This window comes from Xanthomonas bromi (assembly GCF_900092025.1).
GTDB classification, from domain to species: domain Bacteria; phylum Pseudomonadota; class Gammaproteobacteria; order Xanthomonadales; family Xanthomonadaceae; genus Xanthomonas; species Xanthomonas bromi.
The window spans coordinates 57,243-99,846 of sequence record NZ_FLTX01000009.1 but is presented as its reverse complement, the minus strand read 5'-3'; the positions used below and the strand labels follow the sequence as shown (position 1 = coordinate 99,846).

Here is a 42,604-nt window from a genome sequence, read left to right as displayed (position 1 = left end):
GGCCCTGGGTCACGGTCTGCGCGCTGGCGGCATCGGTGTCGATGAAGCCGCGTTGCATGTCCACATACGGGTCGTTGTAGCTGGACAGCGAAGTGGTCTTCTCGGCCGCATCGGCGGAGAACACCGAAAAGTCCTGTACCGGCTGCACCAATTCCACGCCTTCGTCGTCGGCCAGTGCACTGACCAGTTCATCGCGCGACACGCCCGGCGGCGGTTGCAGCACGGCGCAATACAGGCCCAGCGAGGTGATCGGCCAGGCCGAGACTTCGCGCAGCTTGTAGCGCTGCTTGATGCTGTCCATGCGCGCGGCAGCCTTCTGGCCGGCGCCGTAATAGCTGGATGCGTAGCCGATCAGGCTGGAGCCGGCGCGGGCTGGCGGCGCGGCGAGCGGGTTGGCCACCGCCAGCAGGATGTCGCGGCTGCTGTCGGCCACCTGCGCATCGGCCGGCGCCGTGGCAGCGCCGTCAACCTCCGTCGCCGGCTCCTGGAGCATTGCAGCAGCGTGCGCGTTGTGATGCGCGCCCAGGCCGGCGAGCGCGGCGATCAGGCCGATGGCGAGCAGGCGATTCATGGGGCCGAGACGATCTCCGCCAGCCGGATGCCCGGGGTGGCGCGTAGTTGCTGCACGGTCTGCTGCGGTTGGGCCGGCGGCTGCGGTAGGGCGGGCGCCAAGGTGTAGGCACCCATCTCGTTGGGGCCGCCGACCACCTGCAACTGCTGCGCATGCAGCAGCCGGTCCCAGTCGGCCACGGTCATGTTGGCGTCCGGCACCACGCGGATGGCACCCTGCGGCACCGGCATGGTGGTGGCGCTGCTGAGCGTGCGGTAGTCGTGCGTGGGGGCGGGCGAGGCCAGCCTGACGCCCATCACGCCCAGCCCGATGGCCTGCACCAGCGCCGCAGCGGCCAGAGCCCGCACCGTCCAGCTGCCGGACCGGCGCGCTGCCGGCACGCGCGCAGGCGCGGTGTGCTGCTCCGGTGCATCCAGGCGGCCAAGCAGGCGTTGCAGCCCGGCGTTCGGATCCAGCGTGACTGCAGACGGCAGCGCCAATGCCTGGCGCAAGCGATTCTGCTGGGCGAATTCGGCGCTACAGGAGGCGCACTTGGCCACATGAGCAATCAGCCAGGTGCTCTCTTCCTCGGTGGCGCTGTCCAACAGCACCGCCGGCATCAATTCCCAGGCGTGCGAGCATTCCTTGCCAGGCGCGATGAAAAACGTCTTCATTGCATGGTCTCCGTATGAGGGGCGCCGCCGGCCAGGCCGGGCAGCACATTGCGTAATTTGACCCGGGCATGGAAGAGCCGGGCTTTGATCGTGCCGACCGGGCACTGCATGATGTCGGCGACTTCTTCGAGTTTGTGGCCGACGCCGTAGACCAGTTCGACCACCATGCGCTGGTCCGGCGACAACCGTTCCATGCCCTTGTCCAGCCAGTCGCGCAGTTCGCGGTCGTCGTTGTCGTCGGTGCTGGGGGCGTGGTCTTCGACAACGGCGGTGTCGTCGATGGCTTCGCCGTCATGCTGACGCAGGCATTTGAGTCCGCAGCGGTAGGCGATGCCCATGATCCAGGTGGACACCTGCGAATCGCCGCGGAAGTCGCCGGCTTTCTGCCAGGCGATCCAGAAGCAATCGTTGATGGCTTCTTCGATGATGTCCGGGCGGCGGGTCAGGCGCGACAGGAAGCGGCACAGGCGGCCGTGGTAGCTGTGGTACATGCTGGCCAGCGCGTCGCGGTCGCCCGCGGCCATGCGGCGCAACAGCATGCGGTCGGTGGCATCGCCTAGGGTGTCGGTGTCATTCATCAAGGCAGGCATGGCGGGTAACCCACGTCAGTGCGCGTAGGCAGGCAAAAGGTTGTGTGTGGATCAGAAGGTTTTGGAGACCGTGCCCAACCACGGCGTTTCGCCTGGGCCGCCCTGCATGCGCGGGGTATTGCCGCTGGTCAGGACGCGCTCGGCCTTCAACGTCCATCCGACGCGGCTCCACATCAGGCCGAGTTGACCGTACTGATAGCGACCGGAGCGCGCCGCACCGTAGGCCATGGCCGGAAAACGCGACGAGCCGGCGCCGAGCGACAGGCTGAAATCGTTGCGCAGCGGGACGTTGGCGGTGATGTCGAAGGCCGCATTCCAGGGCGACTGGCTGGCGCGCGGGAAGTTGAAGGTGGACAGCGAAAACGTCAGCAGGTCGCGGTAGGACCAGGCCAGGCTGGCTTCCTGGCGGTCGAAGGTGCGGGTGGCGCGGTCGGTCGGGTAGCCGTAATAGAGCAGGCTGACCTGCATCTGCCAGCGGTCGTCCAGCATCCAGGCGCGCCCGGCCTGGGCGGTGATCGCCACCGGGTCGTTCCAGGCCGGCGACTGCAGCGCCACCGAGGTGGAGACCGACCAGCCGGGGGCGGGCAGCCAGTAGCCCGCCGCCTGCACGGTGACCTTGTTGGGCGCGATCGAGATGCCGCGGTCGATCAGGCTGGAGGTCACCGCCACTGCGCCGCCGAGGTCGTTGGCCAAGGCGAAGCCGCTGGAGCCCGCTGCCAGCGCGAGCAGCAGCCACGGCAGCAACCTGCCGGACGGGTTGTGTTGACAGCGCACCCGCGGCTGCCCCGGCAGCCAGGCAGACGCGGCTGACAGCGCCTCGCAGCGTTCGTGGCGTGCGGCACTGCCCATCAGGACGCCCACGAAAAAACGCCACGGGCACGGTGGCGTCGCGGTTGCGAGGGGAGCTGTTTGGAAACTGGAACGGTCGGCAATGGCGTGGTGCTGGGTGTCAGACAGGGACGCGATGGTGACCCAGGACGTTGGGAGAGACCACCTCGGGGGCGGCGATTCCGTCCGTATACGCGAAGGCACCGCGTCAGGCAGCGGCGAATCCGTCCTGGCTGCCGGTGCCGCTTGCCTGCAACTCCTGGCAAGCCAAGCGGCCGACTGGCAGGCTGCCGCGGCTGGAAGCGTTGGCACGCGGCGGAGTCACGCCGTCAGCGACTGGCGTTGCGCAGGCGGCATTCCCGCGGTTCCGGAAACAGGAACCACGGGGAATGCATGCGTGTTGCGGTTGGGCGCGCCATCGGTCCGCCCCCTCGGACGCCGCGCCATCCCGCGCTGGTCGACCCTATTTCAATGTGTTGAGGTAGGCGATCAACGCATCGAGCTCCTTCGGGTCGTCCAGACCGTCGTACTTCATCTTGGTGCCCGGCAGTGCTTTGGTCGAAGACTGCGACAGATAGGACTTGAGCTGGGCCGGGGTCCAGGTCCACTTGCTGTTCTTGAGCGCGTCGGAGTAACCGCCGAAGTCCGCAACGGTGCCGGCAGGACGGCCGGCCACGCCGAACAGGGACGGGCCTTTCTTGTTCTTGCCCTGTTTGGCGCTATGGCATTCGCCGCATTCGGTGAGGAAGGTGCTGGCGCCGTCGGCTGCGTGTGCCGAGGGTACGGGCAATGCGCCTGCCAGCAACAGGCCAGCCAGCGGGACGCACAACAGGGAGAGCTTGCGGGGTGAGTTCATGTGGATCCGGACAGGTGCGGGAGGGGTCAGAAGGCCAGGTTGACCGACAGGGTGAAGCTGTCGAGGTCGCGCGGATTGGTGATCGGCGGGCCGCCGAACACGTTGGAGGTGCTGCCGTTGAACTTGTCGAACCGGAACCAGCCAGCCGACAGGCGCAGGTTGGCGATTGAGGTGTAGGTGCCATCCTTGCCGAACGGGGTCCAGTACAGCAGGATCAGATTGCTGGTGGTGTCGGGGATGCCCACCGGCGAATAGCGCGCCGCATCGAACGAGCCGGTGTTGATCATGTGCGCGGCCAGCACGCCGTAGGTCTGCTTGAAGGCGTAGTTCATGCTGAGGGTCTGATCGCGCACGCTGCCACGGTCCAGTGCCGGCATGGTGGGATCGGTCGGGATCAACGGGTTGCCGTACTTGCGGCGCTCGTAGATGTTGACGTAGGCCAGCGACAGCACGTGCTCGCGGGTGCCCAGGAATTGGTAGGTCAGGTCGTAACCGAAATCGGTGAGGTCGTCGCTGGGCCCGATACGCAGGGGCTGGCGGCGGGTATTGAGTGCGGTCAGGCCCACCGAGAAGAACTGCCGCTTCATGTCCTTCATATAGGCAAGACGCGCATAGCGGGTGCCGCCGAGCTTGCCCGGGTCGCCGTTGACCGGCCAGCCAAGGCGGTCCTGCGCAGACGGCGACAGCGCGCTGTAGCTGCCCACTTCGCCGTACCAATTGCGGTCGTACAGACCATAGACGCTCGCGCCGATGACCCGATTGGAGAGCGCCGAGGAGCTGAGCATGGTGGACGCGCCGCCATTGGAGGCCGGGGTCAGCGTGGAGGCGTTCGGCAACACGTGCACCGGGTCGGAGATGCCCGGGTTGTTGTTGACGCTGACGCCGATCATGGTGTCCTTGCCGCCCATCTGGAACGGCTTGCTGACGAAGCGCAGATCGACATCGTCCAGGCGCGTATCGAAGGTCGCATTGCCGCTGTTGTTGGAGCGGATCTTCGAATAGCCGCCGATGTTGTCGTTGAGGCGGCCGCCCAGGTACAGATCGGCTTCGCGCAGACGTGAGCTGCTGTCGCCGCGGCTGGGATTGTTGCGCGACCAGGTGAGCTGACCGGACACCGGAATCTTGGTGCCGTCGCCATCGGTATCGGTAAAGCCGCCGAGCTTGAAGCGCATGCCGTAGGGCGTGAGCGAGGGACCGTAGGAACCGACATGGCAATCCGCGCACGACGCGCCGGTCTGGCGTGCGAACGAGGGAATTGCTTGCGCTTGCGTACTGGCCAGCAGCAGCAACGGGCCGGACACGCATAACAAGGACGTCAGGGAGGCGGTACGCGTGGCGGTGCGACGCGGGGCGGTCTGGGAAGCGGGCATGGAAAGTCCTTGTTCGACGGTGCGGGATGCAGCGGTGCGGGAACGGGAGAGGAAACGGATCAAAGACGGTGGGGTGCGGCGGTTCATGCGCGCTTGCCCGGCAAGACGCGGCGCAGCAGGCCGTCGCGCAAGACCAGGTGGTGCCAGAGCGCGGCGCCGATATGCAGCAGCACCAGCGCCAGCAGCGCCCAGGCGGCATTCACGTGCCAGGTGCCCAGGGTGTCGCCGAGGTCGCCGTCCGGTGCGACCAGCCCGGGCAGGGGAATGCCGAAGAAATACACCTGCTTGCCGTACGCGCTGCTCAGCGACCAGCCCAGCAACGGCAGCGCGAGCATCAGCCCGTACATCGCCGCATGCGTGGCACCAGCGGCCAGACGCATCGGCAGCGACGCCGGCGGGCCGGGTGGCAGCGTGCGCAGACGCAGGCGCAAACCGATGCGCAAGGCGAACAACACCAGGACCAGCAGGCCGAAGTGGCGGTGACCTTCCAGCAGCCACTGACGCAAGGCGCGGCCATCTAATTCGGCGCGCAGCAGGATCAGCGTGGCCGCCATGGTCAGGCACAGCACGGTGAGCCAGTGCAGCACGCGCATCGCCTTGGGCAAGGGCAGCACGCGCGCGGCTGCGGGCGCCTGTTCTGCCGATGGCGAGGTGCCTGCTGCGCCGTTGGCGGGAGCGCTGACGGGCCGCTGGGGGGATGAACTCATCTGATCTGTCTTCTGGTGGTGGTCGTTGGTTCCGGCAGCGTCGCTGTGCTGCCAGGCCTGGCTCCCCACGCCGGCCAACGGCGGCCAGGTGAACGTGCACCGATGGGTGCGGCAACGTCGGAAAAAGGTTGCCTCGTCGTGGCAGGTCGCTCGCGCGCGCTGCACATCGAGGTGGTGCGATACGTTCAACTGCGCTTGCGCGTACAGCGCTTCGCAGGGGCGCGGCCGCGCGCAACCTTTCGCGCAACCCGACGCACTCAGGCATGTCGCACTACGTGCAGTCAGCGGTTACGCCTCTCCGATCATGGCCATCGAACGCATCCAGTTGCATACCCACGGTGACGATCGCGGACTGCTCATTTCCTTGGAGCAGCAGCGCAATGTCCCGTTCGAGATCCGCCGCGTGTATTACCTGTTCGGCACACGCGACGGCGTACATCGCGGCCAGCACGCGCACCGCCGGCTCAATCAACTTGCAGTGGCCTTGCACGGCTCGGTGACGATTCTGCTCGACGAAGGCAACGGCAATGGCCCCCGCGAGGTGGTGCTGGACGACCCCTCGCAGGGCCTGCTGCTCGGCCGCATGGTGTGGCGCGATCTGCATCGCTTCAGCGCCGACTGCGTCCTGATGGTGCTCGCCGACCAGTTCTACGATCCGGGCGATTACATCCTGGATTACGACCAATTCGTGAGCGAAGTGCGCAATGGCATGCAGCCGCAAGCCTGCAGGCTGGAAGCATGAGCGCGCCAAAACCACTGGTGATCATCGGCGCTGGCGAGTTCGCGCAGATCGCCTGCGAATACTTCCAGCACGACAGCGACTACACGGTGGTGGCCTTCAGCGTGGAACGCGACTTCCTGTCGCAGCCCACGCTGGCCGAACTGCCGGTAGTGCCCTACGAAGAGCTGGAGCAACGCTACCCGCCGCAGCAGTACGCGGTGTTCGTCGCGATTCCGGCAACGCAACTCAATCGCCTGCGCACGCGCTTTTTCCAGGACGTGGTGCAGCGCGGTTATCGCTGCGCCAGTTATGTGAGTTCGCGCGCGTTCGTCTGGCATAACGCGCACATCGGCGCCAACTGTTTCATCTTCGAGGGCAACGTCGTCCAGCCATTTACCCGCATCGGCGACAACTGCGTGTTGTGGAGCGGTAACCATATCGGCCACCGCACGGTGGTGCAGGACCATGTATTCATCGCCTCGCATGCGGTGATTTCCGGCTATTGCCAGATCGGGCAGGGCAGCTTTATCGGCGTCAACGCCACGCTCAGCGACAAGGTGCACATTGCCGTAAACAACATCATCGGTGCCGGCGCACTGGTGACCCGGCATACCGAAGCCGAGCGTGTGTACGTGGGGTCGCCGGCGCGTGCGGTGGCGGGCAGGTCCAGCTTCGATGTGGAGCTCTGAGCCGTGTTTGCCTGGAACAAACGCGGGCTGGTGTTCGACGTTGCACGCGATGGCGTCGGCGGTTGGATGCACCAGGCCGCGCTGACGCCGACCCCGTACCGGTTGTCTGCGCAGGTGTTGCGGGTGTATGCCGGCTTCCGCGATGCGCAGGGCGTGAGCCGAATCGGCTATGTGGATGTGAGCGCCGATGCACCGACGCAGATCGTCGGCGTCAGCAAACAGCCGGTTCTAGACATCGGCCGCGATGGGTGCTTCGACGACAACGGCATGATTCTTGGCGATGTGGTGGCCGGGCCGGATGGGCTGTACATGTTCTATGTCGGCTTCCAGCGTGTGGCCAAGGCCAAGTTTCTCGCCTTTACCGGTCTGGCGGTGTCCAGCGATGGTGGCGAGAGCTTTCAGCGTCGGCAGGAAACGCCCTTGCTGGATCGCGCGCCTGGGCGCAGCACGATTGCCGCCGTGCATTCGGCGCGCTACGAACAGGGCCGCTGGCGGCTCTGGTACGCTGTGGGCGATGACTGGGAAACGATCGGCGGCCAGCCGTATCCGCGTTACCACATCCGCCACGTAGACACCGACGACCTGCGCTGCATCCCCACCGATGATGCGGTGTGCCTGCGTCCGCGTGGCGATGAATACCGCATCGGGCGCCCACGCGTGTACCGGTTTGGCGGACGCTATCTGATGTATTTCACCCGCGGCGATATCCACGGAGGCTACGTCCCCGGCATCGCTTTCAGTGGCGATGGCGTGCACTGGGAACGCGACGACAGTCAGTTGGGGCTTGCATTGTCCGAGGGCGGCTGGGATGCGCAGACGCTGTGTTACCCGGCCTTGATTCAACACGGCGAGCGCGTGTTGATGTTCTACAACGGCAATGCGATGGGGCAGGCCGGCTTCGGCCTGGCAGATGCGGCGTTACCGGTGCAGTTACAGGGCGAGCATGTTTTCGGTTAGATCGTACGTGCCAGGCGATGCGCCGGCGTGGGACGCTCTGGTGGCGTCCTCGCGGAATGGCAATCTGCTGCATCGGCGCGGCTACATGGACTATCACACCGAACGGTTTGTGGATGCCTCCTTGCTGGTCGAGCGCGGGGGCGAGGTGGTGGCGGTGTTCCCTGCCAACGTGCAGGGCGATTGCGTCAGCAGCCATGCCGGGCTGACGTATGCCGGGCTGTTGTCGTCGATGGCGCTGCGTGCCGGTGCCACCTTGCAGGTATTCGAGCAGATGGCCGCGCACTACCGTGCGCTTGGCGTGCGCGACATCGTGTACAAGCCGGTGCCGCATATTTTTCATGCTTACCCGGCCGAAGAGGAGTTGTACGCGCTGCATCGGGTCGACGCACAACTGTATCGTCGCGACCTGTCGTCGGCGATTGCGCTACGCGAGCCATTTGCATTCAGTGCCGAGCGGCGGCGGTCTATCGCCAAGGCATGCAAGGCGGGCGTGCAGATTCAGCGCGGAACCCAGCTTGTGGACTTCCATGCGCTGCTGACTCAGGTGTTGCAGCGGCATGGCGCGGCACCAACGCATCGGCTGGATGAGTTGCAACTGCTGCAAGGCCGGTTTGCGCAGCAGATCGTGTTGCATGAGGCGCGCGCTGACGGGCAATTGATGGCGGCCGCATTGGTCTTCGATTTCGGTCGCAGTGTGCACACCCAATATCTGGCGGTGTCCGAGCAAGGCCGCCAGCTGGACGCCTTGAGTCTGCTGCTGGCCGAGTTGATCACCGATGTGTATGCGCAGCGCGAGTATTTCAGCTTTGGTATCTCGACCGAGCAGGGTGGACAGGTGCTCAACGAAGGTCTGGTACAGCAAAAGGAACGCTTCGGCGCGCGCGCCGTGGTGCAGGATTTCTATCGATGGACGTTGTAATGGATGTGCCTTTCCTGGATTTGCGTGCAGTCAATGCGCGCTATGCGGATGAACTCAAAGCCACTGCGGCACGGGTGATCGATGCCGGCTGGTATGTACTCGGCAAGGAGCTAGCGGCGTTCGAAGACGAATTCGCCAGTTATTGCGGTGCCGCGCATGCGGTCGGCGTGGGCAATGGGCTGGATGCGTTGGCGTTGATCCTGCGCGGCTACCGCGAGCTGGGCGTCTTGCGCGAAGGCGACGAAATCATCGTGCCGGCCAATACCTTCATCGCGACGTTTCTGGCGATCAGCCAGAACCATCTGGTGCTGGTGCCGGTGGAGCCGGACCCGATCACCTTCAACATCGACCCGGCCAGGGTGGAGAAGGCCATCGGGCCGCGCACGCGCGCCATCATGGCGGTGCACCTGTATGGGCAGCTGGCCGATATGCAGGCCCTGCAGACGCTGGCCCATCGCTATGGCCTGCTGCTGCTCGAAGATGCCGCGCAAGCCCATGGTGCAAGCGCACAGGGTCGGCGCGCCGGAGCCTTCGGCGATGCAGCGGCCTTCAGTTTCTTCCCGACCAAGAACCTCGGTGCGCTGGGCGATGGCGGCGCAGTGACGACCTCGGATGCACGCCTGGCCGAGCGGATTCGCGCACTGCGCAACTACGGCTCGGAAGTGAAGTATCACCACCTCTGCCAGGGCGTGAACTCGCGCCTGGATGAAATGCAGGCTGCATTCCTGCGTGTCAAACTGGGCTATCTCGAAGAAGAGATCGTACTGCGGCGTGCAGTGGCGCAGCGCTATCTGCAAGGCATCGACAACCCGCTGATTGCTTTACCGACCGTGGTCGCCGAGCAGCAGCACGTCTGGCATCTGTTCGTGGTGCGCAGCCCGCAGCGCGATGCCTTGCAGGCGCATCTGCTACGGCAGGGCATCCAGACGCAGATTCACTATCCGGTGCCGCCGCACCGGCAGCCAGCGTACGCCACCTTGGGCCAGGCCTGCCTGCCGCTCAGCGAGCGCCTGCACCAGGAGGTGCTCAGTCTGCCGATGGGGCCGGCGCTGGATGATGCAGCGATTGCGCAGGTGATCGCCGCCTGCCAGTCGTTCGGCGGCGGCACATGAATGTCGTGCGCAGCAGCGCCTACACCGGCGTTGCAACGCTGGCAAAGCTGCTGGCGGCCCTGGTCGTGGTCAAGCTGGTCGCCGTCTATGCCGGGCCCCAAGGCGTGGGCCGGCTCGGCCAGTTTCTCAACCTGATGTCGGTCCTGGCGGTGTTGGCCGGTGGCGGCATCAGTGCCGGCATCGTCAAGTACGTGGCGCAGTACCGCGATGACGCGCCCGCGCTGGCGCGCTTGCTGAGTGCGGCACTGTGGTACGCCTTTTGCGCTGCCTGCGTGATGGCGCTGCTGGCGGTGGTGTTCAGTGGCGCGATCGCCGAGCGCCTGCTGGGCGATGCGAGCTACCGCCCACTGATTTGCGTGCTGGCCATCGCGCAGTTGGGCATCGCACTGCTCAACTACATGCTGGCGGTGATCAACGGTTTCATGGATGTGCGGCGGCTCGCTTTCGTGCAGGTCTCCGGCGCTCTGCTGAGCGTTGCGCTGGTGGCCTGGCTTTCCAGCCGGGCACAGTTGCAGGGTGCGTTGCTGGCGCTGGTGCTGGGCCAGATGCTGTGGTTGCTGGCTGCGGTGCCGGCGCTGCGGCGTAGCCCGTATTTTTTGCCTGCGATGTGGCGCATGCGCTTCGATGCGCAGATGACCCGTCAGCTGGCCGCATTTTCGATCATGACGCTCACCTCGACGCTAGTGCCGCAACTGGTGACGCTCCTGGTACGCGATCATCTGGCGCTGCAGTTCGGTTGGCAGCAAGTGGGGTATTGGCAAGCGGTGAGCCGGGTCTCGGACGCTTATCTGCTGTTCTTCACCACGGCCATCAATGTGTATTACCTGCCCAAGCTGGCCTCGCTGCGCGGCTCTGAAGCCCTGGGCCAGGAGCTGCGCGGCGCCTATCGCTACGTGATGCCGGCGGTGATCGTGATGGCGCTGGGCGTCTATGTGTGCCGCGATTGGGTGACCTGGCTGCTGTTCGATACGCAATTTGCCGCTGCGGCACCGTTGTACGGTCCGCAGCTGCTGGGCGATGTGATCAAGATTGCGGCCTTCGTTCTGTCGTACGTGATGCTGGCCAAGGCGATGACACGGCTGTTCGTGGTCTCCGAATGCGTGTTTGCGGCGAGCTATCTGGCGCTGGTGTATCTGTTCACTGCGCAGTTCGGGTTGATCGGTGCGATGTACGCCTTCGCCGCCAACTACGTGCTGTATCTGTTGTTCAACATCGTGGTGGTGCGGCGCTACCTGGGACGGACGGCATGAACGGTCAGGCGGCTGTATCGTCATGTGCACGCTGGCCGTTGGTGTCGGTGCTGATTCCGGCTTTCAACCATGAGCGTTTCGTGCAGCGTTGCCTGGATAGCGTCCTGGACGACCCGTATCCGTGCAAGGAGATCGTCATCATCGACGATGGCTCCAGCGACGCCACCGCCGAAAAGATCAGCCAGTGGATCAGCGACCAAGGGCCCCGGCTACCGGTGCACTTCGTGCAACGCGAGAATCGTGGCGTAGCCGCCACGCTCAACGAACTGGTATTGCGCGCACGCGGGGAGTACCTGCGGCTTGGCGCAAGCGACGACTACCTGCTGCCAGGCGGGCTGGACGCACAAGTACGCTACCTGCGCGGGCATCCGCAAAAGCTTGCGGTGATCGGCGATGCCTGCGTGGTCGATGGGCATGGGCGACTGCTGCACGACAGCGCCATGCGCGATCTGCACGGGGTGGACAGGAGCCTGTATCGCTCCGAATCCGGCATCCGTCGCGCGGTGATACGGCAATGGGCAGTCGGTGGTGCGGTGGCACTGCTACGGCGCAGTGCCTTCGATGCCCGCAGCGGCTGGGACGAATCGCTGCGGATAGAAGACTGGGATTTCTTCCTGCGTCTTGCCGCACGCAATGCCTTGGGCTTTATCGATCTGCCGGTGTGCGCCTACCGCCTGCATGGCAACAACCTCAGCAAGACGGTGAATGTGCCGACACGCATCGCCAATCTGCGCGAGTCGCGGCAGGTGGCGCTGCGCTGCGTGCCGTTGTTCGACGGGCCCGACCGCATGCTGCTGCAGGCGCAGGCACACTACATCGCAGCCAAGGTGGCATTTCTGCGGCGCCGGCCGCACCAGGTGGCCATGCATCTAGTGTTCTACGGGTGGCTGTCGCTCACGGCCCGGTGGTGTCCGAAACGTGCCGCACGCGCGGCGGAGCTCGCATGAATACGTTGATGCGCCGTCCCGCGACCTATCTGGCGCTGCCGATGCTGATCAGCTGCGCGCTGACGTGGCTGACGTACGCATTACCCGATGGCTACCTGGAAGGCATCGTGCTGCTGGCGCTTGCAGCAGCGGCTACCTTCGGGCTCGATGTGGCGTTGCGCACGCAGCTGCCACCTGTCGAGCGCTTTTGCAACTACCGTTACGCTGGAACCCGCGATGCGTTTCTGGCGATGGTATTGGCCGCGGCGGTGACGGTGTTCTGCATTGCCGATGTGGTGCTGTTTCCCATTCCGTTGTTCAACGATCCATCGTCGTACGCCACCTTGAGCCCGTTGCGCGCGCATGTGCGGCACATCTCCAATATGTGCTGGATCCTGCCGCCGATCGCCCTGCTGTGCGTGCGCCACCGTGGGCTGCGTGCAGCAATGGTGACGTTGGGGTTCGTGTTCCCGATCGTGGTGATCGACCGCAACCGCATCTTCGCCGGCCTGTTTTCGTTCGTGCTGGTGATGTTGCTGCGCCGCGACCCGTCGCGCCGGCTGCCGTGGAAGACCATCGGCCTTCTCGTTCTGGCGGGTGGTGGGGTGTTTTCGATCCTTGGCGCGTTGCGTTCCGGTTCCCTGGCGACGGTGGCGTTGCCGTTCAGTGCGTTCTACCGCGCCATGCCGCAGGGCGTGCAGTGGTTGCTGCTCTATATCAGCGCCGGGCCGTACAACTTCGGCGCCATTCTGGCCAAGGGCTATGTCAACGCCAGTTTTCTGGTCAATCAATTGGTGCCGTTCAGTGGTTCGATTGCAACCGCAGGCACCAGCATTCCGCTGGATGCGCCCAACATCAATGTGGGCACCGAGTTCTTTCCCTTCTTGATGGCGTGGGGCGCTCCCGGCGCGTTGCTTGCGTTGCTGGCGTTGTATGCCGGGCTGGTGTGGAGCGTGCGCCGGCTCAACGGCTCGCTGTCGATCTTCCATGTGCTGATTTTCCTGCGCATCGCCTACGCCTGCCTGATGTCGCCATTCGCACCACAGGCATTCACCTGGACCAACTTCGGCTTCATCGCGCTGTGCCTGGTGCTGCATGCCTCCACGGTGGTGCTGCCCAACCGCCTGTCCGCTCATCCGTCTGCCGCGTAAGTGTGCAGCACTCCATTCATCGCCCCGTTGCAGAGCCGTAGCCCATGAATCAACACGACGAAATCTATCTGATCGACCTGTGGCGCATCCTGCGCCGTGAATGGCGCTGGGCGCTGGCTGCGTTGGTGGTGGTGCTTGTGCTGACGTTTGCGTTCCTGCGCGTGGCAACCCCGCAATGGGAGGCCACCGCGTGGATCCAGGTCGGCGAGATCGGCCCGACACCGGCCGGGCGCGACCCCAAGGTCGAACCGTTCCAGCGCGTGATCGATCGCATGAAAACGCGGCTCTTCCAGGACGCGGTGTTGCGCCAGGCGCAGGTGCCGCTCAAGAGCCGCGCTGCACAGCTCTATCGCAGCAGCCTGAAGCCGGACCCCGATCCTTACGCCAATCTCATCGGTGTGACCATCCGCGCCGCATCGGCGCAGCAGGCGCGGACGCTGGCCATGGCCACCGTGACCGAGCTGCAGAGGTTGCATGGCGACACCAATGCGGCTGCGCTCGATCTGGCGCGCACCCGGCTGCAGGGCTTGAGCGAGGATCTGCGTGCGGCCACCACGAATCGCGAGCAGCTGCAGCGGCAGTTGCAGGCCGGGCAGGGCGGTTCCGCTGCCACGCCGGCGCAGGTCCTGGCCGGCGTATTGCTCGCCGACAGCAACACCACCATCCGCGGGTTGAAGAGTGAGCGCGAGGATCTGATCGCCCGCCTGACCACACGCTACACCTACCAGACCTCGCTGGCGTGGCCGCTGTACGTGCCCGACCGCCGGGCCTATCCCAATGCGATCACCGCCTGGGCAGCGGGCCTGCTTGCCGGGGCGGGGCTGGGCGTGCTGGTCGCGGTGCTGCGCAATGCGGTACGTCGCCGTGTGCGGGCTGCCGCACCTGCTGGTGCGTGACGACTGCGGTGGCGTATCGGCGCATTGCGCTGGGTTTGACCGCGCGCATCCCGCAGGCGCCACGCTGTAGCGCGTGCGAAAGGCAAGCCGCACTTGGCATGGCTGCAGGTCGAGCCAACGCATGCGTGTGGCGTGCGATCGCCTGAGCCCGCGTGACCATCGCCCACCACGCTGCAACCAAACCGGCAGCACCTGGCACTCACGGGTCTATCAAGCGATGCCGCGTCGGCGGCGTTGCGCCGGGAGAGTGTGGTGAGAACAGCAGGACTGGTGTGGGGGGCTGCGCATGTCGTCAATTAATGAGCATGCGGCGCGGGGCGGCACGGTGGCGCCGGAGCAACTGCTTGAGACGCAACGTGCGTTCGACAGCGTTGCTCCCGACTACGATGGCCCGCGTGGCAACAATGCGCTGATCCAGCGCATGCGTACCACGCTGTGGGACACGGTCGCGTCCGAGCTGCCGGTCGGCTCGCGGTTGATCGATCTGGGCTGCGGCACCGGCCTGGATGCTGGCGAATTCGCACGCCGCGGATATTCGGTACTTGCTACCGACTGGTCGCCGGCAATGGTCGAGCGCACCCGCCATCGCGCCGCAACGCACGGGCTGGAAGAACGGCTCACTGCCGCACATGTCGGCATCCAGCAACTCGATCAGCTGGAAGGCAGCTTCGATGGCATGTATTCCAATTTCGGCCCGCTCAATTGCGCGCCGGATCTGCCGGCCGTCGCGGCCGAATGCGCGCGTTTGTTGCGCGCCGATGGTTGCCTGGTGTTTTCGGTGATCGGGCGAATCTGTCCGTGGGAAATCGGCCATTATGCCTTGCGCAGGCGCTTCACGCGTGCCGCGGTGCGCGCCGCCAAGGGGGCAATTGCGGTTGGCATGAACGGCCACACCATCTGGACCTGGTACCACCTGCCGCGCGAGTTCTACCGCGCATTCGAACAGCATTTCGTGCTGGACAGTTATCGGGCCTTGAGCCTGTTCCTGCCGCCCCCGTATCTGGTGGATTTCTGCGAACGCCATCCGCGCCTGTCCGAGCGTCTGGGACGCTGCGACGACCGCTGGGGCGGGCTGCCGCTGCTGCGTGATATGGGCGATCACTTTCTGATCGTGATGCGCAAGCGTTGAGTGGAGATGCCGATGGCCATGGCCGATGTCTGTCTGCAAGGAGCACGCGCGATGACCTTGGCGGGTCCGTCGCGTACCGCCGTGACCATCCACGCGGGGCGCTTTGGCGGCACGCTCGGCACCGGTACCTTGCGCCTGGACCTGCAAGGGCATGTGCTGACACCGGGCCTGATCAATGCGCACGAGCACCTGCAGGTCAACTGCGTGCCGCCGCTGCCGCAGGCCGCGCCGTTCGCCAATAGCTATGCGTGGATCGAGGCGTTTCAGGTGCATTTTCAGCACCCCGACGTCGCCGCCGCACTGCGCGTTCCTAAAGCCGTGCGGCTGCGCCATGGCGGCTTGAAGAATCTGTTGGCCGGCGTCACCTGCGTGGCCCAGCACGACCCATGGCACGCAACCCTGGATGAAGCGCATTTCCCGGTGAGCCTGCTGCGTGAATTCGGCTGGAGCTACGCGCTGGGCTGGACCGGCTACGGCCCACCGGTACAAGGCAGTTTCGCCGCAACCCCGACCGCGCATCCCTGGATGATTCATCTGGCCGAAGGCACCGATGCCGTAGCGCGTGCCGAGCTCGATGAACTCGACCGGCTCGGCTGCCTGGCCGCCAACACGGTGTTGATCCATGGTGTGGGCATGGGGGAGCAGGATATCGAGCGGGTGATCGCGCGCGGCGCAGCCGTGGTCTGGTGTCCGTCCAGCAATCAGGCGCTGCTCGGTCGCACGCTCGATCCATGGCGCTTGTGCATGGCCGGCAAGTTGGCGCTGGCCAGCGATTCGCGCCTCAGCGGCGCACGCGACCTGCTGGAAGAACTGCGCATCGCCAGCCAGAGTGGGTTAGCGCCGGACCTGCTGTTTGGCATGGTTACCAGCGACGCCGCACGCATCCTGCGCATGGCCACCCGTGGGCGTATTGCACCGGGCGCCACTGCAGATCTGCTGATCGTGCGCGACCGCGGCGGCGAGCCCGCCAGCAGCGTCATCGGTTGCGACCGCAGTGATCTGCGTGCGGTGATCCGTGACGGCAAACCGCGCATCGCCGATCCGGATTTCGCGCCGTGGTTCGACGCGGCCGGCATCCAGACAGTGCCGGTGCTGCTGGATGGGCGGCCCAAGCTACTCGATGCCAGGCTGGCCGACCCGGCGGTACTGGCGCTCGAACCCGGCCTGCAGCGCGTGGCGCTGGAACGACCTGCGCAGGCCGCCGTGCAGGTTGCGCATGCGCTGGCAGCCACCGGAGCTATCTCGTGAGCGCAGTGCCGGCGCTCGAACCCGCCGCGGCCTATGCGCTGTGGGCGCAGGCCTATCCGCCGCATGCGCACAACCCGGTGATGTTGGCCGAAGAACGCGCCATGCTTGCATTGATGCCGGCCAGCCTGCAGGACCAGCATGTGCTGGACGCCGGCTGCGGCAGCGGCCGTTACATGCTGCACGCATTGCGCCGCGGCGCGCGGCACGTCACCGGCGTCGATCTATCGCCGGAGATGTTGCTGCGTGCCGGCGCCGAGCTCGCGCAGGACTGGCAGGCCGCACGCTTCGTCTTGCAACAGGGCAGTCTGGATCAGCTACCACTGGCCGATGCGGTCGCCGACCTCAGTGTGTGTGGCCTGGTCGTGGGACATCTGCAACGGCTGTGGCCTGCGCTGGAAGAACTGCATCGCGTCACCCGCGTCGGCGGTCTTGTGCTGTGCAGCGACGTGCATCCGATCGGCCACGCACTGGGCTGGCGACGCGACTTTAAGGCCGATGGGCGGCATTACGCGGTGCGGCATACCCAGCACCTTTACAGTCACTGGCATTCGGCATGCACTGCACTCGGCTTTGCGGTGGAAGCGGTCGCCGAGCCGATGCTGGACCCGGCGGATATTCCGGCCAGCGCACGTTTCGATCAGACGGCGTTGCACGTGCCGGTTGCGCTGGTACTGCGGCTGCGACGCGTCGCGTGAACAAGACATCGCACAGGACAATGGCTGCGGGTGAAGTCAGTGCCGCCCGTCAGCGATCCGTTACGACTGCAGCGGCGCATGGCAGCGTCGTTGCATTGATCCACGTACAAGCGCAGTCGGCCCCATGAGCCTGCGCGTCGCACAGCTGAATCTGGTTCCCTCGCCCGATGGTCTGAGCGCAGAGCAGGTGTTCGCGCAATGGCCATCGTTGGCCGACATCGCCGAGGCCGTCGCCAGCGCTGGCGTGCAGGTATCGGTAATCCAGGCATCCACCTTAAACACGCGTCTTCGCCGCCAGGGCGTGGATTATCGCTTTGCCGATCTGCTGCAGCGTGGCAGCGCACGCCGCGCCCGTACGCTGGCCGCATTGGTGCGCGAGACCGATGCCGATGTGCTGCATGTGCATGGTCTGGAATTTGCCGGCGATGCGCGGCGTCTGGCGCGCCTGCTGCCGCAGGTGCCAGTCCTGCTGCAGGATCACGCCAACCGGCCGCCGCGCTGGTGGAGCAGAAGCCTATGGCGCGCACGCTACGCGGCGGCGGCCGGCATTGCGTTCACCTCGCTGGAGCTGGCGCAGCCATTCATGCGGGCGCGCCTGTTCCGCCGCTGCACGCAGCTGTTTGCGATTCCGGAATCGAGCAGCCGCTTTACCCCGGGCGATCAGCTGCAGGCACGCGAGCAGACACACTTGCACGGCGATCCGTGTGTGCTGTGGATCGGGCATTTAAGTCCAGCCAAGGACCCGTTATGCGTGCTCGATGCAGTGGCCATCGCCGCGCGCAGCCTGCCGGGGTTGCGGTTGTGGTGCGTGTTCGACCAGGCGCCGCTGATGGAGCAGGTGCAGCAGCGCCTGCGCGACGACCCGCAGCTGGCGGGGTGCGTCCACTTGCTGGGCAAGGTCGAGCATGCGCGCGTGCAGGCGCTGCTGCGTGCGGCCGACCTGTTCGTTTCTGCCAGCCACACGGAAAGCTGCGGGTATGCCGCACTGGAAGCCTACGCCTGCGGCTGCCTGCCGCTGCTCACCGCACTGCCTTCGTTCCGTGCGCTCAGCGACGATGGCGCAGTGGGCGCGTTGTGGCCGGTAGGCGATGCATCGGCATTGTCGGACCTGTTGCTGCGCGTCTGCCGGCAGCGGCCCTCGCGTGCGCAGGTGCGCGCACATTTCGACGCACGCCTCTCGTTTGCCGCAGTGGGCCAGCGCTGGGCGCAGGCCTACACGCAATTACGCGCTGCCGCGCCGGAGCGCACTGCATGAAACTGGCACTGGTGGTCCCGGGAGGTGTGGATCGCAGCGGAGAAGTCCGCGTGATCCCGGTGTTCCTGACCTTGATCCACTGGCTGGCACGCAACCATGAGGTGCACGTGTTCGTGCTGCACCAGGAGCCGCAGCCCGATACCTGGAGCCTGCGCGGCGCCACGGTGCATAACATCGGTGCTCGCCGCACGCGCCTGCGCGCGATCGCCGCCATCGTCGACGAACACCGGCGCGCACCGTTCGATGTGATCCAGGCGATTTTTTCCGGCTATTGCAGTTTGATCGCAGTCACCGCCGCCAAGCTGTTACGCCGTCCCAGCGTGGTGCATATCGCCGGCGGCGAGCTGGTCGCCCTGTACCGTATCGGCTACGGCGGTCGTCTCAAGTGGCGCGGACGTCTGCGCGAAGCGGTGATCCTGCGGCTTGCCGATCGGGTGACCGCGGCCAGCGCGCCCATCATCGCGTCGTTGCAGGCACTGGGCATCGCGGCGCAACGCGTGCCGCTGGGCGTGGATCTGCGCGCCTGGCTGCCTGCCGCGCCGCGGGTCCGTACCGAATCCATTGCGCGCCTGCTGCATGTAGCAAGCCTCAATCCGGTCAAGGATCAGACCACCTTGTTGCAGGCGATGGCCGCGCTCAAACGCGCCGGTGTCGCCTTCACCCTGGACATGGTCGGCGTCGATACATTGGACGGCGCCATGCAGCGCTTGGTGCAGCAACTTGGTTTGCAGCAACAGGTGCGTTTTCTCGGCTTCAAGACCCAGCGCGAGCTGCGCCCGATCATGCTGTCGGCCGATCTGTTGGTGCTGTCCTCGTTGCACGAAGCCGGGCCGCTGGTGCTGCTGGAAGCGGCCGTTGCCGGTGTTCCGACGGTGGGAACTGCGGTGGGGCATCTTGTCGAATGGGCACCCATTTCCGCACTTGCAGTGCCACCGGGCGACTGGGTCGGGATGGCCGAGGCCATCCGCCAGGTCCTCGGCGACGACGAACTACGCTTGCGTCTGGCCTGGGCGGCGCAATGTCGCGCTGTCCGCGAAGACGCTGCATTGACCGCGCGCCTGTTCGAGCAGCTGTATTGCCAGCTGTGTGAGCGGCGACCGCTGCGTTGAGTGCCCTGATGCGTGTGGCAACGAGCGAGGGGCGCTCTTCGGAGCGCTTGCACTTACTCTTCGAAGGCGCGGCGTGTTGCCTGCGGAGCCCGAAACTGCACGCTCATGCCGGCTGCAGATAGCTAGCCAGCGCCGCACGCACCACATACAGCATGTCCGTACGCGGCACTGGCCTGGTCAAGCGCGTCATCAGGCGGCGCGCCTGCGTTTGCCGCACCCAAGGCTGATCCTGCAGCCATAACTGCGTCTGCAGCATGTCCGTACGCTCCTTGCGACTTTCTGCCGAAGGCACCACGCGGTTGCGCAGATACTGCCGTGCTTCGCCCAACGAGCGCGACCATTCGATCCCAGGCAAGGCCGACAGCCACAGATTGGAACACGATGCGGCAGTAAGCGTTTGCCGTGCCGCTCGCAGGCGCAACAGTGCAGGGCAGGCTGCCTGCAGGCGTGCCATCACCGCAGTCGGTACCACTGCGCGGTAATAGCGTTGCAGCAACAATAATGGCGGCAGCGCCCACCACGGCGGCATGGAGGCGTCTTCCCACAATTCTTCCCAATCGCGCGGGCCCATGCGCGTGGTCAGCAATGCAAGATCATGCAGATGCATCAAGCGAATGGTGCGGTGGCAGATGCCGCCTGCCGCATGCAGCAGCAAATGGCACATCAATGCACCGATGGACGGGTAGGCGTTCAAGCCCGGTTGCGGGTGCTCTGGCCGAATCCGGTCAGTGATATCCACGCTGCTCACCGGCAGACGTTCCTGGATGCGCGTATGCAATTCGATCGTGATCGGCGCATCGCGGTGTTCGCCCAATCCAGCAACGGCCTCGCCCTGCTGCGGCTTGAAGACCTGATGTTTCCATTGCGCGAAAGAGGCGACATAGCCGAGCTCGCACAACAGCGCTGCGGCCGCGGGCGCGTCGTCCGGTTCTACCAGCAGATCGATATCGGCCATTGGGCGGTCGCCGGGCAGATACACGCCCAGTCGATGCAGGGCGGTGCCTTTCAGACCAACCAGCGCAATGCCGGCGCTGCGTGCGGCTGCATCGATGCGGGTCAGCAGCAGCGCGATGCGCCGATGGCGGTCTTCGACATGGTCGCGCTGCTCTCTGAGGAAGCTGTTCCATTCGGCGTTTTGCCATAACGAGCGACGCTGCAGCAGCGGCGACACGCCATGCGCTGCCGCTGCTGCTGCAGCCAGCTGCCATTGCAGCCGGTCCCACTGCGGCAATGCGTCGCCCGGCTGGGCCAGTTCCTGAGCCAGACGTTCGGTCGCCGTGTGCAGGTGGTGCTTGATGGTGCGAAGGGAAGGCTGCATGCGCGTGGTCCGGTCAGGCGGAATGTCGAACGAAGGAAGATGGGAACGAGCGAGTGCTAGCCCACCAGCACAGTGGCCAGTTGCCTTGGCTGACGCGCAGTACTTTGGGTCAGCGGCTCGGTGCGGTGCCGACCTGCGCTGGCGATCAAGGCGGACCAGCGCGCTTCCAGCTGATCCGATGCCTGCGCAAACGCATCGGCCGCCATCGTGGCGCGCGCCTGTTGCAGGTCGACCTGCGTGTGCAACAGATCGCGCACGCTGCGATAGAACTCGGAGTCGTACGCGCCACGGAACATCATCGCCAGGTCGTCGCTGTCCTGCCAATGGGTCTTGCTGCCGAGCTGATTCTTCACTTCTTCGTAGAATTTTGTGCCGGGCAGGGGATACGACACACTGACCCCGATGATGTCCGGATTGGCTTGCGTCACCAGTGCGCGCGTGGCCAGGATGTCGTCGAGCTCCTCGCCCAGATATCCGAGCTGGATGAAGAAGCCCACGCGGATACCTTGCGCGCCCAGGCGCTCACGCGCGGCGATCACCTCGCCGACCTGGGTGCCCTTGGTCATCTTGTCGAGAATGCGTTGGCTGCCGCTTTCGGCACCGATCCAGGCTTCCGCGCAACCGGCGCGCGCCAGCGCTGCGGCCATGCGTTCGCTGGCAAGGTCGGCGCGGGTCTGGATGGTGAAGGGAATCGCGCCGTCGGCATCGCTCAACTGCTGCGCAAACGTCTCCACCCAATCGATGTGGAAGCCGAAGATGTCGTCGGCCATCCAGATATGATCGGGACGAAAACGACGCTTGAGGTGAATCATTTCTGCAGCTACCTCTTCGGCGCCGCGGCGTTTGTAGTGATTGCCCCAGATCGGCTTGGCGCACCAGTTGCAACGGAATGGGCAGCCGCGCGAGGCCGCCATGTTCAAGCTGAAATAGCCGTGCCGCTGCTGCCAGAAACGCTGGTAGCGCGGGATGTCGACCAGATCCCATGCCGGCAGGCCACTCAGGCGTGCGTCCGGTGGTTGTGCGCCGGGATGCACGCGCACAACCGCAGGTTCGCTGGTGGCGATCTGCGCAACGCCTGCCAGCCATTGTTCGGTGGCAATGTCCGGCTGCGCTTCGACGCGCTCCAGCAGCGTGATCAACGGAGCGATGCCTTCGCCGATCAAGACCGCGTGCGCGCCTGCTGCCAGGAACACATCCGGGTTGTCGGACGCATCCGAGCCTGCCACCAGCACGCGGCAGCCGGCGGCGCGCGCTTGCCCGATCATGCGGCAGGCAGCTTCGCGCATCCGGCTCAAACACATCTTGGTAAGGAAGTTGAAGTTGTCTTCGTAAAACACCACCAGATCCGGCTGCGCAGCGCGCAGTGCAGGGGTGTAGTCCTCGACATCGTCTGCCAGCATTGCGTCGAACAGACTCAATGCATGCCCACGCTCGCGCAGCAGCGCTGCGATCTGCAGCGTCGCCAGAGGCGGATAGGGCTTGCCGCGCTCCCATTGCTTGGGATCGTAACGCAGGAAATACGAATGACTGACCTGGATCTTTAGCATCTGCACAAGGCTCTCGTTCTGTCGCCAGGTGGGCGCAGCGGCGGCGTGCGCAGACACCGGCATTCGGCTCGGCAGTAGGTGCGCCTGCAGGCGCCTTTGGTTGCGTAGCAGTGCGAGCAGACGCGGCCGCCGGCGATGCAACCTTTCGGTAGAAACGCAGCACACACCGGCTGATTCACAGCATTGGATAACCACATGCCGCAATCGGCTGCATGGGCAGAACACACGCCGCCGAGCGATGGCGAAGGTGTCATCGCACCGGAGGCTGCAGTAGCGGCAGATCCGTTCGGCGAACAGCGTCCGCGGCGCTTGGCCGTGCGTCGGCAGATTCTTGGCGCGCTGTTCCATTTCCAGAGCGATAGCGAAGCGCTGTTGGCGCTGGTCGATGTCGCCTATGCTCACCTGCCCGCGCATCGGTTGCCGGGCGCGCCGGAATTCCATGTCACGCTGGATCTGCTGCCGCGTGCGCCGGGCAGCATCGGTGCAGAGCCGCCACCTGTGCGTACGCACGCCAGCGGTGGCCTGTTGTGCGGCGTCATGGATGCCTGCAACTATCTGATGCTGTCGGTGCCGCAGCGCCGCGCGATGCTGGTGGTGTCCGAGGACATGCTTGCCCACGCGTATCACGTGCGGTACGAGTTGATCGAATTTGCGGTGTTCCTGCTGGCCGCACGTGGGATCGGGCTGGTGCCGCTGCATGGCGCCTGTGTCGGTCAACGTGGCCGTAGCGTGTTGCTGCTCGGCGCCAGCGGTGCGGGCAAATCGACATTGGCCTTGCACAGCCTGTTGCATGGCCTGGACTTCATTGCCGAAGACGGCGTGTTTGTCGCGCCGGACAGCCTGCTGACCACCGGCGTCGCCAATTTCCTGCATTTGCGAGCCGAAGCGCTGGCTCTGGTCGATGCGCACACGCGCGCGTGGATCGGCGCATCGCCGGTGATCCGGCGCCGCAGCGGCGTCGAAAAATTCGAGGTCGATCTGCGCCATGGTCATGCGCATCTGGCGCCACAGCCCATGCCGTTGCATGCGGTGGTGATGGTGTCCAGGACACCGGTCAGCATTTCGGCCCAGCGCCTGGTTGCGGTGCCGACCGAGCAGGTCGCCGCCTGTCTGGCCCACGATCAACCGTATGCCAGCGGTCAGCCCGGCTGGAAACGGTTTGTCGAACAGGTACAGCGCATCGGCATGTTCACCTTGCACCGTGGCTCGCATCCGCAGGCGTCTGTGGATGCGCTGCTGCAGCTATTGCAATGAGCAGCTGCATGCAAACGTACCGCTGCGCGAGTGGCCCACAGGCCGTCGTCGCGCATCGGGGACTGCGTGTTGCCCGCGTCTGACATGCAGGCGATGACGGCGCAGCAGCGCATGCGCACCCTGCTGCACCACTTTCTGAGCACCCTGGTGCCGGCAGACATGCCGACGATTGCACTTTACGTTGCGTTGTCGCTGGCTGCCGCGCTGGTCGGCAGTGTCGTGGCCGTGTGCCTGCTGCCGCTGGTGCAGCCCGGCCAGAGCGTGCAACTGGCGGGTTATCACCTGGCATTGCCGGGCAGCCTGGCGCTGCAGGCGAGTGTGTTCGTGGCGGTGAGCCTGTTGTTTGCCGCACTGCGCTGGCATAGCGCACGGCTGGCCGCGCGCTTGACCAGTCGCTATGCCATCGGTCTGCGCGGACGCGTGCATGCGGCATTGATCGAAGCGCCATTGCCTGCCTTGTCCGGCGCCAGTTCGGCAGAAATCGCCAATGTGCTCACCTACAATATCGAGATCGCCACGCAAGGCTTCAGCGCCGTGCTGCAACTGTTGGTCGCAGCCATCACGGCGCTGGTGAGCGTGGGCATCGCGGTCTTGATCGCACCTGCGCTCCTGATCGCCACACCGCTGTTGGCGGTGCTGGCATGGTTGAGCCTGCGTATCTCCAGCAGCGACGCACAGGCGCGCATCAGCCGTGCCTATGTGGCCGACATGACGCAGCTGTTCTGGTTGAGCGAAGATTTTCCCCGTCGTTTGCGCCACGTGCGTTCGTTTCAGCGCGAAGACCTCGAGACCGGCCATTACGAGCGCATTTCGACGCGCCTGGGGCACGGGTATGCGCAGCAGCAAGAACTGGTTGCCGGCAGCCGACTGCTGCTCGAACTCACCGCGGCGGTCGCCATCGCCGGCATTCTGGTGTTGGCCAATCGATGGCAGGGGGGCGATCGCGCTGCGCTGATCACCGTCAGTCTGTTGCTTGGCCGTTTGCTGCCGTACCTGATTACCACGCGGCAAAGCGTGCAGCAATTGCGTTCGGCATGGCCGGCCCTGCAGCTGTGGCGCCGCTATGTGGACCTGGGCGCTGTGCGTGCACATGCGCCGGAAGAGATGGCCGAACCGCTGCCGGCTTCGCTGCATATCGAGCACATCGGGCTACCGCCGCCGCTGCCCCAGCTCGCGATCGAATCGGTGTTATTGGTGCCAGGTCAGATCACCCTGGTGGTCGGCGCCTCCGGCGTGGGCAAGAGCAGTCTGATGGACGTGCTTTCCGGGCAGACGCCGCCGGCGCATTTCGTTGCGCATACGGGCGGGCGCCGGCTGACGTTTGCTGCTTATCGCCATCTGGTGCGGCACAGTGCCTACGTCGGCCAGGGCGTACGACCGTGGCAGCACACGGTGCGCGATTGCCTGCAGTGGGCGCTGCCCGGTGCTTCCGACGCGTGCATGTGGGAGGTGCTGTGCGCTGTCGGCCTGCATGCTCGGCTGCAGCGCGATGCGCAAGGCCTGGACACGCCGATCCATGCGCAGGAGGGTCGCCTCTCTGGGGGGGAAGCGCAGCGCTTACTGCTGGCGCAGGTGCTGCTGCGACAGCCGACCCTGGCGGTGCTGGATGAAGCGACCAGCGCCCTGGACGCCGATGCCGAACATCAGGTGTTGAGCACCCTGCGCGCGCGCCTGCCGCGCACCGTGCTGGTGGTGGTGTCGCATCGCACCAGCCTGGCAACAATGGCCGACCGCACGGTGACACTGGAGGCGTGCGCTGGTTAGGCGGCTCCGTGCCGGCTCGGCGGACATTGCGGCCCGGCACGGCATGCGATAAGTGCATCGCGTGCGGGCGTATCACTTATCCGCTATGGCCAAAAAACGCAGTGCGTAAACGTCGGGCCTGCATGGACGGCATGCACGACGCGCAGCGTAGTGTGAGCAAGTTGCGCTGCGCACCGGTCGCACACGACTGGCAGGTGCGCAGCCGTTGCATTCGCAGCACTAACCCGCAATGTCTTCCAGCGCACGATTGCGCGTGCGCGGGCCGAACACGGCAATCACGCTCGCCACGATCGACATGCTGAGTGCGATGAAGGCCAATACGCCATGGCTGCCGACTTGCGCAAGCAGCCAGCCAATCAACACGCTGCTCACTGCCGTGGAGAGGCGACTGAAGGAATAGCAAAACCCCACCGCACGCGCGCGCAAGCCGGTAGGGAACAACTCGGCTTGATAGCCGTGGTAGGCAAAACTCATCCAGGCGTTGCAGAACGCGACCATCGCCCCGCACAGCACCATGCCGACCGGCTGATGCTGCAAGGCGAACAGTCCACCGAACAGAACAGCGCCCAGCGCCGATGCGGTGATCTGCCATTTGTTTTCCCAGCGCTGCGCAAAACGCAGCAACAGCAGCGGCGCCAGCGGGTAGGCCAAGGAGATCGCAAAGGAATACGCCAGGCTTTTGGTCACCCCGGCCCCGGTACCCTGCGCCGAGATCAGTGCCGGCAGCCAGTTGCCGAAACCGAAAAAGCCGATCGCCTGGAACACATGGAAGACCACCAACATCCCGATGCGCCCGCGATACGGCGCACGCCACAGCAGCGCGCCCGGCACAACGCCGGTCGGCGAGGGAGCGGCCGCCTGCGGCTCGGGCAATGGGGCACCCACGTCGTCCGTACAGCGCGCCTCCAGTTCGGTCACGACTGCATCGGCTTCCGCATGCCGGCCATGCGCGGCCAGCCAGCGCGCCGATTCCGGTAAGCGACTGCGCAGCCACCAGATCGCCAGCGCGAACACGCCGCTGAGCAACACTACCCAACGCCAGCCGCTCACGCCCAATGGCGCAAACGGCACCAACAGCCACGCGGTTAACGCGACCGTGGGTACCGCCAGAAATTGCACGAAAAATGCAAATGCGAACGCCGCACTCCGCATGTGCCGCGGCACCAGTTCGGACAGATAGGTATCGATGGTCACCAACTCGATCCCCAGCCCGATGCCGACCACAAAACGCAGCACGATCACATCGGTAGCGGTGCTCTGCAGGCCCATCGCCATCGTGGCGGCGGTGTACCAGATCAAGGCGAAGGTAAACACCGGCCGACGCCCGAACCGGTCGGCAAACGGACTCAATAGCGCGGCACCGACAAACAGCCCCAGGAAGGTGGCCGCCGCGAATGCGGCCTGATCGGGCATGCCAAACGCGCCATCGGCACCGCTGGAAAATATTCCGTCGCGAATCAGCCCGGGACTGATATAGGCGGTCTGGAACAGGTCGTACAACTCGAAAAACCCGCCCAGCGCCAGCAACCCCACCAAACGCCACAGCGTGGCACTGGCGGGCAGCCGATCGATCCGCGCCGCGATCTGCGCGGAAGACGAGAGCTGGGCGGGGCCAGCTGGGGCAGTCGGAGACATGGGCAGGCACACGCAGACGGAGACGATACCATCATAGCCAGCGTCCAGAGCCCGTACCGGCCACGCTTCGTCGCGCAGTCAATGTATTCGTCTGCGGACGAGAGCGCCGAGCATGAAGGTGCGAGCAGTCTGCGAAGGGCAGCAATCAGCACCGTAGCGCATAGCAACAGCATGGGCGCGGGCACCAGCCGCCAGCACCGATCACCAACGCGCTCACACCAGCCTCTCTCTCCCGAGAAGTTGGGCGGGGATCCCTGTGCCAGCGATCCGGTAGGTCGCGTGTCACTTCGCCCAGATGCCGGCTCTCCGGCCCGTATGCATTGGTGCTCCTGGATCGAATGATGCCGCGCAATTGCGAAGCGGAAGCGAGCGCGAACATACCGTTGCAACACCACGGCAGCGCAACGCGCCCCTCAGCAACAAGCTCAACAACGCAACTATCGCTAGTGGTAGCCCGCAGCCCCATCCGTTGTCCGACTGCTGGAATGCTGTAATCCCCCTCCGCACCCACCAAGTCGCTGGCAATGCCAGCGGCCAGCCCCATCTCATGCACATCACTCTCTCCGGAGTCATCCGATGACCCCCATTTCCGTGCTCGATCTGGCGCCGGTCTGCGAAGGCAGCGACACCACCCAGGCCTTCGCCAACATGCTCGATCTGGCCCAGCACGCCGAGCGTTGGGGCTATCAACGCTACTGGCTCGCCGAGCACCACAACATGCCGGGCATCGCCAGTGCAGCGACCGCGGTGCTGATCGGCCATGTCGCAGGCGGCACCAAGCGCATCCGCGTAGGTTCGGGCGGCATCATGTTGCCCAACCACGCACCGCTGCAGGTGGCCGAACAATTCGGCACGCTGGCCTCGCTCTATCCGCAGCGCATCGATCTGGGTCTGGGCCGCGCGCCCGGCACCGACCAGCCCACCGCACGCGCCCTGCGCCGCTATTTCGATAGCGCCGATCAGTTTCCGCAGGACGTGGCCGAATTGATGCGCTATTTCGCGCCGGCGGTGCCGGGGCAGCTGGTACAGGCCGTGCCCGGCGCCGGGTTGGATGTGCCGGTGTGGCTACTTGGGTCGAGCCTGTTCAGTGCACGGCTGGCGGCAGCGATGGGTTTGTCGTTCGCGTTCGCCTCGCACTTCGCACCCGACGCGATGGACGAAGCAGTGGTGATCTACCGCCGCGAGTTCCGCCCGTCCGCACAACTCGCCAAGCCGCACGTGATGCTGGCCTTGAACGTGGTGGCGGCCGACACGCAAGCGCAGGCCCGCCGCCTGTTCACCACCCAGCAGCAAAGCTTCGTCAATCTGCGTCGCGGCAAGCCGGGCAAGATCCCCGCGCCGATCGACGACATCGACAGCTTCTGGCAGCCCCACGAGCGCGTGGGCGTCGAGCGTGCACTGGCCTGTACGGTGCTCGGCGATGCCGAGCAGATCACCCAAGGCGTGGCCGATTTCATCGAGCGCCACACGCCGGACGAGCTGTTGTTCACCGCCAACATCTACGACCACGCTACGCGTCTGCGTTCCTTTGAAATCGCCGCTGCGGCATGCCGCGAGCTGGACGTGACCACGGCGTGATTCACGTCGCTTTGCGCGACGATCCGCTGTGATGCGTGCACATTCATTGGGAAGATCAGCATGCAATTTCAGCAACGCAGCGAGAGTATCAAGCAGTTGGCCGAATTGATCCGCGGCGTGGACGTCGCGATGTTCACGACCGTGTCGGCCGACGGCAAACTGGTGAGCCGTCCGCTGGGCACACAGGACGTCGAGTTCGACGGCGACCTGTGGTTCGCCACCGCCGCCGACAGCCCGAAAGTGGCGGAAATCGCCGCCGATCCGCGCGTCAACGTGGCCTATGCCTCGGCATCGAAAAACACCTATGTCTCGGTCGCCGGCACTGCGCGTGTGGTCCACGACCGCGCCAAGATCGAAGAACTGTGGTCGCCGGCGATGAAGGAGTTTTTTCCGGGCGGCAAGGACGATGCGAACCTGCGCTTGATCCACGTGCGCGCCGAATCGGCCGAATACTGGGATGGCCCCAGCGGGCTGCTCGGCAAGGCGCTGTATTTCGTGATGACGGCGGTGACCGACGATACCGGCAGCCTGTCGGACAACCGCGTGGTCGATCTGAAGTAACTGCGCCAAAAACGCGCCGGACGCTTAGCGCTCAACGCCAGGCGTCCGTCCACCCGTCGCGCACCAGATCCACCAGCTGGTCGGAGGTGACGCCGAACACGGCTGCCGAGATCAGCGCAGCGGCCCAGCCCACCAGCATCAGCGCGCCGTCACGCTCGAGCAGGGCGAGTGCGAACAGCAGCAGGATCAATCCGAAAAGATAGTTGGTAAACGGGATTGGCAGCGTCAGCAGAATGCCCATCACGACCAACAGTAAACCGGTGAACACCTGCGCCGGCATACGGTCCAGCATGCCGTGCAGACGCGGTTCGAGCAGGCGATCCAGGCGTTGCAGCGTCGGCGCCAGTTTGGCGACGAAGCGCTGGCCGGTCCGACGGCGCGGCCCACGTTCGCCGATGAAGCGCGGCACCCACGGCTTGCGCAGACAGCACATCATCTGCAGGCCGATCAGGACCGTCAGTGGCCCGCTGATACCACCGGCAACGCCGGGAATCGGAATGAAAGAGGGCAGGATCGCCAGAAACAGGAACACGCCGAAGGCGCTTTGCTGCAGGTCGGCCAGAATCTCGCGGACGCGTAACACCTGGTCCGGGTCGCCCTCGCTGAAGGCCGCCAACAAGCTGCGGATGCCTTCGTTGCGGTAGCGCATCTGTTCGCTGGCGTCGTCGTGCGGCGCGCTGCCGTCATCCGACGATGTCATCGCTGTCCTCGTCGCCAACCCGGCTCAACAACAGCTTGTCCACGCGGGCACCGTCCAGGTCGACGATCTCGATGCGCCAGCCGGCCCAATCGAAGAATTCGCCGGCCTGCGGAATGCGCCCGAAGTAATAAATGCACAGGCCCGCCAGCGTGTGGTAATCGCCCTCATCGGCCTCTGGCAGATCGGCGCCAAGCACTTCGCGCAACTCTTCCACCGGCAGTGAGCCGTCGATCAGCAGCGATCCGTCTGCACGCGTCACCACCAACGCATCTTCGTCGGTGTTCTCCACCGCCTGCAGGCGGCCGACCACCGCGCCCATCAAGTCGCTGATGGTCACCAAGCCGCGAATTTCGCCGTATTCGTCGACCACCAGCGCCATCGACTGCTGTTCTTCGCGAAAGATTTCCAGCAGCTTCATCGCGTGCGTGGATTCGGAGACGAACAAGGTATCGCGCAAGGCCTGGAACAGGTTCTCGCCGTGCCCGCCCATGCGCGTGACCAACGATTTGACCTCCAGCACGCCGGCAATGTCCTGGTCGCTGCCGCGATAGACCGGGTAACGCGAAAATTCGTGCTCGCGCATGACCTGCAGATTGCGTTCCGGCTCGGCGTTGGCGTCCAGCCAGGCGATGCGGTTGCGCGGCGTCATCAGGCTGTCGGCGGTGCGGTCGCCTAGTCGCATTACTCGGTTCATCATGTCGCGCTCGTGCGCGTCGATCAACCCGGCTTCGTGGCTTTCGGCCACCAGCATGCGGATTTCTTCTTCGGTGATCGATGCCGATTCGTCCTTGCCCATGCCCAGCATGCGCAGCACCAGCCGGGTGGAGCGTGCCAGCACCCAGACCCCGGGCGCGGCGATCTTGGCCAGCCAGGTCATGGGTACCGCGACAAAGCCGGCAATGTCCTCGGAATTGCGCAATGCCAGCCGCTTGGGCACCAGCTCGCCGAAGATCAGCGTCAGGAAGGTGATCAGCGCCACCGCCAGGGTGCTGCCGATCACCGCCGAATACGGTTTGGGGTCGCCAACCAGCGAGAACGTGGCCGACAGTGCAGGGAAGGCCAGCTGCAGCCGCTGGCCGATGGCCTCGCCGATGGCTTCGCCGCCGAACAGGCCGGTCAGGATGCCGATCGAGGTGATGCCGATCTGGACCGTCGACAGAAAGTTTTCAGGGCTTTCCGCCAATGCCAGCGCCCGCGCAGCGCGCTTGCTGGAGCCGGCCATCTGTTTCAGGCGGCTCTTGCGCGAGGTCATCAACGACATCTCCGACATGGCGAAGAAGCCGTTCAGCACGATCAGAGCGATGACGATCAAAAACTCAACCACGGGCGTCTTCCCCGGTCAGTGAAGGGGAGGGCGGGGGAGCACTGGGTCTACCGGCAGGCGCACAGGCCGGGCGGCAACACGGGGGGATAGGGTCGTCTTCCATAGGGTGCGCCCGGAGGCGCGGGGGCATGTTACCAAACCACAGCGTGGTTCGAGCCGGGACATGCCGATGTGAAGGCGACTTCCCGGTGCGAGATACCCGGAGAGGTCATGGAACGGTCATAATTCGCGCCTGGCGCCGTCTCTCCCTCGATGGCTGGAAGTTGTCCACCCATGTTCTCGTTGCAGACCATCTTCGGCTCCGGCAAGCAGTTCTATGCGCTTCTGAACGAAGCGGCGCAGGCCGCCTACGACAGCACCAAGGCGTTGCACGCCATGATGCGCGAGTCCGACCGCCAACCCGCGCTGGACGCCTTCAAGCTGGCCCGCCTGCGCGAACGCGCCGCCTCCGACAAGATCGGCCAGGCCCTGGTGGACAGCTTCATGACCCCGATCGAGCGCGAAGACATCGAAGCGCTGGGCTCGGCGCTGTACAAGATTCCCAAGCAGGTCGAAAAATTCGCCGACCGCTATTCGTTGGCGACCAAGCACCTGGAGCATATCGACTTCGCTCCGCGCGCAGCGATGCTGGAGCAGGCGGCCGCAGTGGTAGTGGAGATGGTGACCGACCTGCCGCACATGAACATCGACCGCATGACCGCGCTCAACGACAAGCTGCGCATGCTCGAAAACGAAGCCGACCGGCTGATGCTGGAGCTGTACCGCGACATCTATTCCGGCCGCCTGGACACGCTGCAGATGTTCCTGCTCAAGGAGTTCTTCGAGATTCTGGAAAAGGCCATCGACCGCTGCCGCGAGGCCGGTGTGGTGGTCTACCAGATCGTGCTGAAGAACAGCTGAGGTCGCCGCGTGCTTACCCTTGTCCTGGTGGTGATCCTGGCGGCGTTGGTGTTCGAGTTCATCAACGGCTTTCACGACACCGCCAATTCCATCGCCACCGTCGTCGCCACCAAGGTGCTCTCGCCCGGCTGGGCGGTGATGCTGGCGGCCGGCATGAACCTGATCGGCGCACTCACCGGCACCGCCGTGGCGCTGACGATCGCGTCCGGCCTGCTCAACACCAACGTGGTCGAAGTCACCCCGCAGGTGATCCTGTGCGCGCTGCTGGGCGGGATCATCTGGAACCTGATCACCTGGTGGAAGGGGCTGCCGTCCTCCTCCTCGCATGCCCTGATCGGTGGCCTGTGCGGCGCTGGCCTGGCCGCGGCGCAGAACAATTGGGATGCGCTGATCTGGTCGGAAAACATCGGCAACTGGCCCAAGAACAAGGGCCTGTTGTGGAAGGTGTTCGTGCCGATGATCACTTCGCCGATTGCCGGTTTTTTGCTCGGCATCGTAGTAATGCTGCTGCTGTGGGCGATCATCGCCGGCATGTCCAAGCTCGGTGGCCGGATCGGGCGGCTGGCGCGTCCGCGTTGGGTGAATGCGTTCTTCGGCAAGGCGCAGATCGCCTCGGCTGCGTATATGGGCTATGCGCATGGCCATAACGATGCGCAGAAGACCATGGGCATCATCGCGATGACCCTGATCGGTGCGCAGTCGGCCGGTGCACTGGACAACCTGCCGAGCTGGCTGGCGTTCCTGCATCCGGGCACCGGCCTGGCGGCTGGTGCCGGTATCCCGATCTGGATCGTGCTGACCTGCGCGGTGGTGATGGCCGCCGGTACCGCGTCGGGCGGCTGGAAGATCATCAAGACGCTTGGCCACAAGATGGTCAAGCTGCATCCCATCCACGGCTTTGCCGCGGAAACCAGCTCGGCGACGGTGCTCACCGTGGCGGCGCACTTCGGCATGCCGGTGTCCACCACGCACAGCATTTCCACCGCCATCATGGGCGTGGGCTTCGCCAAGAACCCGCGTTCGCTGCGCCTGGGCGTAATCGAGCGCATCGTCTGGGCCTGGATTCTGACCATCCCGGCCGCTGGCGGTGTGGCCTATCTGATCCTGATGCTGTTCGAGCTGTTCGGCTGGACCTGAGCGGTGTCGCGGGGCGGTCACGCACTGTCGGCACGATGCGAGGCCGATGCCGCATGAACCGCCTTCGGCGGGCTTGCCCGCATCCCATGAAGTGAGACCCTTTCCCGATGATGCTTGCCCTGGTGTGCGTGTTGTTCGGGTTCGCCTGGTTGATCGACCGCCGCGGATTGCGGCGCCTTTCGCGCGCGTTGGGCATCGCCAGTGTGCTGCTGGTGTTCGCGGTGGGCTGCGGCCCGTTGCCCTCCTGGATGCTGCAGCACTTGCAACGCACCGGGGTCAACGACTTCAACGCGTGGGGGGTGCGCAACATCATCGTGTTGCTGGGCGCCGGCACCGTACGCCCGGAAGGCCGTGACGCGGTAGCCGAAGCCAATATGTTCGCCTACGGCCGCATCGTCGAGTCGGCACGCCTGTACCGGCAATGCCGGCACAGCGGTGGCGATTGCAAGATCGAGATCAGCGGCGGCGATGCGCGCGGGCTGGGCCTGTCCGAAGCAGTGGTGTATCAGCGCGTGCTGCTGGGCCTGGGAATTCCACGGGCGGACCTGATCATGGAGCCGTCGAGCATGAACACCTGGCAGAACGCGCAATTCAGCCAGCCCCTGCTGCGCGCCTACCGACCCGATCGCATCGCGCTGGTGTCCTCGGCCACGCATCTGCGCCGCGCCGAATTGTATTTCCGCCATTTCGGCATCGATGCCACACCGGTCCGCGCCGATTGGCTGACGGTTACCTGGTCGATCCTGCCGCAGAGCTACAACTTCACGCTGGCCGATGTGGCCCTGCACGAATACCTGGGCATTGCGCGCTATCAGCTTTACCAATGGATGGGGTGGAACGTGGAGGCGACCGCACCTGGCGCGGTCTGAACACCGCGCGACGCGGCTGATCCATCGCCGGACGTCGATACGCCCGGCGATGTCTGCGCTCAGCGCGTTCCGTACATCGCCTTGACGTCGTTGCGAAACGCGGCCTGGCTATCGGCGCGGTTGTAGAACATGTGGCCGCCCGGATATTCGCGCACCTGCACGCGTTTCGGGTCGCTGCCCATCGCCGGCATCTGGTCCACCGTCAATACCGAACCCATGAACGGGCAGGAGAGGTCGTTCCAGCCGTGCGCGATCAACACGCGCAACTTCGGATCGATCGCCACCGACTGACGCAGCTGGGTCACCGCACCCTTGCGCAGTTCGTCGTTCCATTCCCAGAGTTTGTTGACGTCGTAGTTGAGCGCGCGATATTGCGCATCGATCTTCCAGCCGACCACGCGGGTGACGAAATCCACCATCGCGGTGGTGGTGGGGGCAATGATGCTGTCCAGCAACGGGTCGTTGGCGCGTTGCTCGGCGTCGTTGGGAAACGGGTCGAAGGCGGTCACGTTGGAGTCGTAACGGCTGCCTAACTCGCCCTTGTCGCGAAAGACTTCGCGCAGATACGCCTGGGTTTCCAGACGCCCGCCGGAGCGTCGCACATACGCCGGATCCAGCCCGGTCATGCGGGTGACTTGCTGCAGCATCGCTTCGGTGGCCTTCGGGTCGGTGCGTCCTTTCATCAGCGCCACCGCGTAATCGCCGCGGGTGTAGTCGATCACCTGCCGCATCGCGCTGTCGCTGAGCTGGCCCTGGCGCTCCAGGTGCGCGGCAGCGATCGACGGCAATGTCAGCATCCATGCTACGGGCGACACGTCGCTGTTGTCGTCCAGTGTCGGGTTCAGATAGGGCGAGACCAGCACCACGCCGTTCATCGCCACGCCCAGCTGTGTCTGCAGGTAATGGGTGATACGCGGGCCGCGGAAGCCGCCATAGCTTTCGCCCACCAGATACTTGCGCGCCTGCAGGCGGCGGTTCTTGAGCAACCAGTCGTAGATCACGCGGGAGAGATATTCCACATCCGCCTGCGGGTTGTAGAACTGCTTCTTGGCCTCGTCGTCGCCGATCAGCGCGCGGCTGAAGCCGGTGCCGACCGGGTCGATGAACACCAGGTCGGTGAAGTCCAGCCAGGTGCCCGGATTGTCGCGCAGGGTGGCCGGTGCCGACGCGCTGTCGCCTTCGGCGCCGAAACCGACGATCTTCGGCCCGATCGCGCCCATGTTGAGATACACCGATGAGGCGCCCGGCCCACCGTTCAACGCGAAGGTCACCGGGCGGTCCTTGCCATCGGCGGTGTAAGCGGTGAACACCACTTCGCCCGTGGTCTTGCCCTGCGCATCGCGCACCGGCAACGTGCCGACCGTGGCGGTGTAGCTCAGGCTGCGGCCAGCCATGCGCGTGCTCTGGCGCACGCTGGCATCGGCCGGCAATGGTGGCTGTTTGGCGGCAGCAGCATCGGGTTTGGCGTCGCTTTTGGCGTCGCCTTTATCGGCTTTGTCTGGCGCATCGGCCAGCGCCGTTCCGGTGAGTAATACACAGGCCAGCAGGCCGGCACGGAGAAACAAGGACATGGGTATCGATGTCGGGAGTAGGGAAGTGCCCGATGCTAAGCCGCCGTAGAGCTCGATGGATGTGCAAGAAGGCACAGGTGCCGCTCGGACCGAGGTGGCATGCGCGGCCGGTTCCGGCAATCGGCTGACAACACGTGTCGATCGATAGCGCTACCTTCTTCCTTGGTGAGAAGGTGCCTAAAAGGCTGGATGAGGGTGCGCCCCATGGCGATGTCCCAGCCATTCATCGCGAAGTATCGCCATCAGGCCGCAGAGCTGAGCCGATGGCGTCACGTTCACTGCCCAACCCCTTTCCCAGCGTGAAAGAGGCTTTCGCTTCTTGAGCCTTCAACACTCCCGGCGTTCTCAGACTTCCAGCGACGCCAGGTCGCCCTTGGTCTCCAGCCACCGCTTGCGGTCGCCCGCGCGCTTCTTGGCCAGCAGCATGTCCATCAGCGAACGGGTCTGCTCGCCGTCGTCGATGGTCAGCTGTACCAGCCGGCGCGTATCCGGGTGGATGGTGGATTCGCGCAGCTGCTGCGGATTCATTTCGCCCAGGCCCTTGAAGCGGGTCACGCTGATCTGGCCCTTCATCTTCTCGCGCGCGATCTTGTCCAGCAGCGTGGCCTTTTCCTCTTCGTCCAGCGCGTAGAACACCTGCTTGCCCACGTCTACGCGGAACAGCGGCGGCATTGCCACGAACACGTGGCCGGCGGCCACCAGGGCGGGGAAGTGCTGCAGGAACAGCGCCGTCAGCAGCGTGGCGATATGCAGGCCGTCGGAGTCGGCATCGGCCAGGATCACCACCTTGCCGTAACGCAATCCGGTGATGTCGTCCTTGCCTGGATCGCAGCCGATCGCGATCGCCAGGTTATGCACTTCCTCCGAGGCCAGCACGCTGCCCGACGCCACTTCCCAGGTGTTGAGGATCTTGCCGCGCAGCGGCAGGATCGCCTGGAAGTCCTTGTCGCGCGCCTGCTTGGCCGAGCCGCCGGCCGAATCGCCTTCGACCAGGAACAGCTCGGTCCGCGACAGGTCCTGGCTGATGCAGTCGGCCAGCTTGCCGGGCAGGGCCGGGCCCTGGGTGACCTTCTTGCGGACGATCTGCTTCTCGGTCTTCAACCGTGCGCTGGCGCGGTCGATGGCGATCTGCGCGATCTTCTCGCCGATCTCCACGTTCTGATTGAGGTACAGGCTGAACGCATCGTGCGCAGCGCCTTCGATGAAGCCAGCGGCTTGGCGCGAGGACAACCGCTCCTTGGTCTGCCCGGAGAACTGCGGGTCGGTCATCTTCAGGCTGAGCACGAAGGTGACCCGGTCCCACACGTCTTCCGGCGCCAGCTTGACCCCGCGTGGCAGCAGGTTGCGGAAATCGCAGAACTCGCGCAGCGCATCGGTCAGCCCCGAACGCAGGCCGTTGACGTGCGTGCCGTGCTGCGCAGTCGGGATCAGGTTGACATAGCTTTCCTGCACCAGCTCGCCTTCCGGCACCCAGGCTGCGGCCCAGTCGACGATTTCGGTGTCTTTTTTCAGGCTACCGACGAACAACTCGGCCGGCAGCATCTCGTGCTCGGCCATCTCGCCCTTCAGATAATCGCGCAGGCCGTTTTCGAAGTACCAGCTGTCCTGCTCGCCGGTGGCTTCGTCGTGCAGCTTCACGGTCAGGCCGGGGCACAGCACCGCCTTGGCGCGCAGCAGATGGCGCAGTGCGCGCACGTTGAATTTCGGCGTATCGAAATACTTCGGGTCCGCCCAGAACCGCAGCCGCGTGCCGGTGTTCTTCTTGCCGACGGTGCCGACCACTTCCAGCTTGGAAGCGGCGTGGCCGTCGCGGAACTCCATGCGGTGCTCGCTGCCTTCGCGCTTGATGAACAGCTCGACCTTGGTCGACAGCGCATTGACCACGCTGACGCCCACACCGTGCAGGCCGCCAGAGAAGGTGTAGTTGCGATTGTTGAACTTGCCGCCGGCATGCAGGCGGGTCAGGATCAGTTCGACACCGGGAATCTTCTCTTCCGGGTGCATGTCCACCGGCATGCCGCGGCCGTCGTCGGACACCTCGCAGCTGCCGTCCTTATACAAGGTGACCTCGACCTGCTTGGCGTGGCCAGCCAGCGCCTCGTCGACCGAGTTGTCGATCACTTCCTGTGCCAGATGGTTCGGGCGCGCAGTATCGGTATACATGCCAGGACGGCGTTTGACCGGGTCCAGGCCCGACAGCACTTCAATATCGGCGGCGTTATAGCGGGTGTTCATGCATCTCGTTGGCACGTGAAACGACGCGCAAGTGTGGGGGCTGGGAGGATTTTTTGCACGCGACCCACGTTCAGTGCAGGGCTGGGTGCTACTGGCTACCCTGGCGTTGGTTTCGGAACCAAACGTCCCCATTTGAGGATGTCACCGATGCCAAAGAGGACGCCATGAAGTTCAAGCACATCCTGATGCTCACCCTCGGTGCGGCCGCAGTCGCAGCGCTCCCGGCCATGGTCCAGGCCGCTCCGCAGCAGACCGGGCAGGGCGCCGCTGCTCAGAAGGCTGATGATGCAAAGGCCAAGAGCGAAGCCGAGCGCAAGGCTGAACGTCGCGCCGCTGCCGCCGCGCAGAAGCCCAAGGCTGATAGCGCGCCGCGCGAGGAAGAGGAAGAAGAGAAGCCGTCACGCTGACCGCGCTGACGCGCCGCGATGCGCCACCAGACGCCTCGGCTCCGGCCGGGGCGTCTGCATGTGCGGCCCGCGCAGCATGCACTTTTCAGTGTGGAACCACTTCGTCGTCACGCAACCCTTGGGCATTGGCTCATCACCCGCTAAACTATGGCTTTCCGGGAGGCTTCAAGCCCCATGACCCCCCTGATTTTTGTTACCGGCGGCGTAGTGTCCTCGCTAGGCAAGGGCATTGCCGCCGCTTCGCTTGCGTCCATTCTTGAAGCGCGTGGCCTGAAGGTCACGATGATGAAGCTGGACCCGTATATCAATGTGGACCCGGGCACGATGAGCCCGTTCCAGCATGGCGAGGTCTACGTCACCGACGACGGCGCCGAAACCGACCTGGATCTGGGCCATTACGAGCGCTACGTGCGCACGCGTCTGTCGCGCAAGAATTCGGTGACCACCGGCCGCATCTACGAGAACGTGATCCGCAAGGAGCGCCGCGGCGACTACCTGGGTGCCACCGTGCAGGTAATCCCGCACATCACCGACGAAATCCGTCGCTGCATCGACGAGGCCACGGCGGGGTTCGATGTCGCGTTGATCGAAATCGGCGGCACTGTCGGCGATATCGAATCGCTGCCGTTCCTGGAAGCGATCCGCCAGGTACGCACCGAGCGCGGCGCCGAAAAGGCCATGTTCATGCATCTCACGTTGGTGCCGTACATCGCGGCGGCCGGTGAGTTGAAAACCAAGCCCACCCAGCATTCGGTCAAGGAACTGCGTTCGATCGGCATCCAGCCGGACGTGCTGTTGTGCCGGTCCGAGCAGGCGGTGCCGGACTCGGAACGCCGCAAGATCGCGCTGTTCACCAATGTGTCCGAGCGCGCGGTGATCAGCTGCCCGGACATCGACGTGCTCTACGGCATGCCGCTGGAGTTGCTGCGCCAGGGTCTGGATGAACTGGTCATCGAGCAGTTCAAGCTGCGCGACAAGGTGGCTGCCGCGGATCTGTCCGAGTGGGCGGCGGTGGTGGATGCGGTCAAGCATCCACTGGACGAAGTCACCATTGCGGTGGTCGGCAAGTACGTCGATCACCAGGACGCCTACAAGTCGGTTGCAGAAGCGTTGCGTCACGGCGGCCTGCGCCAGCGCACCAAGGTCAACCTGAAGTGGCTGGAAGCGCAGGATCTGGAAGGCAGCGACATGGCTGCCTTGCAGGACATCGACGGCATCCTGGTGCCGGGCGGGTTCGGCGACCGCGGCTTCGAGGGCAAGGTGCTGACCTCCAAGTTTGCGCGTGAGCACAAGGTGCCGTACTTCGGCATCTGCTACGGCATGCAGGCGGCAGTGGTGGACTATGCCCGCCATGTCGCCGATCTGGATGCAGCCAACAGCACCGAAAACGACCGCCAGTCGCCGCACCCGGTGATCGGCCTGATCACCGAATGGCGCACTGCCACCGGCGAAGTCGAGAAGCGCGACGAAAAATCCGACCTGGGCGGCACCATGCGGCTGGGTCTGCAGGAGCAGCGGCTGAAGCCTGGCACGCTGGCGCGCGAGGTCTACGGCAAGGATGTAGTGGCCGAGCGGCATCGTCATCGCTACGAGTTCAACAACCGTTATCGCACGCAGCTGGAAGACGCCGGTCTGGTGATTTCCGGCAAGTCGATGGACGACACCCTGGTGGAAGTGGTGGAACTGCCACGCGACACGCACCCGTGGTTCCTGGCCTGTCAGGCGCACCCGGAGTTCCTCTCCACCCCGCGCGATGGGCATCCGTTGTTCATCGGTTTCGTGCGTGCGGCGCGCGAGAAGAAAGCCGGCGGCCAGCTGCTCAAGGAAGCGCGTGCGTGAGGACTTCCTTCTCCCTGTGGGAGAAGGTGCCCATTAGGGGCGGATGAGGGTGCGCCGCAACGCACCGGAAGATGGCAGCCATGACGAACGCGTCGCTACGCGCCAGCCAGGGCAAACCATCGGGCTTCAGCATTGCGTGGCAACCCCACCCGCACCCCAACCCCTCTCCCGATGGGAGAGGGGCTTCAATCAATAGGTGACTTGATGAAACTGTGTGACTTCGACGTTGGCCTGGATCACCCGCTGTTCCTGATTGCAGGCCCCTGCGTGATCGAGTCGATGCAATTGCAGCTCGATGTCGCCGGCAAGCTCAAGGACATCACCGGCAAGCTCGGGATCAACTTCATCTTCAAGTCGAGCTTCGACAAGGCCAACCGCACCTCGGGCACCAGCTTCCGCGGCCCCGGCCTGGAAGAAGGCCTGAAGGTGCTGGACGCGGTGAAAAAGCAGATCGGCGTGCCGGTGCTCACCGACGTGCACGAATACACCCCGATGAACGAGGTCGCCGCCGTCGTCGACGTGTTGCAGACGCCCGCGTTTCTGGTGCGTCAGACCGACTTCATCAAGAACGTCTGCGCCGCCGGCAAGCCGGTCAACATCAAGAAGGGTCAGTTTCTGGCGCCATGGGACATGAAGCCGGTGGTGGAAAAAGCCAAATCGACCGGCAACGAGCAGATCATGGTCTGCGAGCGTGGCGCGTCGTTCGGCTACAACAATCTGGTCAGCGACATGCGCTCGCTGAGCGTCATGCGCGACACCGGCTGCCCGGTGGTGTTCGACGCCACCCACTCGGTGCAGTTGCCGGGCGGGCAGGGCAGCAGCTCCGGTGGCCAGCGCGAGTTCGTGCCGGTGCTGGCGCGCGCCGCCGTGGCGGTCGGTATTTCCGGCCTGTTCGCCGAAACCCATCCGGACCCGTCCAAGGCGCTGTCCGATGGCCCCAATGCGTGGCCGCTGGATCGCATGGAAGAGTTGCTCGAAACGCTGATGGAGCTGGATGCAGTGACCAAGAAGCACGGGTTCGCGCGCTTCGCATGAGTTCCAATCCCTGGGCGGTGGTAGCGTCACACCCTCAGGGTCGGCAGTGGTGTCACTGGCCCCGGGGCTGATTGGCGCTGGCCCTGTCTATTGGTGTCGCTCGCTGCTGCAGTTTGGTTTGTCGCTGCTGGGCGTGATGGCTGAGCGGTACGCTCGCCTGCCTGCCGCATGCAGCGGCGGCACGCGATTTGGCAATGGCGCGGTGTACAGCGATAATCCGGCAGCTTGTTTCCGGTGTCATTCCCCCTCTACTGGTAACCGATCGACCTATGACCACTATCGCCAAGATCCTCGCCCGCGAAATCCTCGACTCCCGCGGCAATCCCACGCTGGAGGCCGAAGTCACGCTGGCAGACGGTTCGTTCGGCCGCGCGGCCGTGCCCTCGGGCGCCTCGACCGGCACCAAGGAAGCGGTGGAGTTGCGCGATGGCGACAAGACCCGGTACATGGGCAAGGGCGTGCGCCATGCGGTGGACAACGTCAACGGCACCATCGCCGAGACGCTCAAGGATTTCGACGCGGCTGACCAGCAGGGCCTGGACCGCCGCCTGATCGATCTGGACGGCACCGAGAACAAGGGCCGCCTGGGCGCCAATGCGCTGTTGGGCGTTTCGCTCGCCGCCGCGCATGCAATCGCCGCCTCGCGCAAGCAGCCGCTGTGGCATTACCTGTCCACCATCACCGAATCCGATGTCGCCTTGCCGGTGCCGATGATGAACATCATCAACGGCGGCGCGCATGCCGACAACAACGTCGATTTCCAGGAATTCATGGTGCTGCCGGTCGGTTGCAGCTCGTTCTCCGAAGCGCTGCGCGCCGGCACCGAAATCTTCCATTCGCTCAAGTCGGTGCTCAAGGGCCACGGCCTGAGCACGGCGGTGGGAGACGAAGGTGGCTTTGCGCCGGACTTCCGCAGCAACGTCGAAGCGCTGGACACCATTCTCGAAGCGATCGGCAAGGCCGGTTACACCGCCGGTGAAGACATCCTGCTGGGCCTGGACGTGGCCTCGTCGGAGTTCTACGACAACGGCAAGTACAACCTGGTCGGCGAGAACAAGCGCCTGACCAGCGAGCAGTTCGTCGACTTCCTGGCCGACTGGGTTGCGCAGTACCCGATCATCAGCATCGAAGACGGCCTGGCCGAAGACGATTGGGCCGGCTGGAAGCTGCTCACCGACCGCGTTGGCAAGAAGGTGCAGCTGGTGGGCGACGATCTGTTCGTTACCAACCCGAAGATCTTCAAGCAGGGCATCGACTCCGGCACCGCCAATGCGATCCTGATCAAGGTCAACCAGATC

Annotated in this window: 37 protein-coding genes and 2 pseudogenes (1 of these 39 running past the window's edge); 25 read left to right on the top strand and 14 right to left on the bottom strand. The window is 64.9% G+C overall.

Going from position 1 to position 42,604, the window contains the following annotated elements; genetic code table 11:
* The 7 genes and pseudogenes from XBLMG947_RS04075 to XBLMG947_RS04045 all read right to left on the bottom strand — a co-directional run.
* Nucleotides 1-571, bottom strand: a pseudogene (locus tag XBLMG947_RS04075) (serine protease); the annotation flags it as partial.
* Nucleotides 568-1,224: a zf-HC2 domain-containing protein gene (locus XBLMG947_RS04070; protein WP_065466502.1), complete on the bottom strand. Its 657-nt coding sequence runs from the start codon at nt 1,222-1,224 to the stop codon at nt 568-570. The gene XBLMG947_RS04070 and the pseudogene XBLMG947_RS04075, both read right to left, overlap by 4 nt.
* Entirely contained in the window at nt 1,221-1,814 is a 594-nt protein-coding gene (locus tag XBLMG947_RS04065; protein ID WP_181093093.1) for a sigma-70 family RNA polymerase sigma factor, read from the bottom strand. The genes XBLMG947_RS04070 and XBLMG947_RS04065 overlap by 4 nt, the downstream gene beginning before the upstream one ends.
* A gap of 51 nt (nt 1,815-1,865) precedes the next feature.
* Nucleotides 1,866-2,675 carry a TorF family putative porin gene (locus XBLMG947_RS04060; protein WP_245228099.1) on the bottom strand — a complete coding sequence of 270 codons (810 nt, stop codon included), beginning with the start codon at nt 2,673-2,675 and terminating at the stop codon, nt 1,866-1,868.
* Between the two features lie 430 nt (nt 2,676-3,105).
* Nucleotides 3,106-3,498, bottom strand: a complete 393-nt coding sequence (locus XBLMG947_RS04055) for a c-type cytochrome (protein ID WP_065466500.1) — start codon at nt 3,496-3,498, stop codon at nt 3,106-3,108.
* A 26-nt stretch (nt 3,499-3,524) separates the two neighbouring features.
* Nucleotides 3,525-4,868 (bottom strand): cytochrome C, encoded by a 1,344-nt coding sequence (locus XBLMG947_RS04050; protein ID WP_065466499.1) that lies wholly within the window; start codon nt 4,866-4,868, stop codon nt 3,525-3,527.
* Nucleotides 4,869-4,951: 83 nt separating this feature from the next.
* Complete coding sequence (locus tag XBLMG947_RS04045) at nt 4,952-5,575, bottom strand: cytochrome b (RefSeq protein WP_245228098.1); 624 nt, start codon at nt 5,573-5,575, stop codon at nt 4,952-4,954.
* A gap of 304 nt (nt 5,576-5,879) precedes the next feature.
* Between XBLMG947_RS04045 and XBLMG947_RS04040 the strand changes: the two genes are divergently transcribed.
* From XBLMG947_RS04040 to XBLMG947_RS03975, 14 genes are all read left to right on the top strand, one after another.
* Nucleotides 5,880-6,317: a sugar 3,4-ketoisomerase gene (locus XBLMG947_RS04040; protein WP_065466498.1), complete on the top strand. Its 438-nt coding sequence runs from the start codon at nt 5,880-5,882 to the stop codon at nt 6,315-6,317.
* On the top strand, nt 6,314-6,985 hold the full coding sequence (locus XBLMG947_RS04035; protein ID WP_065466497.1) for an acetyltransferase: 672 nt from the start codon (nt 6,314-6,316) through the stop codon (nt 6,983-6,985). The genes XBLMG947_RS04040 and XBLMG947_RS04035 overlap by 4 nt, the downstream gene beginning before the upstream one ends.
* 3 nt (nt 6,986-6,988) lie before the next feature.
* On the top strand, nt 6,989-7,942 hold the full coding sequence (locus XBLMG947_RS04030; RefSeq protein ID WP_065466496.1) for a glycoside hydrolase family protein: 954 nt from the start codon (nt 6,989-6,991) through the stop codon (nt 7,940-7,942).
* Between the two features lie 7 nt (nt 7,943-7,949).
* Entirely contained in the window at nt 7,950-8,861 is a 912-nt protein-coding gene (locus XBLMG947_RS04025; protein ID WP_083992837.1) for a GNAT family N-acetyltransferase, read from the top strand.
* The gene (locus tag XBLMG947_RS04020; RefSeq protein WP_065466494.1) at nt 8,861-9,973 is read left to right on the top strand and encodes a DegT/DnrJ/EryC1/StrS family aminotransferase; all 1,113 of its coding nucleotides are present in this window, start codon (nt 8,861-8,863) and stop codon (nt 9,971-9,973) included. The genes XBLMG947_RS04025 and XBLMG947_RS04020 overlap by 1 nt, the downstream gene beginning before the upstream one ends.
* The gene (locus XBLMG947_RS04015) at nt 9,970-11,223 is read left to right on the top strand and encodes an O-antigen translocase (protein ID WP_065466493.1); all 1,254 of its coding nucleotides are present in this window, start codon (nt 9,970-9,972) and stop codon (nt 11,221-11,223) included. The genes XBLMG947_RS04020 and XBLMG947_RS04015 overlap by 4 nt, the downstream gene beginning before the upstream one ends.
* Complete coding sequence (locus XBLMG947_RS04010) at nt 11,220-12,170, top strand: glycosyltransferase (RefSeq protein WP_065466492.1); 951 nt, start codon at nt 11,220-11,222, stop codon at nt 12,168-12,170. The genes XBLMG947_RS04015 and XBLMG947_RS04010 overlap by 4 nt, the downstream gene beginning before the upstream one ends.
* Nucleotides 12,167-13,300, top strand: a complete 1,134-nt coding sequence (locus XBLMG947_RS04005) for a hypothetical protein (RefSeq protein ID WP_065466491.1) — start codon at nt 12,167-12,169, stop codon at nt 13,298-13,300. The genes XBLMG947_RS04010 and XBLMG947_RS04005 overlap by 4 nt, the downstream gene beginning before the upstream one ends.
* 44 nt (nt 13,301-13,344) lie before the next feature.
* Nucleotides 13,345-14,196: a Wzz/FepE/Etk N-terminal domain-containing protein gene (locus tag XBLMG947_RS04000; protein ID WP_065466490.1), complete on the top strand. Its 852-nt coding sequence runs from the start codon at nt 13,345-13,347 to the stop codon at nt 14,194-14,196.
* 286 nt (nt 14,197-14,482) lie between these two features.
* Nucleotides 14,483-15,325, top strand: a complete 843-nt coding sequence (locus XBLMG947_RS03995) for a class I SAM-dependent methyltransferase (RefSeq protein WP_065466489.1) — start codon at nt 14,483-14,485, stop codon at nt 15,323-15,325.
* Between the two features lie 12 nt (nt 15,326-15,337).
* On the top strand, nt 15,338-16,573 hold the full coding sequence (locus tag XBLMG947_RS03990) for an amidohydrolase family protein (RefSeq protein ID WP_065466508.1): 1,236 nt from the start codon (nt 15,338-15,340) through the stop codon (nt 16,571-16,573).
* Complete coding sequence (locus tag XBLMG947_RS03985; protein WP_065466488.1) at nt 16,570-17,268, top strand: class I SAM-dependent methyltransferase; 699 nt, start codon at nt 16,570-16,572, stop codon at nt 17,266-17,268. The genes XBLMG947_RS03990 and XBLMG947_RS03985 overlap by 4 nt, the downstream gene beginning before the upstream one ends.
* A gap of 124 nt (nt 17,269-17,392) precedes the next feature.
* Complete coding sequence (locus XBLMG947_RS03980; RefSeq protein ID WP_065466487.1) at nt 17,393-18,523, top strand: glycosyltransferase family 4 protein; 1,131 nt, start codon at nt 17,393-17,395, stop codon at nt 18,521-18,523.
* On the top strand, nt 18,520-19,632 hold the full coding sequence (locus XBLMG947_RS03975) for a glycosyltransferase family 4 protein (RefSeq protein ID WP_065466486.1): 1,113 nt from the start codon (nt 18,520-18,522) through the stop codon (nt 19,630-19,632). Before XBLMG947_RS03980 ends, XBLMG947_RS03975 begins: the two co-directional genes overlap by 4 nt.
* Nucleotides 19,633-19,735: 103 nt before the next feature.
* Here the strand turns inward: XBLMG947_RS03975 and XBLMG947_RS03970 are convergent, their stop codons facing one another.
* The gene (locus tag XBLMG947_RS03970; protein WP_065466485.1) at nt 19,736-20,950 is read right to left on the bottom strand and encodes a nucleotidyltransferase family protein; all 1,215 of its coding nucleotides are present in this window, start codon (nt 20,948-20,950) and stop codon (nt 19,736-19,738) included.
* 56 nt (nt 20,951-21,006) lie between these two features.
* On the bottom strand, nt 21,007-22,560 hold the full coding sequence (locus XBLMG947_RS03965) for a B12-binding domain-containing radical SAM protein (protein WP_065466484.1): 1,554 nt from the start codon (nt 22,558-22,560) through the stop codon (nt 21,007-21,009).
* 132 nt (nt 22,561-22,692) lie between these two features.
* Here XBLMG947_RS03965 and XBLMG947_RS03960 point away from each other — a divergent pair, with 132 nt between their 5' ends.
* Nucleotides 22,693-23,751 carry a phosphoenolpyruvate carboxykinase (ATP) gene (locus XBLMG947_RS03960; protein ID WP_065466483.1) on the top strand — a complete coding sequence of 353 codons (1,059 nt, stop codon included), beginning with the start codon at nt 22,693-22,695 and terminating at the stop codon, nt 23,749-23,751.
* Nucleotides 23,752-23,844: 93 nt separating this feature from the next.
* Nucleotides 23,845-25,567 (top strand): annotated as a pseudogene (locus XBLMG947_RS03955) (ATP-binding cassette domain-containing protein).
* Nucleotides 25,568-25,734: 167 nt separating this feature from the next.
* Here the strand turns inward: XBLMG947_RS03955 and XBLMG947_RS03950 are convergent.
* Nucleotides 25,735-27,150, bottom strand: coding sequence for an MFS transporter (locus XBLMG947_RS03950; RefSeq protein WP_065466482.1), 1,416 nt, complete (start codon nt 27,148-27,150; stop codon nt 25,735-25,737).
* 576 nt (nt 27,151-27,726) lie between these two features.
* Between XBLMG947_RS03950 and XBLMG947_RS03945 the strand changes: the two genes are divergently transcribed.
* Nucleotides 27,727-28,728, top strand: coding sequence for an LLM class flavin-dependent oxidoreductase (locus XBLMG947_RS03945; RefSeq protein ID WP_065466481.1), 1,002 nt, complete (start codon nt 27,727-27,729; stop codon nt 28,726-28,728).
* A gap of 60 nt (nt 28,729-28,788) precedes the next feature.
* Nucleotides 28,789-29,289 (top strand): pyridoxamine 5'-phosphate oxidase family protein, encoded by a 501-nt coding sequence (locus tag XBLMG947_RS03940; protein WP_065466480.1) that lies wholly within the window; start codon nt 28,789-28,791, stop codon nt 29,287-29,289.
* A 31-nt stretch (nt 29,290-29,320) separates the two neighbouring features.
* Here XBLMG947_RS03940 and XBLMG947_RS03935 read toward each other — a convergent pair whose 3' ends face one another.
* Both XBLMG947_RS03935 and XBLMG947_RS03930 read right to left on the bottom strand, forming a co-directional pair.
* Entirely contained in the window at nt 29,321-29,989 is a 669-nt protein-coding gene (locus tag XBLMG947_RS03935; protein ID WP_065466479.1) for an exopolysaccharide biosynthesis protein, read from the bottom strand.
* On the bottom strand, nt 29,973-31,313 hold the full coding sequence (locus XBLMG947_RS03930; protein ID WP_065466478.1) for a hemolysin family protein: 1,341 nt from the start codon (nt 31,311-31,313) through the stop codon (nt 29,973-29,975). Before XBLMG947_RS03930 ends, XBLMG947_RS03935 begins: the two co-directional genes overlap by 17 nt.
* A gap of 273 nt (nt 31,314-31,586) precedes the next feature.
* On the opposite strand from XBLMG947_RS03930, the gene XBLMG947_RS03925 reads away from it, so the two are divergent.
* From XBLMG947_RS03925 to XBLMG947_RS03915, 3 genes are all read left to right on the top strand, one after another.
* On the top strand, nt 31,587-32,213 hold the full coding sequence (locus XBLMG947_RS03925) for a DUF47 domain-containing protein (protein ID WP_065466477.1): 627 nt from the start codon (nt 31,587-31,589) through the stop codon (nt 32,211-32,213).
* Between the two features lie 9 nt (nt 32,214-32,222).
* A complete protein-coding gene (locus XBLMG947_RS03920) occupies nt 32,223-33,350 on the top strand; it encodes an inorganic phosphate transporter (protein ID WP_065466476.1) in 1,128 nt (375 codons plus the stop codon).
* 107 nt (nt 33,351-33,457) lie between these two features.
* Complete coding sequence (locus XBLMG947_RS03915; RefSeq protein WP_065466475.1) at nt 33,458-34,219, top strand: YdcF family protein; 762 nt, start codon at nt 33,458-33,460, stop codon at nt 34,217-34,219.
* Nucleotides 34,220-34,278: 59 nt separating this feature from the next.
* Here XBLMG947_RS03915 and XBLMG947_RS03910 read toward each other — a convergent pair whose 3' ends face one another.
* Nucleotides 34,279-35,790 carry a S10 family peptidase gene (locus tag XBLMG947_RS03910; RefSeq protein WP_065466474.1) on the bottom strand — a complete coding sequence of 504 codons (1,512 nt, stop codon included), beginning with the start codon at nt 35,788-35,790 and terminating at the stop codon, nt 34,279-34,281.
* A 345-nt stretch (nt 35,791-36,135) separates the two neighbouring features.
* Nucleotides 36,136-38,025, bottom strand: coding sequence for a DNA topoisomerase IV subunit B (gene parE, locus XBLMG947_RS03905; protein WP_065466473.1), 1,890 nt, complete (start codon nt 38,023-38,025; stop codon nt 36,136-36,138).
* Between the two features lie 164 nt (nt 38,026-38,189).
* On the opposite strand from parE, the gene XBLMG947_RS03900 reads away from it, so the two are divergent.
* From XBLMG947_RS03900 to eno, 4 genes are all read left to right on the top strand, one after another.
* Nucleotides 38,190-38,432 carry a hypothetical protein gene (locus XBLMG947_RS03900; RefSeq protein ID WP_065466472.1) on the top strand — a complete coding sequence of 81 codons (243 nt, stop codon included), beginning with the start codon at nt 38,190-38,192 and terminating at the stop codon, nt 38,430-38,432.
* 174 nt (nt 38,433-38,606) lie between these two features.
* A complete protein-coding gene (gene pyrG, locus XBLMG947_RS03895) occupies nt 38,607-40,271 on the top strand; it encodes a CTP synthase (protein ID WP_065466471.1) in 1,665 nt (554 codons plus the stop codon).
* Nucleotides 40,272-40,475: 204 nt separating this feature from the next.
* Nucleotides 40,476-41,306: a 3-deoxy-8-phosphooctulonate synthase gene (gene kdsA, locus XBLMG947_RS03890; RefSeq protein WP_065466470.1), complete on the top strand. Its 831-nt coding sequence runs from the start codon at nt 40,476-40,478 to the stop codon at nt 41,304-41,306.
* Nucleotides 41,307-41,575: 269 nt separating this feature from the next.
* A protein-coding gene (gene eno / locus XBLMG947_RS03885; protein ID WP_065466469.1) for a phosphopyruvate hydratase crosses the window boundary here: on the top strand, nt 41,576-42,604 show its 5' portion. Its footprint extends 264 nt past the window's final position; only the first 1,029 of its 1,293 coding nucleotides appear in the window; the start codon lies at nt 41,576-41,578; its stop codon lies beyond the right edge, outside the window.

Bases quoted from the DNA above. Each gene is read 5' to 3' on its own strand.
- XBLMG947_RS03975 (WP_065466486.1), top strand. From the start codon at position 18,520: ATGAAACTGGCACTGGTGGTCCCGGGAGGTGTGGATCGCAGCGGAGAA.
- XBLMG947_RS03970 (WP_065466485.1), bottom strand. From the start codon at position 20,950: ATGCAGCCTTCCCTTCGCACCATCAAGCACCACCTGCACACGGCGACC.
- XBLMG947_RS03940 (WP_065466480.1), top strand. From the start codon at position 28,789: ATGCAATTTCAGCAACGCAGCGAGAGTATCAAGCAGTTGGCCGAATTG.
- XBLMG947_RS03935 (WP_065466479.1), bottom strand. From the start codon at position 29,989: ATGACATCGTCGGATGACGGCAGCGCGCCGCACGACGACGCCAGCGAA.
- XBLMG947_RS03990 (WP_065466508.1), top strand. From the start codon at position 15,338: ATGGCCATGGCCGATGTCTGTCTGCAAGGAGCACGCGCGATGACCTTG.
- XBLMG947_RS03995 (WP_065466489.1), top strand. From the start codon at position 14,483: ATGTCGTCAATTAATGAGCATGCGGCGCGGGGCGGCACGGTGGCGCCG.
- XBLMG947_RS03900 (WP_065466472.1), top strand. From the start codon at position 38,190: ATGAAGTTCAAGCACATCCTGATGCTCACCCTCGGTGCGGCCGCAGTC.
- XBLMG947_RS04070 (WP_065466502.1), bottom strand. From the start codon at position 1,224: ATGAAGACGTTTTTCATCGCGCCTGGCAAGGAATGCTCGCACGCCTGG.
- XBLMG947_RS03945 (WP_065466481.1), top strand. From the start codon at position 27,727: ATGACCCCCATTTCCGTGCTCGATCTGGCGCCGGTCTGCGAAGGCAGC.
- XBLMG947_RS03925 (WP_065466477.1), top strand. From the start codon at position 31,587: ATGTTCTCGTTGCAGACCATCTTCGGCTCCGGCAAGCAGTTCTATGCG.
- XBLMG947_RS03960 (WP_065466483.1), top strand. From the start codon at position 22,693: ATGCCGCAATCGGCTGCATGGGCAGAACACACGCCGCCGAGCGATGGC.
- XBLMG947_RS04050 (WP_065466499.1), bottom strand. From the start codon at position 4,868: ATGCCCGCTTCCCAGACCGCCCCGCGTCGCACCGCCACGCGTACCGCC.
- XBLMG947_RS04010 (WP_065466492.1), top strand. From the start codon at position 11,220: ATGAACGGTCAGGCGGCTGTATCGTCATGTGCACGCTGGCCGTTGGTG.
- XBLMG947_RS04045 (WP_245228098.1), bottom strand. From the start codon at position 5,575: ATGAGTTCATCCCCCCAGCGGCCCGTCAGCGCTCCCGCCAACGGCGCA.
- XBLMG947_RS04005 (WP_065466491.1), top strand. From the start codon at position 12,167: ATGAATACGTTGATGCGCCGTCCCGCGACCTATCTGGCGCTGCCGATG.
- XBLMG947_RS04065 (WP_181093093.1), bottom strand. From the start codon at position 1,814: ATGCCTGCCTTGATGAATGACACCGACACCCTAGGCGATGCCACCGAC.
- XBLMG947_RS04015 (WP_065466493.1), top strand. From the start codon at position 9,970: ATGAATGTCGTGCGCAGCAGCGCCTACACCGGCGTTGCAACGCTGGCA.
- parE (WP_065466473.1), bottom strand. From the start codon at position 38,025: ATGAACACCCGCTATAACGCCGCCGATATTGAAGTGCTGTCGGGCCTG.
- XBLMG947_RS03910 (WP_065466474.1), bottom strand. From the start codon at position 35,790: ATGTCCTTGTTTCTCCGTGCCGGCCTGCTGGCCTGTGTATTACTCACC.
- pyrG (WP_065466471.1), top strand. From the start codon at position 38,607: ATGACCCCCCTGATTTTTGTTACCGGCGGCGTAGTGTCCTCGCTAGGC.
- XBLMG947_RS04020 (WP_065466494.1), top strand. From the start codon at position 8,861: ATGGATGTGCCTTTCCTGGATTTGCGTGCAGTCAATGCGCGCTATGCG.
- XBLMG947_RS04035 (WP_065466497.1), top strand. From the start codon at position 6,314: ATGAGCGCGCCAAAACCACTGGTGATCATCGGCGCTGGCGAGTTCGCG.
- XBLMG947_RS03980 (WP_065466487.1), top strand. From the start codon at position 17,393: ATGAGCCTGCGCGTCGCACAGCTGAATCTGGTTCCCTCGCCCGATGGT.
- XBLMG947_RS04055 (WP_065466500.1), bottom strand. From the start codon at position 3,498: ATGAACTCACCCCGCAAGCTCTCCCTGTTGTGCGTCCCGCTGGCTGGC.
- XBLMG947_RS03915 (WP_065466475.1), top strand. From the start codon at position 33,458: ATGATGCTTGCCCTGGTGTGCGTGTTGTTCGGGTTCGCCTGGTTGATC.
- XBLMG947_RS04000 (WP_065466490.1), top strand. From the start codon at position 13,345: ATGAATCAACACGACGAAATCTATCTGATCGACCTGTGGCGCATCCTG.
- kdsA (WP_065466470.1), top strand. From the start codon at position 40,476: ATGAAACTGTGTGACTTCGACGTTGGCCTGGATCACCCGCTGTTCCTG.
- XBLMG947_RS04040 (WP_065466498.1), top strand. From the start codon at position 5,880: ATGGCCATCGAACGCATCCAGTTGCATACCCACGGTGACGATCGCGGA.
- XBLMG947_RS03950 (WP_065466482.1), bottom strand. From the start codon at position 27,150: ATGTCTCCGACTGCCCCAGCTGGCCCCGCCCAGCTCTCGTCTTCCGCG.
- XBLMG947_RS03965 (WP_065466484.1), bottom strand. From the start codon at position 22,560: ATGCCGGTGTCTGCGCACGCCGCCGCTGCGCCCACCTGGCGACAGAAC.